This window comes from Paenibacillus yanchengensis (genome assembly GCF_042684845.1).
In the GTDB taxonomy this organism is placed as follows: domain Bacteria; phylum Bacillota; class Bacilli; order Paenibacillales; family Paenibacillaceae; genus Pristimantibacillus; species Pristimantibacillus yanchengensis.
This window is the reverse complement of record NZ_JBHUMH010000049.1, coordinates 1-55,586: the sequence shown is the minus strand read 5'-3', so window position 1 is coordinate 55,586 and position 55,586 is coordinate 1. Positions and strand designations below refer to the sequence as shown.

Genomic DNA, 55,586 nt, shown 5'->3' with positions numbered 1-55,586 from the left:
CCCAAATGATCCTAAGACCATTATCTAGGAATATCTCGGAACGTCCAAGTCGATTGACATAAAAGCAGGTTAATAAGTAAGGAATTAATGGGCGGAAAGTAACGCCTAAACATAATATACGAGGAGGTTAACGATGAAACATTCTACATTCGGTATTGCGATGAAAATGTTGTTTGCTAAAAAACAACGACTGTTACTTACTTGTATTGGGATTGCGATTAGTTTCGGGCTAATTATTGTCATTAGTACCTTATTTGTATCGATGGAACAGTCCGTACAAAAGACGATAGAAAAAGAATTAGGTTCATCTGAGTTGCGGGTTGGATATAATCCTTATCGAGGTGAGGACAGCAAGAAGTTTCTGACGAAAGAGGAAATCGACAAACTGAAAAAGCTGGATGGAGTAATAAATACGAGCGCAACTATAGTATTTCCTGAAATTGCGACAAATACGGTGGATATTGAAACTAGAGAGTTAGATAGTATTGTTTATCTAGGGATCGAACCTAGTGAGTTAATTAGCAATTACATCGGTTTTACGATTGCTCTGCATCCTGATGAGATCGTAATAACTGAAGCAGTAGCTAAACATTGGGGAGTGAGGCTGGGCGACACGAAGGAATTTGCTATCAATAAAGATACGATGTTGACGAAGCGAATTGGCGAAATTATTCCTGATGATCTCGTTGAGCTTACTGTTTTAGTACATATCGATGTTATTCGGGAAGCATATGGGTTGGGAGAAGTAGCTAATAATATATTTGTTGACATCGAAGATGGTAGATCTGACCATGGTATGGAAAAGATGATTCGCTCCGAAATTGATGAAAATATAGATGTTGCACTTCTATCTCAAAATAAATCTGTCCTGAAACAACGAGGCATGTTTCGATTTCTAGCCATTGGTTTAGGAAGTATTTTATTGCTCGTAAGTGTCTTGTTTTTATCTAGTAGTTTCAAAATGATGTTGCTCGGGCGAGTACGTGAATTATCGACTTTTCGCATGATCGGAGCGAGCAAACGGGTCATTTACAAGATGGTAATGATGGAAGCGGCCGTATTGAATTTACTCGGTGTACTACTTGGTGTTGGAGTTGGGGTACTCTTCGTGACGATCGCAGGTCAGTTTATTGATTCCATGATGGGGGTTGTTGTTCAAAATGTAACGATAGATTGGCAACTGATTATGATGATTGCTGGAATAGGCTGGTTGTTATTGACACTATCTGTGATGCGTGTTGCGAAAACGAGTGGTGACACGGCTCCTCTGGTCGCTGTAAGGCAGAGTGAACAAGAGAAATTGAGTAAATCTAGTGCTTGGTTTGCTGGTGGATTCATCGTCATTGGGATCACGCTCTTATGGTTAGGGTTGTCTGGAAAAATGGCAGGAGATACTGCGCCTCTACTTATGTTACTAGGGGGTTTAATTACAGCAGCCGGTTGCTTGCTTGGTACGGGATATATGATTCCTATTATCGCTCGTAATAGTGGTGCGGTATTACGAAAGTTTTCTATTCCGGAATCCTATTATGCGAGAAAACAATTTGTAGCTTTGCGCAAGCAGAATACATTTATAGTCATGTTACTTGCTAGTATTGTTACTGCTCTCATTGTAATCCCTACCTTTATAGATAATCTTAATCAAAATATGGTCAAAGAAGCAGTCCGTAAACATATTACACCGATTGTCATCGAACAAAAACGGGGTGTTATGTCTCCGAGTATAGTGGATGAGGTGCGTGAAGTAGAGGGAGTCGCCTATGCATTACCGATGAGCCAGAATAGTGGGGTATTACTGGGAGAGATGGATTATAGTCAGGCAGATCCGAAATGGTTAGAGAAAAATAGTGTGCGGTTGGAATCTAATAAAGGTTTATCTTTATATGAAGAAACTTATGCGTATGAATGGACTCGTATAGTTCAAACGGATATTAAATTAATGCAGCAGATGGGATTATTACAAGGGACGAGTGAACAATTAGCATCAGGGATGATCATTCAACCACAATATGCTAGGCAGATGGGTGTAACCCAAGGAGATACGATAAGCTTGCAAGAATATAGTTCAGGCGAGAATGGTAGAAAACCGGGAGATAGATTAGACCAATATAAGATTACTATTAGTGGAATAAAGGAATTATCATTTCTACCTACTCCAGACAGTTTATTGGTAGATTATAAACACCCAGGGGTAGGTTGGATCAGCAAGGAAGAGAATAGCGCATCTAATACCCTTTCCGCACAAAGGATTTATGTACAAATAGCTGAAGGAGCGAATATTGCAGATGTGCGGGCGGCATTACAGCAAATTTTTGATAATAACAGGATGGTTAAAATTACTGATCTTGATTCCGAGCTGCAAATTATTGCTAATGGTTTGAAAGAGCAACGTACCATTCTCTGGTCGGTAATGGTTGTCTTTATAGTGGTAGGTATCGTCGGTGTAATCAATACATTTGGAGCAACATTCCATGCCCATCGTAGAGAGTATGCAATATTGCGAGCGATTCGTTTGACAATTGCCAAACTACGTTCGGTGTTAGTTGTACAGGGATTATTGTATGCGACTACTGCAATTGTTGTAGGAATGATCGCAAGTATTTGGATTATTATAGGCATATTTAATGTAGATGAAGCCGTTAGTAGTTGGTCGATCAATTGGTTTACGGTAGCTTTGCCGATTATTATTGTTGGGGCGATCGGGGTGATCGTTTCGTTAATATATGCTCGACAGCTTGGTCAAAAACCGATTACAGATGAATTAACCGTCGAATAATAATGGATAACGTGTATGGAGAGGGGATGGCAGTAAGATGAAGGATGCAAAGACAGTATTAGCTGTGAAAAATCTAACGAAAATTTATGGACAAGAAGCGAATCAAGTAGTAGCGCTAGATCATGTAGACTTGGAGCTTGCTACAGGTGAGATTGTGATGGTAATGGGGCCAAGTGGATCGGGGAAGACGACGCTATTACAGCTTTTGGGAGGGTTAGAACCACCTACGGAAGGTGAAATAAAGCTGAGAGATGGCGAATGGCAGCAGTTCTATCGTGAACCACAAATATCTCATTATCGGCGGGATACGATTGGCTTTGTGTTCCAATTTTTTAATCTCATTAGTGCTTTAACAGCAGAAGAAAACGTAGCATTGCCTCTCATTCTAGCTGGTGAGTCGAAGAAGAAAATTACTACCGAGGCTAAGGAGCTGTTGCAGTTAGTAGGTTTATCAGAGCGTGCCAAACATTTGCCATCGGAGTTGTCAGGAGGTCAACAGCAGCGGGTCGCTATTGCGCGTGCATTGATTCACAAACCAGCATTATTACTTGCTGATGAACCAACAGGGAATTTGGATTCACGTACATCCAAAGATATATTGGATCTGTTTGTTAAGATGCGGGATCAGCTTGGTCAAACGATATTAATTGTGACGCATGATCCGTACGTGGCTACCTATGGTGATCGTGTTGTTTTATTTCGCGATGGACGAATGGTGGATGAATATCGAGCAGAACAAATTGTTGGACAAAATCGGAATGAACGGTCTGTCTACATTATGGAGCGACTGCAATCGATTAGTAATGATCCAGTAATGAGTAGCTGACAAGTATATAGCAAACTAGCGTTTTTGGATAGGTTGATGAAAAAGTTGATTTTCCATGGAAGGAATGAATATTAATGAAGAAAAAAGCAGAGCGTTTTTCCAAAAGAATGATGCAATTATCTATTGTGATTATCAGTGTAGTAATGATTGGTCTACTATCTGCGTGCGCTAAAGATAAATTAGATGTGAAGAAAGAAGTTCAGAATAGTGTCAACAAAATGGAACAAACGATGGATGAGCAAGTATCATCAGAAGGCAGCGTTAGTATTGAACCTTACGACTTCGTTAAAAATAATGAAGATTATGAAGCAATTATTGCATTAGGGTGGACAGCCCTACCTGAACTGAAGCAGTTGTTAGAAGACGCAGAGCAAGATAGTTTCATAGAGTATGTATATGCGGTAGCTTTAGAACAACTATCTAAAGTGGATCTGATGAAGGAATCGGTTTGGAAGACAGGTAAGGAATTTTTAACACGCTATACGGCATATGTACAAGAAATTCCCGAAAAAGTAGAAACTATCGTCGCTCAATTTGTAAGTGATCAGGAGAAAGTAGAACAATTAAAAGCATTAGGAGTTCCAGCAATTCCTTATATATTCGATATTATTGGTTATGGAAATGAAGAGTTGTCTCCTGCGCTCGATTACTTGACAGACAATAAATCAAAAGGTGACGTAAATAAGTGGGGCGTGGAAAATGTAAAACAACTGAATATGTTGCAAGATTTAGCTAGGTAGTCTTTTTATGAATTAATAATTACCCCATACTGGGAATAAGTTCAGAGACTGTACAATTAAGAGCGTTGAAGTATTTGTAAGAAGGTCTTTGTACGATATGATATAGAGTTATAATTAAATAGAAATAAGCGGTTGGTTGATCCAAGAACCAGTTGCTTATTTTTTTAATTTAGGAGAAGAAATAATTAACTAGGTGGAAATATAAATCATATAATAGAGAGAAGTAAGTTTTTACGCAATGTAATGGAGAGTATATGGATAAATCAGTAGTTATCGAAGACTATAATGAAGATTGGGAAGTAATATATAAGCAAGAAGAACGAGTAATAAAGGAATTGTTGGATGGAAAAGCGATTGCTATGGAGCATATTGGAAGCACATCGATTAAAGGACTGGGTGCGAAACCTATCATTGATTTTATGGTCGGAGTTGAAGATTTAATAGAAGTCGAAGAATGGAATAGTAATATTTTGTTTAGAAATTATTTGAGAACGCATAGAGATATGCTAGAGAATTATTGTCAGTTGAAAAAAGAGTTAGCAGAAAAATACCGTTATGATAGAGCTGCGTATACGAACGCTAAACATCCCTTCATCGTTGTTGTTATTGCGAAAGCTAAGGATGAACAAAGAATAAGAACTCACCTTAAATATGTCATTATATTACTTCAAGATATTCGGACAAAGAGATATAATAAAATAATTAAAATGGTTAAGATGCAAGGATATTAGGGGGTCACCTGTGGATTTTATTACGTTAAACTGTCCCAATTGTAATGGACAAATTGAGCATAAAGAAGGGCAAACATTCAAATGCCCAAGTTGTGGTTCGGAATTAATGTTGAAAAAGAATAACGTTTATTTCGTTGATCAAACAATTAATAATTATTACGGTACAACACCTGCCGCTACGACAAAAAGTCCGAACAGAAATGTAAAGCTGCTTTTAATAGTACCATTTATGCTGATTGGTATATTTTTTAGTTATTATTTGTTGAACAGCAATTCAGTAGATGACAAGAGTAAAAAGAAAATCGCTGTTCGAACATTGCCGGAAAGTGAAGTTGTTTTGTTCTTTTTAAAAGATATATTTAACAAAGGTGAAGCGATGCCGACAGAGGAGGAGCTTGCAACCATTCGTTATTTGTCTACTCGTTATTATGATGATCAATGGCACTTTACTTACAGTTTGGATGATCCGTTTACGAATAAGCAAGCTGAAATGATCGACTATGTAGTGATGGATAAGCTTTTAAATACACAAAAAATCGAACAAAAAGATTTTGAAGCATTTAGCGGACTGACCACTCTACATTTGAATAATGAATATGAAATTTCGCAAAGTGAGAAAGTAAGCTTTCGACATTTACAAGGGTTGAAAAGTTATACAGGTGCCTTTAATGAATCGTTTGGACAATTTGCACATTACTTTGGTGATAAAGCTAACATAGTAGAACTGTCAACACAAATTCGAAGCAATGAAGAATTGGCGTTATTATTAGAGTTTCCCAATTTGCAATCACTTGAAATATCTTATGTTAACGAGACGGTTACGGACTTTCATTTGTTAAGTCAACTACCGTTAAAATCGTTGTCTTTAAGTACAATAAATGATTTGAAGTGGCTATCGGCTTTGACTGGTTTGCAGTCATTAACGGTAACTTATAGTGAAGCGACAGATTTCAGTGCGCTATATTCGCTTAGTCAATTACAAGACTTGAAGCTTTCGATGGTCCAAAATTTAAAAGTGCTAGATTTCATCCAAAATATGCCCAACTTGCAATCACTTGATCTTGAATCTGTAAATATTACGAATATAGAACGCTTAAGGGATAAGTTATCGTTGACGAAACTGCGTTTATCCTCGCTCTATCAATTAGAGTCTATAGATGTAGTAAATAGTTTAACGTCACTGACCGAATTAGAGGTCACTAGTTATACTGGTGCTGTTCCAGCGATTTTATCGCCAAATTTAAAGAAAGCTACTGTGACGGGTTCTGTCTTACCGAAATTAGAAGCACCTGCATTACAATCTTTAACTGTTTACATTCGTGGGGTGACTGACAATTTGGACGGAGCTCAATTATTGCGATTTCCCAAGCTTGAACAGCTTACAGCGTTTGAGTATGGGGGTTTTGTAGGGATTAGTGCTTTGAATCGCTTGCCAAATCTGCAAACCTTACATTTATTTGAGACGATATTTTATGATGAAGCAAATGCATTATTTAAATTACAGCATGTAAAAACGTTAAACTGTAACGAATGTACATTCCAAATAAAAAGTCAGAACCCAATTGTAAATAACACGTTAGAACATGTAACGTTGAATCGCTCCTCTTTTATAGTAGGTAATGGTGATAGAGTGCATGAAATGGATAAGGTTATGCCTTATTTCTCTAAATTTACAGCTTTACGTTCATTCACAATGCAAGAAGGCTCTATTCAATCGTTGGACTTTATGAAAAATTGGAAACAAGTGGAGGTGCTTCGTTTAGAAAATAATGCTATTTCGAATGTGGAGCCATTAGTGAATTTACCAAATTTACGAAAGTTATATGTTGTAGGGAATCCAGTGCAAAACAAGTCTGTGCTTGATAAGGAGATTTTGATTTATTAAGATAGTGGGCTGATTAACTCCTTTGACCGGACATTATCCAGATTACTCTCTCTATTTTTCTACACTAGACACAAACAGATAAATCAAGCTAGTTCTGAGCTTAAGAGATATATAATAATGGGAGACTACCTGTTAGTTCTATGGTATTCTTCCTTTTTCCTCGGGCTATTTACTTATTCAAACCAGCTGTAAAATATTTACCGTTTACTGTTATAGTTGAAAGGGTTTTAGCCATTTTCAAAGAGTTATTGCCACATAAAATCCTTTAGTTTAGTCGAAAAAATCCGGTGGTGACGGGGAAAGGATAAGAGACGAGAGACCGCGTTGAACGTGTGTTTGAGCGCTGTGATAGGTTATGGACAAGTAACCTGTTACGGCCTTTTTTGTTTTGCGTATAACAGCCTGCAAACAAGAAGTTGGAGAACGAAATTGAATCCTGAAACCAGCAAGGGTGAACATAGCGTAGAGTTTTTTGTGACATTAGGAGATTCGCCCAGCTCACTTTTCTATTTGGATCATAGTATAACCAGATATTGATTAAAGGAGGATTTATATGGCACAAAAAGTGAAGGCAAGTCCACGATTTAAAAGGCTGTGTACCCGATTTGCAAACATCCTGGGAGGTGAATCGGAAGTTGAAGAAGGTCCGGTTTGTTTTGTTACGCGGATGACGAACTTACAGGAAACAATTTTAGGTAGAAGAACACGTTCACCATTGGTTCAAATGCAAATGTTCTCGTTCGAGTCACTGGATCGGTCGGGACGTGCGTTATGTTTGGGGGAGACAGCGTTGCATCAAAATCAGGTGAATCGATTGATATCGAATCTCCGCAAGCGTGGGATAAAAGTGACTGCAGTTCATAATCACTGGCTAAATGAGAATCCTCGCTTAATGTATATGCATTGGGAAGCTATCATGGATCCTGTTGTATTTGCTAGAAGAACTAAAGAATCCATTTCCTTTTTGGGTTAAAGATTGAGCAATGAGGTATTTCTATCATGAAAGGATGATTTGTTATGACAGCACGAGTAAAAGCAAGTCCTCGATTTAGAAGACTGTGCAACCAGTTTTCAACCATTTTAGGTGGAACAGAACATGAAATTACAGCAGGTCCGGTTTGTTTTGTCAGTCGAAATCGAAGAATAAAAGCAACGATTTTAGGAAGACGTACCACATCTCCTTTGGTCCGTTATCAATTGTTCTCGTTTGAATCATTGGACAGCTCAGGCCGCGCACTCTGTCTGGGGGAAACGGCTCTCTTCCAAGGCCAGGCCAATCGATTGCTGTCAAATCTTCGCAAAAACGGGATTAAAGTCACAGCAGTTCACAATCACTGGTTGTTTGAGAATCCGCGTCTTATATATATTCACTGGGAGTCGATTGATCATCCCGTTGCATTTGCAAGGAAAGTAAAACGCTCTATTGCGTTCTTGGGTTAATGGTAGCACTATCATAACATTCTGATGGCGGTGGGAGAAGAAGAAACGAAGCCGCAACGGACGCATGTTTAGGGGCTGTGACAAGTTGAGAAAATGAACTGTTGCGGCCCTTTGTGGGCTTTTTTGCAAACAGCTTACAACAAGTGGAAACCAGCCCCTACTCTTTCATGATTGTACTGATTCTACCTCTAGATCCGATCATAGCAAGCTCTTTTAACTTGACATTTATTTTTCAAGTACCATACACTACACTTTTCTATTTTTATGAAATATAGTAATGTCGTCTTAAATGATTTCACGGAAGTTTGAAGGATGTCCCTCCAGTAGAATATTTAGAACTGGTGCAAGCTGGACACGTGCAACCACGAAAAATTGCGGTCTAATGCGATTACATGAGATAAAGTGTGCAAGTGTCCAAACTAGGGGGTTAAACCGAAAATCTACTGTGAAAATTATAATAGAGGGGTATAGTAGGATTTTATACGATAAAACATACAAACATCCGCAATTTCGTTGAATGAAAAACAACTTTATACGAAAAAACGTACAAGCTTACCGTTCCATTCATTGCTCTGGAACATTACGGAGTTATGACATAGGATTACCATTAATAGTATAGTATGTAGGCGAAGCACACTCCGGCTTTCCATGGATTTTGATTATTTTTCAATTCATTGCATAAAATTATTTAGTTTTCAGACACGTTCTAATTAGTTACTTTACGTTTATACTTGTTAACAACCTTTGTAACAATAAACTGAGGGATCAAGTTTAAAATACTGCCGACTATTAATAACTGATAGGGGGATAGAGGGTTAAAATAGACCATCCACCGTTCGTTCCCTGCCATCTCACTAACAAAATAAAATGATATGACTAGCGATAATATATTACCAATAACAAGGAATATCGTGTTACTAAACAGTTTGCTGGAGTAAGCAAGAACCGAAGTTATTATAATCATAGCTACGTAACCCCAAATGGAACGATTTGAAAAATCTTGTTGCATTGCAAAGTAGAAGAAAGGAAAGCAATACAAACACGAAATTAGAATACCTATTAATGTTTTTTTTATGATTATCACCTTTATTCATTTCTAGTTAAATATTTCCATATTATTAAATATACATATATACTACTATAGATACTTGAAATTACAATAAAAAGTGTGAAATATTATTAGTGTTAGGGGGGAGAAATGTGTTCAGTAATAAAAACTTGGAATGTGATAATTGCAAACGAGAATTTCTACCGAATGATGAGTTAATTATCCACTTAACGCTTCCGGAATATAAAAAAATGCCAGTAGGTGTATTAGATAAGGTGATTGGAAAACACTCCAATTCCATTCATTGCAAAAGATGTATTGAGCTAATATCTAAAAATGTTTATTAGTTAATGAATATAAAACTCTCAACTCCCATTACATGTAGGGGTTGTCCATTCATACGATAAGACGTATAAACGGTCATGGGAAGTGGCTAGCAGCATAGCGTTTGTGTGAAAAAACGTATAAACGGTCGTGGGAAGGGGTGGGAAGTGGCTAGTAACGTAGCGTTTGTGTGAAAAAACGTATAAATGACTTGACCTGGGAAGCGACTAGTAACGTATGGTTTCATACGAAAAAACGTATAAATATGTTGTTTTGAAGAGTGTATCGAGCAAAAAAACAAGCGTTACAAAAAAAGGATAGTACATGAAAGCAACATGCACAAATGCGAAAGGAAATCACCACGGTACTTTTCTAGATACGATAGGACAAACGAAGCTGGATGGAAAAGCAATACGTTTTTCTAACCAGCTTCGTTTCGTTTTAGGACTTATTAGACAGCCCCTTCCACTACGATGGGAGTTTTAAACTACCCCAAAACAGCCCTGCTTTTAACCATCTACTCCAAACTTTTCATATATTCCCCTGGTGAAATACCTTCATATTGTTTGAAAATACGTATAAACGTATTCGTGTTGTTACAGCCGACGATGGTGGCTACTTCATGGACTTTGTATGTTTGTTGCATTAAGAGTTCTTTTGCTCGATTCACTTTTAACGTGTTGACGTATTGTTTGAAGTTAATGTTGAGCGTGTTTTTTAGTAGTTTACTAACATAGCTTTCGGATAGGTTAAAATGATCAGCAATATCAGTAAGTGATAGGTCTCTATCAAAATGTTTGTGAATATAAATATAGATTTGGGAAGCTGTTGAGCTTTCTAAATTAACTTTATCTTTATTGCAGTAGTTAAATACTTGCTCGAATAGGCTAAAAGCGATTTCTCTAAATTTGTTGCTTCTTGCTTCCATAAATAAATGAATAGTAGACGGATATTCTTTGGAAAACGATTGTAACGTTTTGTTGTTCGTATTGAGACAGCGTTTGCACGTGGTGAGCAAAGAATGTTGTAAGTTTGTTAGTCCACCAGATGCAAAGATAGCTCGCTTTTCATTTTCGTCGATAATATCGCGCAGTAGTTCATAAGCTTTGCCTAGCTCGTTGGAATTAACATACTTCATGATCTGATTTTCGGCATCGATTGGATAGTAGCAGGCGTTATCTTCCATCAAATGTACTTGAGCAACGTCGAGCACTTGATTAGCAGCAGCATACTGATAGTTACTCAATCGTAATACTTCTTGTAGTGCAACTGTCAGCTCAGCAAGCGGATAGCTATGAGATAGTGCGGCTGTAATATCCAAAGGTAGTTTATTTTCTAAGTTTTGCACAACTTTCTCTGCAATTGTAAGTAGATGTTGCTTGTCTATATTGCGGAATATAACAGCATATTTGTTTTGATCCAATGCTAGTCCAAAAAACGTTTCAGTAGCAACATGTTCACTAATGATATGATGCAGCTGGATTGTTAGACTCGATACCGACATTGTGTTGTAAACAGTAGTTAATCCTTCTATTTCAAATAGGACAAGATATAGTGAAGTATCGAAAGCTTCTAGTTGATTAGCAGCCAAACTTTCTTGGATAGAAGCTTCATTAACCATGCCATAGAGCACCCGGCGAAAAAAGTCCTCTTGTAAATGAATGATAGAGTGATCTAATTTGTTTTGTAAAGCATCGTTTACTTCATAAATTTGCTCAATACTCGCTTGAATATAGGCTAGTTCATGAATAGGTATAGTTTCTGGACTGTTGTCCGTCGTTGGACGATAGTTATTCGTTTGTTGTTTCCTCGTTTCATGATGCTCATTTAAAAACTCCAACAGTTGTTTAATTGGTTTATAACTAGATCGTGTAGCCAGGTATGCGGCAATAACTCCTATAACTAGTAACAGTAGGCTTGGGAAAAAAGCAGTATTCCACACACTTGCAAAAATAGTCGCAAAACTAGTTGGTTTACTAGCGTAAACATAATGTAAGTTTGGAATTACTTTTGATTGTTGCGTATAGGTTAATTTACTATTTTCTGTTACATCTTCATCACTAATATAAGCCGCTATTTTTTCATCGGTAAATAAATAGAAATTACCATCCTGTAAATCGACAGGAGTTGGCAATAAAGCAGCATTATCCATGACGAGAAAAAAATAGAGCGGTGCATACTCCGAATTGACGGTTTGGTGTAGCAGCACGACTTTATTAGCTGTTAACAACGTTTGCGGTACGACGTATGTTCGGTTTGGAAGTGCTTCCGTTTGTAGCTGTTGAAATCGCTCTAGTGCAGTTGGTAACATACCAAGTTCTTGTAAGTAATGATCGATATTGAATGTTCCCGTACTAGTAATAATTAGATTATCTGTTAGTTTTGTAATGCCGAGTGTAAACCCGAGTTGACTGAACCCTCGTAGTTGTTCCACCAAATCATTGTAGAGCGTAGTAATGGTGTAGTAATTTTTTGCGTCGCTATGTCGATAATCAATGACACTTTGCAAAGTGGAAACTTTATAAACAAACTCCATTGCCGTTTGAAATTTAAAATCTGCATAATTACTAGTCTGATCAATGTAAAGCTGATGGTTGTAGTTATTTTGTGTGTTCACCGTTTGCATACTTTTGTAAAAAATAATGGAGGAAGTAGTAATTGTGTACAGTAAGACGATGACAATGAACAAAGTTAATACTTTGTATAAAAACTTTTTTCTGACCACCATTGTGATGAATCCCCTTTTTTATTTCTGTAGTTGTCATGGTTGTTTAATTATCGATCATCTCTATTTTTTGGTGTAGGCGCTAACATATTAGTGCAAGTTAGATTAACGTTAAGTGTACATCAGTTTAGCGCTTTCTTCAAAAGTATAAATGAGTGAAAAAGGTGCATCATCATTTTTTGACCACGCGAAAAAGCTTGATTTAATGCGATTTCATGCGCTTTTCTCCCAATTCATATCGAGTTTTTGTTTACGTAAAAAAGAGCGAATATACGACCGGATATACATATTAGTGACCCGAAAGTAGAGCAGGACAAATATTGAAGATATCGCTTTCATGGTAGCTTCTATACGATAGAGGTAAGGCAATGGCATGCATGCTTATGTGTAACATGATGAATTAAAACAACAGGAGTAATTGCGGGAGGTGAACTAGCAAGCGATGAGTATGAACAAACAATTTCTATTAGAAGGAAAGCGGCTTCATGCACCAAAAGATAAAAGTAAGTTCAAGCAATACTTTCAGGAGTTAGGGAAAGATGTGTTTCGAGATAGGCTACTGTATATATTGCTTATTCCTTTTTTAGCTTGGTTTTTTATTTTTAAATACGTACCGATGTGGGGAATACAGATTGCGTTTAAAGATTTTAGTTTGTTCCAAGGAATAGCGAGTAGCCCATGGGTAGGGTTCGAGTATTTTAAAGAGTTCATTGGTAATGAGTATTTTATGAGAGTTTTCCGAAATACGATCATTATCAGTTTATATGGACTATTTATTAACTTCCCGGCACAAATTATATTAGCGATTATGATTACCGAAGTAACGAGACAAAAGTTTAAAAAGATTGTACAAACGCTTACCTATTTGCCTCACTTTATTTCTGTAGTTGTTGTTGCCGGTATAGTTACGACATTTTTGTCACCAGAAACAGGATTGATTAATCTTGTACTGGAGAAGTTTGGCTTTGATAAAACTTACTTTTTAACGAATCCAGACTATTTCCGAGGAATTTATACCATTATGAATTTGTGGAAGGAAACTGGTTTTGCTTCCATCGTGTTTATTGCAGCAATTTCTGGTATAGATACGCAGCAGTATGAAGCCGCTAAGATGGATGGTGCGAGCAAAATCAAGCAAATTATCCATGTGACGTTACCAGGAATTCTTCCGACTATTGTCGTTATGTTTATTTTGAAAATTGGTAGTATTTTAAGTGTTGGTTATGAAACGATTATACTATTGTATCAACCAGCAACGTATGAAACAGCAGATGTTATTAGTACGTATGTTTATCGCTCAGGATTATTAGATGGAAGATATGACTTTGCAACGGCTGTTGGATTATTCAATTCTGTTGTAGCACTAGTTTTAGTCGTGTTAGCAAACAGATGGAGTAAAAAAGTAACTAATGCAGGTTTATGGTAGGTGACGGGAATGATTGAGTCAAGAGGAGAAAAATCTTTTAAAATTATAAATAATTTACTGTTAGCTCTCATAGCTGCTATATCGCTATATCCTTTCATCTATGTACTGTCCGCTTCAATCAGCTTACCGTACAACGTAGTTACCGGTAAAGTGATGCTGTGGCCGAAAGGACTAACTTTCGATGCATACAAACAAGTATTAGGTAACGTAGACATATGGTTGGCTTATGGTAATACGATTTATTATACGTTGCTGGGAACGGCAGTGTCGATGGTTTTAACAATATGCGGTGCTTATGCTTTATCTAAGACTAGGCTGAGAGGTCGCGTATGGATTACGATATTTGTAACGTTAACACTTTGGTTCGACGCGGGTATGATTCCATTTTATTTGACGTTAAGAGATTTGGATTTGTTAAATAGTAGATGGGGGATCATTATTGCCTTTGCTAGTGATGCCTTTAAAGTTATCTTATTGCGTACTAGTTTTGAAGCGTTGCCAGATGAATTGGAAGAGTCGGTAAAAGTGGATGGTGGTAATGACTTGCAAGTTCTGTGGCATGTGTTTTTGCCATTAGTAAAGCCAGCGCTTGCAACCGTCGGTTTATTCTATGCGATTGAAAGATGGAATGGCTACTTTTGGGCGATGATTATGTTAACTGACGAAAAGAAAATACCATTACAAGTATTGCTGAAGAAAATGATCGTAGAAAACGATCTGCAATCCGAGTTTACGACGGCGCTAGACTTTGCATCAACGATTTCGGCAGAAACAGTAACATATGCAACTATTATTGTTTCGATCTTACCAATTGTGATGGTATATCCTTACTTGCAAAAATATTTTATAAAAGGAATGCTTGTTGGGGCGGTTAAAGGGTAATACATTTGCGAAAATAAATCATTGTTACTCAAAAATATATAGGGGTGTTATCATATGAATTGGAAAAAGATAGTTACTATATTAGCTATAACGACATTACTTACGGGAACATTAGCAGCATGTTCATCTTCTCCGAAAAATAAGGAGACAGCACCAACAGAGCAAGGTGCAGAAAATACAAATGCAGGGAAAGAAACGAATGGTGAGCAAGCAAACGGCGAAACAACTAGTTTCCTCGTATCCGAAAAACCGATCAAAATGACAGTACACATGGGGACGAAAGAATCGGGCGTCTTCAAAAATGATTGGGGTATTTTCAAAAGAGCTGCTGAGCTTACGAATGTGACGTTGGAAGGTACACTACCTAGCACCGTTGCTGATTTCGGTGAAACATTCAGTATTGTTATTGCATCCGGTAATCTACCAGATATTATGCAAGCATTATCGCAAGACTTTGTAAAATATGGACCAGAAGGTGCTTTTCTAAAGTTAAATGATTTGATTGATGAGCATGCTCCGCATTTGAAAAAGTTTTTTGAAGAAAATCCTGATGTAAAAAGTGCTGCATCTGATAGCGAAGGAAACATTTGGTTTATTCCGTTTATCGCCGATGGTGAGCCAGAAAAAGGTTGGTTTATTCGAAAAGATTGGTTAGAGAAGTTACAGTTGGACGAGCCGAAAACAGTGGATGATCTATACCATGTGATGACGGCATTTGCTAATGATGATCCAAATGGTAACAACAAAAAAGATGAAATTCCATTCTTCCACCGTAATACGATTAAAGGTATTGAAGGATTGTTAGCACTTTGGGATGGTTATATGGACTATCGTATTTTTGATGACAAAGTTATTTTCGGACCACTTGAGCCTGAATACGGTGTAGCGATGGAAAATGTGGCGAAGTGGTACAAAGAAGGTTTGATTGACAAAGAAATATTTACACGTGGTGGTAAAGCGAGAGATGTGTTGCTTGCTGACGACATTGGTGGTTTAACGCATGATTTCTTTGCATCCACAGGTAATTACAACGAACAATTAGAAGGAAAAATCGAAGGATTCCGTTTTGATCCGATGCTACCACCAGCAGATGTGAATGGCAAAGTAAAAGAGCCTTCGAAACGTGATCGCTCAAAAAACTTTGGTTGGGGTCTAGCTCATAGTAATCCTGATCCAGTTGCTGCTGTGAAATACCTTGATTTCTGGTTTACAGAAGAGGGTAGACGGATGGCGAACTTCGGGGTAGAAGGTGATACGTATACGATGGTGGATGGTAGTCCAGTGTTTACAGATAAAGTAATGAAGTCGGATAAAGCACCACTTGATGTTATTATTGAAACAGGAGCGCAGTCTGGTTTTGGTTTCCACCAAGATTATGCTTATGAAGAGCAATGGACATTGCCACTTGCATTAGAAGGAATTAACGAATATAAAAAGCACGATGTGTTTATGGATAAGTATCCTCTATTGAAATTCACGGATGCAGAACAAAAAGAAATTCAAAAAATCAATCCGAAAGTAGAAACTTATATTGTAGAAACAAGACAACAGTGGATTTTAGGAGCTAAACCAGTAGATCATGCTTCTTTTGCAAAAGAACTAGAAAAACTTGGTGCTCGTAAATTAGTAGACATTAATCAAGCAGCTTATGAGCGTTACGTGGAAGAAATGAAGCAGTAAGCATTATTCCATTAGATTCGGCGTAATTATGGTTTAAACAAGGATGTTTCGGTGCGGGGTTCCGTTACAGAAACATCCTGTATTTGATACAGGAGATAACTTTGATTACAAATATTGATGGAGAAAGGATGCATGACATGGGGAAATATATTCGTTACTCGATGATGTTTGTAGTTATCATTAGTTTACTCGGCGTAACGTCATATTCTAACGGCAGTGTTATGGAAGAAGTATATGCGGAATCAAGTAGCCCAGTAGTTAATTTGGTGAAAAATGGTGGGTTTGAAGCACGAAGTGGTATGAACGGATGCCCGCTTGATTGGCGCTGTACGCCAAAGAGTGGTAGTTTCGTTTACGAATATGATACAACGGATAAGCAAGAGGGAACAAATTCATTTAAAATTGCGAGTATAGAAGAAAAAAGCAGACTGATCTTTGATACTAGAGTAGATATAAATGAAGCGATTCGCGGCAAAAAGCTACAATTTACAGCAAAATTGAAAACAGAAGCAATAACTAATCGGGTGTTTGCTCGGATTCAATACTATGATTTTGCTAGTAAAGCAATAAGTAGTATACCAATGATTGAGCTATTTAGTTTGAAACAAGATAATGATTGGACACAGGTAGAGCAAGAGTTTGAAGTTCCAACAGTTCCAGAAGCAGTATTTTTACGAATTGAATTTTTGTTTGAAACAGGAACGGGAACGGTTTGGCTAGATGATTTCACTATGCAACCACTCGTCAGCATTGATAGCATGGATTTTATAGAAGCGAACCCAATAGTATTAGATGTTGGTGCTAAACGTTCTTTAGTCGACGAAATAATATTCCAACCAGCATTAACTGCTGGCACTTCACTACCTCGATTACAGTGGCAAAGTTCTCATGCGGATGTTGCTACGTTAGATGAAGCTGGAGAAGTAACTGCGCAGCAAGCGGGATTGACGATTGCGACAGTAGAAGTAGCTAATGGAAGTAGTTTGCGAGCGTCTATTCCTATTTTTGTAGGTGACTCCAGTGAAATGATAGCGGTTACGGAAGATAATACGCCATATGATGTAGTGCAAAGTGCTACTGTGCAAGGGCAGTTACCAGTAGCAGAGAGCGATCCAGCGAAAAACTTAACTGGGGTATTAGCTAAACAGCCATATTACGGACAAGTACAGATAGATAATACAACGAAAGAATGGTCTTATACTGCAAATGATGATTTTGTTGGTTCAGATTATTTTTATATTTTTGTAACAGATGATGAAGATGGAATGGGGGTTTCCCGAATTAATATGAACGTAATGAAAGCAAATAGTGCACCAATCGTGACAGAGAAATTATATATGATGGACAAACCAGCGCCAGGAGATGCAGCTACTATTACTGGTACTATCATCGTATCTGATCCAGATGGTGATTCGCTACAATATACTGTTGTAGAGCAACCACAAGAAGGGCAACTTAGCTTGACTGCCAATGGAAAGTGGAGCTATGAATTGCAAAATAGAGCGTTCACAGGTGTTGATCCCTTTGTGGTGAAAGTTTCAGACGGCATACACCAAGTGAATACTACGGTAAACCTTTATATTGCACCAACGGCAACAGAAATAATAGCAGAGCTAAAAGTGAAAAATCCACAGCAACAGCATCCGAGATTACTAGCTACTGCGGCTGACTTTGACCGGATGAAAGGATTGCTACAGACAGATCCATTATTTCAAAGCTGGTTCGAGCAAGTGAAGAAAGCGACAGATCAATTATTAACACAACCGATCGTACCTTATAAAAAGCCGGATGGGCTACGTTTAGATACAACGGCGAGCAACTATCTTGTACAGCTAGCATTTATGTATCAAATAACGGGAGAAGAAAAGTACGCGGCACGTGCGTGGGACGAATTAGAAAATGTATCTTCGACCAATTATCCAGATTGGAGTCATCAACACTTTCTAGATACAGCGATGACGAGTTTTGGCGTATCGATTGCTTATGATTGGCTATATGACTATTTGGATGACGATCAAAAGAGCACTGTGCGAACAGCAATTGTTACTAAAGCCTTGAAAGAAGCAGAAAAAGTATATAAAGCAGGCAATGGTTGGGCGATTGATGTTTATAATTGGAATTTTGTTAGTAATGCTGGCATGATCGCTGGTGCGCTGGCGGTAGCTGATGATGGTGGAGCGGCTACGGAAGCGCTAGCTGGAAGTATACTCAATTATTCCTTTAAATCGCTACAATATGGGTTGCGCCAATACGCTCCTGATGGTTCCGCTATTGAAGGACCAGCTTATTGGGAATATGGTACAAGATATTTAGTATATTTACTTCATTCGCTGGAAACGACATTTGGTCATGATTTTGGATTTTCTACTTACGAAGGGTTGTTTGAAACACCTAATTATCCGATTTACATTGCCGGAAATACAGGTACATTCAATTATTCTGATAACGAGGACTCGTTTATTTCCGGGCAATTGTTGCTCTGGTTTGCCAAACAACAGCAGCAGCCAGGTTTTGCTTGGTACCATCAATATAGTAATAAAAAAATGAATAAAATTGGCGTCTATGATTTGCTATGGTATGATCCCGAGTTGTACGAAGGTGGGCAACCGGAGCAGAAAGATTATGAATTTACGAGACAACCACTAGTGACGATGCGGAGTAATTGGGAAGATCCTTATGGGACGTTTGTCGGATTTAAAGGTGGAGTCAACGGTGCGCCGCATGGAGATTTGGACATCGGTACGTTTGTTTTAGATGCGCTTGGTGTGCGCTGGGCAGTAGATTTGGGGAAAGAAGATTATAATTTACCTGGATTTTGGGATCGAAATGAAGCATCGGCACGTTGGACGTATTATCGCAAACGACCAGATGGGCACAACACTTTAGTGATCAATCCTACGGAAAATCCGAAAAAGACACAGCAAATTTGGAATGCTTATGCGCCAATCGTTGCTAGGCAATTAAATAAAACAAGCGATAATAACGCTTTTGCCATTACCGATATGTCAGCAGCATACGCTCCGCATGGGGTTCATGCAACTAGAGGAGTTGCTTTAATTAATGAACGTCGTGAATTTGTCGTGAGAGATGAAGTAAAGTTGAAGAAAGCGTCGGAGTTATATTGGTTTATGCATACCGCAGCTGAAATTGACATTGTGAACAATGGTCAAACAGCGATACTGACCGATGGGGATAAACGATTGGTAGCGAAGTTAGTTAATTCAAGCGCCGCACAATTTACGGTAATGGACGCTGCTCCTATGACGGGAACGCTCAACCCTAACGGACAAACGGCTAATCATTTGGTGAAAAAACTGGCAGTGGTTTTGCAAGCAGATGTGAATGTTACGGATGTATCGATTGCAGTACAGATGACACCACTATTACCGGGCGAAGCACTACCTGCCAATAACAGTTACACATTAGCAAGCACTCCTTTAGCGGAGTGGGGTGAGGTTGAAGGAACAACATCAGCTAAACTTAGCGATATAAAAATGAATGGGCAGTCCATTGCCGATTTTTCTCCAGAACAATATACGTATGTGCAGTCTGTAGCTTATGGAGACGCCCTTCCGGTAATTAGTGCTGATACGCTTCATCCGGAACACACAGTAACAGTAACTAACATATCCTCTAACGTTGTTCAAATCGATGTCGTAGACGAACAGCAACAGGTAGCGGATAATCGTTATTTTGTACAATTTGTCATCGAGGAAGAAATAAGTGGAACGCCAAATACGACAGCGCCAACATTGGGGTTGCCTACGGATGCTACAAAAATTCCGGTTACTTATGTAACTGCAAGTGGGCATGACGGCAATGTACCAGAGAACACGATCGATAATAAGTTAGAGACACGCTGGTCAGACGAAGGAAATAGTTGGATTATGTTCGAGTTAGATAAACCATATGTTATCCAGCAATTATCAGCGATTTGGTTTAAAGGACTCGAGCGCATAAGTGAAATAAAAATAGAAGTTTCAGCGAATGGGTATATTTGGGATAGAGTTTATGAGGGTAAAACATCAGGTCAAACAGCCGACTATAAAACGTATCCATTACGTGCTGTGGAAGGTAAGTTTGTACGAATTAAACTGAGTGGAAACACGATTAATGCTTGGAACAGTTTAATCGAGGCGGCTATATTTGGAGAAGAACCAGCGCCTGTTACACCTACTACGCCACCAACTTATATACCACCCGTTGTATCTGGTGAAAATACTATAACGAGTGTAACGCTTCGTGATGAACAAACTTTATTAGCATTAGATCCAGTGTTCGCAAGTGATGTGACGGTATACTCTGCAACGACGCAGGCGGAACAAGTGGAACTAAACGCAAGAACAGCAGCTGATGATGCTACAGTACAAATTGCAGTTACAGCAATTAGTAGATTGTTGGAGCAATAAGAGTGAACGTGTCATTTCTGTCCGATTTACAAGGAAGAGGTCACTAAAATATTCAGCTAAGCTAGTTACTTGAGAACAACAGGTATGAGCTGTCCAGCTAGTCAGGCAAAACTGACCACTGGGCAGCTTTTTGATGTAGAATATGATGATACAAAGGCACTGCTAGCATATATAATTGAGTCAATCGAGCCAGAATGTATATTAATATGTTACATAAATGTTGTTTGTAGTAATGATCGTACAGCAAAGCAATGATATAAAAAAACAGTACAATAATGAGGTGTTAACATGAAATATGATGGATTTATATTAGATTTAGAAGGAACTTTAATTCAAAGTGGCAAAGGGCTATTAGGAGCTGCTGAACTTGTACAAAACATCACGAGTCGAAATATTCCATTTAGAATTATCACTAACACCGTTGGACGTTCCCCAGCAGAATTAGCTTTAACCCTTCAACGATCAGGGATAGAAGTCTCTCCCGAGTTAATTATTACGCCGATGGAAGTATTGAATTCTTATTTTATGAAATACGAGGATCCTATATCTTTCTTGTTTGTAGGGCCCGAATTTATCCAGCAACGTTTAAATATACAATCTTCGCTTAGTGATGAACTCACCCCAGACTATGTAATTCTATGTGACTTTGAGCGTATACCTTTCGGATTCAAGCAATTGAACGAAATATATCGTTATTTAGATCGTGGTGCAAAACTAATAACGTTAAGTGAATCGCCTTACTATTTGGATCAGGAAGAGCGGAAATTAGATACTGGATCATTTAGTAAATTGTTCCAATATGCTTCTGGTCAACAGGCGATATTACTGGGCAAGCCATCATACCAAATATACAAAGAGGCATTAACTCAAATGGGCATTACTTCTTCCCATACACTTACTGTTGGAGATGATATAAATACGGATATTAGAGGTGGTAAAGAGGCAGGGATAAAGACTGTCCTTGTTCGAAGTGGAAAATATCGCCATGGCGACGAGTTACAAGTTACGCCCGACATAGTTGTTGACAATTTGTTAAATTTACTTAATCTTATTAATTTGAAATGATAGGTAAATCCTATGGTGATCATAACAAAGTAGTAATTGATCCTATTATTATTCTAGACTACACTATATATTAAGCCAAACAAATTATAGTTTAGAGGAGTGGTTGAGATGTCACAAGCAACATTTTATCATGCAGGTTGTACCGTTTGTGTAGATGCAGAGCAAATGATATTAAATTATTTAGATAAGGCAAAAACGACTACAGAAATTGTACATTTAGGTACTGATCCAAATCGTATTACAGAGGCTGAGAAGTTGGGAGTCGAATCTGTTCCAGCGCTAGTCATTGATGGAAATGTATATCATATTAATTTCGGTGCTAGTTTGAAAGATGTTAAAGGATAATTGTACTACACGAGGCATAGTACTTTTATATTGTATATGTAAAACGGTGGTAGATAGAAGGCGGTTTTCTAAATGTATTTATAGAAGATCGCCTGTAATTAGTATCAAGTTATTTCTTTTTGGGAAATGAAGGAACGTGTCGTTTCAGCTAGTTGTTTTATAAATTCTCTTGTAGCAGCACACAAATGCTTATGTTTTCGATATATTAATCCAATTTGAGTCGTAAGGGTTGGATTTTGAATAGGAATAATGGATAGCTCTGGATGATTAAGATGATCTAAATAAGCTTGCGGCAAGACCGTAACGCCGACTCCTTTGCTAACCATGTTGATGATAGATTCTAATGTCGTCATCTCCACTACTGGTTGTGGTGTAAACGATAATGAGCGGCAGTGTTCATTAATGAGTTGTCGCAAATAATAATTGTTTGGTAGTAAAATAGATGGACTTTCTTTTAATATATCAAGTGTTACAAATGGGGATTTACTTATAGGGTTGTCAGTAGCTACAGCGAGAGCAAGATTCTCTTCGTATAGTGGCTCTACTTCAAAACTATCTTGTTCGACTGGTAACAATACTATCCCTAGATCAAGCTCATTTTGCAGTAATCCATCATAAATATCGCCAGTGCGAAGTCCTAATACAGAAAGCTCAATATTTGGGTAATGAGTATGAAATCTAATGACGGTTGGTGGTAACAAATAATGGACAACTGTCATTAATGCACCAATTTTTAAAGACCCTCTTTGTAGTCCTTGTAGTTCATTAATATTTGCATGTGCTTGCGATAATTCATGAAATACGTTGTAACTGTGCTGTTGCAATATTTGACCTGCTTTTGTTAGTATTGTTTTCTTTCCAACTCGATCAAATAAAGGAATACCCATTTCATGTTCTAGCAAGCGAATTTGTTGGCTTAAAGATGGCTGCGCTATTCCTAGTTTCTCTGCTGCACGGGTAAAATGTAGTTCTTCACTCAATATGAGGAAATATTCTAATTGTTTTAATTCCATCGGAAAGCTCCTTATCTGCTTGGAATGTATCGTTAATTTGTAACTGTACAAAGGTGGAAGGACGAACAATAAAAATTATGGGAGTGTAGCCAAATGGTAAGGCAAGAGCCTGCAAAGCTCTGATTTCTGGTTCGACTCCAGACACTCCCTCCAAATGATAATACATTCCTGTTATCTGTAAAATAGCTCCTAAGAGATGCAAAAATGGATGATAATTACGATGTATTCATTTTAGCACAAATAGTAATAACTTCACGAAGTAGATGAGTTAATACGAAGAAATATATAACACTTGTAGTGTAGCCCTCATTGTTGATAAAGGAGTCAATATACATTGATTCTTATATATACAATGAGGGCTTGTTTGTGTTTTAGTATGTGAGAAGTAAATGACTTGGACATCTCAACTAATATGGTGTGGACAAAAACTAACATTGATATTGCATGGAGAACATAATTTGTCTACTATTTTGAGTTTAGTAGAAACTAGTAGTAAAATGATAGTATGTTATTGGGAAATGCAAATGAATAAACTAGGAGCTGAGTACAAATGGCATGGATCGAGTGTAACTTTTTTTCGGAAACGTTAATGTTAAGCACAAAGATGACTGTACTATTACCTGAGCAAACAGCTGGACAAGTGGGACAACGAAATGTACGACTTGGAGATAAACATCCGACGTTATATTTGTTGCATGGTGCTACGGATGATGACACCATTTGGTTACGCCGTACATCAATCGAACGTTATGTTGCTCCGCTGGGGATCGCTGTAGTTATGCCACAGGTACATCTTAGTTTCTATACAGATATGAAGTATGGGATGAAATTTGGACAATTTATTAGTGAGGAGTTGCCTGAGATAGCGAGGTCTTTCTTCCACTTGTCGGACAAACGAGAAGATAACTTTATTGCTGGTTTATCAATGGGAGGATACGGGGCGTTTAAACAAGCTTTAACTTATCCAGATCGTTACGCTGCGGCAGCTAGTTTGTCTGGTGTGTTGGACATTGCAGCACATCATGCAAGAACAGCGCTTAGTTTCAATCCGCTAGCACTTGTATTTGGTGACGAGCAGTTGGAAAACACGAAACATGATTTATTTCATTTGGCAGATCAAGTAGCTCGTTCTTCTGATCCGAAACCGTTATTATATCAAGCGTGTGGTACGGAAGATTTTTTGTATGAGCAAAATCAAAAGTTTCGAGATCATAGTAAGTCCCTACAATTACCATTAACATATGTGGAAGGACCAGGAACACACGATTGGGCTTATTGGGATGCGACAATTCAAGACGTTCTTCGTTGGTTACCGATTCAGCAACCAGCATCGTTGTAGCTGTCATCATCATTCAGTACTACAGATGCTCGTAGTGAAGTAGTTGTACTATACAAATGATGCAAGTTGTACAATCACATTAACTACGAGCAACTTACATAAAGGAGAGGGCAATTATTGCTCTCTTTTTTTTAGTTACAAATGAATAATCAGTGGTATGATAAGCATAAATAAATTTTTGATACCGTTGCACATACTTTTTTAGAGAAAGGGTGAGTAAGTAATGAACATATATGTCACACATTATTACAAACAAGGAACGACTCCTTTTCAAAGTTTATCCGCACTATCGGATCAGGAAGCGCTACGTGTAATGGAACAATTAGGAAGTGATTCCCCTTTGTTTGCTCGATTTAAAACACCTGTTGCTTATTGGAATACTCGGAAGCAAGTAGAACAGTGGTTGCTAGATCGTTTTACGGCAAAAGGAGCAAAACCAGCGGCAGCTTATCCGTTGTATGCCGTTTTAGGTTCCTCTGCTTGGATTGAAAAGTATGGCACTGCATTTGATATTATTAGTATTCGAATTTCACTTACTTTATTTTCAGCGCATGATATATCATTCACCTATCCAGATAGCATGGTATCTTATGAGCAAAGTAACCGGTTGGTACAACAAATGGAAGCTACAAACGACAACCTTACATGGCAACAGTCGATGTATGGTCAAGTGTTTACTTTAGATGAAATACAGCAACGACTAGCGAACGATAATTTGTTAGAGCAAATAAGCGACAGTGAATTGCCAGAAGAAACAGCACCGTACATAGAAGCGCAAATATGGAATCATGGGCTATTAAATGGCGAAAAAACGTTCCCGGGATGAAGAGAAAAATGAAGATAATGAAAGAACGGTAATGGGGTGATGTCATAACAATCACTACTCAGGACAAGACGATTTTTTTGCACTTGTGCAATTCTACAAAAAAGGCTACCAGTAGTCAGTTTTCATTCTGGATAGCCTCGATCTCCATTTTATTTTTCGAACACCTGTACAAGAAATAAGAACAAAGATAAGCAAAATACAGTTATTTTTTTACGTCTCGAAGATGGTATCTACAGCAATTTCAAGCCCTTCGAAAATATGAGAACGCACCACTTCATTTGATTTATAAACGGTATACTCATTAATGTTATAATCGTGAAAACTATATACTAAGACGGTAAGTTTTTCAGGATCGATGATCCAGAATTCCTTCACGCCAGACAACATAAACGTATTCAGTTTATCAATCATATCTTTGGAGCGGGTACTCTTAGATAATATTTCGACGCACAGTGTAGGGGTTCCCATATATCGATCCCGTTCATTCACTGCTTCATCGAAGTCACAAACAATGAGCAAGTCCGGTTGCATCACATCAGGTGTGTCTAAGTCCTTTTTATAGAAATGTACATCAAAAGGGGCATAAAAGACTTTACACTTTTTTCCGGATAAATACGTTCGCAGATGAACGTGTAGATTTCCGGAAATATCTTGATGAAATGTACTTGGCGAAGCAAGTAGCACAATTTCTCCATTAATATATTCCATTCGTAGGTCACTGTTTTCGTAAATCTCCATAAATTCTGTGTACGATACCTTTTTGCCACCATACTGATAGTCTTGTGCTCGTTCCTTTACAGTAAAATATCGTTCGATTTCAGAAATATATGGTGTTAATCGTGCGAACTTATTCCCGTTTTTTGTAATCACCACATCGTTATTAGAAGCTGCATAATCGAGGTACATTCCTAAATTGTTCTTAAATTCCGTTGCTGTAATTACCTTCGTTGTGTCTTTCATTATAGCCACCTCACAAAATAGTATTTTAATTATCGTACAATTATTATAAGTTATCGTACAATCTAATGCAACATATCGTACGATAAATGTGTGCGATTATAGATAAGTCATTCGTTAAGATGCGTTAGTTTAGAAGTGAAAACGATAGGTTTTTCCTATGGTAATGATAGGGACTTAGTAATTGATCATATATCGTTTTACAACTAAACTATATATAGAGCAACAAGATAATTTAAAAATAAAGGAGTGAGAAAATAGATTGATGAAAGCAATGAGAGATTAGGTTATCTCCTTTTGGGAAGTGAAGGAATGAATGGTGAGCAAGGATTTTTAATGGGAATGATGGTTAACAGTAGATAGTTGATACGGGAGTATAGCCAAATGGTAAGGCAAGGGCTTGCAGAGCCCTGAATGCTGGTTCGATTCCAGAAGCTCCCTCCAAAATAATACATTTCTATTATCTATCATATAGTTCTTTAGAGATGCAAGAATAGATAATGATACTATATATTAAGTTCAGCACAAGTAGTAATAACTTTATGATAAAAATGAGTTAATAAGAAGAAACATATCATATTTAAAGTGCAAGCCCTCTCTGTTGATGCAAGAGTCAATGTTCATTGATTCTTAAGCATTAACAAAGAGGGCTTCTTATGTTCTAGTATACATAGCTTAGTAATTCAGGAATTTAATTGTCTCAATATTCACTTATTATTTATACAACACTAGTGTATGATGTTATATATAAATTTTCTTGCTGCTGGCTATTTTTATATGCGTAGCTATAGTAGTACTGTAGTAAATTAGACTTGAAAAGGAGTGTTACTTTATGTGCCGTAATATTAAAACGCTATACAATTTCGATCCACCTGCTACTGAAGAAGAAATAAAAGCTGCTGCACTACAATATGTGCGGAAACTGTCTGGTTTTAACGTTCCTTCCAAAGCGAATGAAGAATCTTTCCAAAGAGCGATCGATGAAATAGCTCTCTCATCTCAAAAACTGTTAGAATCGTTAGTAACACAAGCAGAACCTCGTAATCGAGAAGTAGAGATAGAGAAAGCTCGTGAGAGAGCGAAGAAAAGATTCGGTTAGCGTAAAGCGGACGATGCATAGAAATATCAAGTTAGTAAGCAATCATTCACTAATGATTTAATGGGAAAAGTAACGGGAGGGAATATGAAACAGAAGATAAAACTTACTAGCTCACAGCAAGCAGCGATGAATTATATTAATCAGTATGCTGCTTCAAGAAAAGCTGCGGCGCAAGCATCAATAACTGAAATTTTGCAAATGTCTAATATTCCTAGGAGTGATTATGAGGAATCTATTGAAAAGCTTAGATTAGATGCGCGAGTAGCATTACATTTTCATCCGGATCGTCCACTTGACCGTGAAAGAAATGTGGCACAAGCATTGTTGCAAGATGGGGTATATAAAAGCCAGTTTGAGACGAAAATTTCTAACGGTAGTGTGTCAGCTTATCCTGGCGGTGTGCGGGATTTATGGGAAAAATCTTTATTTGGTGGCGCGTATCATACAGAATACATTATAGAAAGTGAAAGACCAAAGTATGGAGCATTAGATATTATGGCGCATTCCGATGGTCCGTCTCCTAGATTTGGCTCTTGTTATTTTTTGCTTGCTCCAGCTGTATCGCATCGTTGTACCTACACTTATGGTGGGTCACAAGATGATCCGCTCGAAAAAGGTACAATTGAAGCGTTCGATGATATTATAGCGGCTGTTCTTAAAGAGTCGTTTTTACGTGAAAATGTACTTGGAGAAAATAATTTATTTCCACGACAAGTGTTAGATAGGTTCACAGTTTTGTTAAAAGAACCAATTGCGGAACGAATGAAACGAATGCCAACAAAAAATCTTAATTATTATATAGAAGCACAAGTTCATGGAAATATCTCTTTACAAGATGATGTGGAAATATTAGTAGCTGATCCTTCCTTTAAAGGAACGGATGTGGGAAGAACGTTAGAAAAATTATGTGAGCAGTATGCGATAGCGTTACATTGGCACCATGGATATAGTATTCACGAGAGCGAAGTGCCGTCTTATTATAGAGGACCGACCATGCCTTCACTAGCGGAAAGAATAGCTGTTAACCATCTTATTGATGCTCATACGATTGGTATCGCAGTTAATGGTCTACACAATAATCCAGAAAGATGGAGTGATAGAGGAAGTTATGAGGAAGTGCTTCAAGAGTTAAAGTTAATGTGGCATGTGTTAGTACGGTTTGGTGAGACGATATCAGCTGCAACTACTGACGATTTTACTAAGTGAATAATGGATAGAATAATATGTACAAATAAAACCTCCACACTCGGAGGGCGCTGAGAAAGTCCATGTCGTTCAATTTATTGAGAGGTTCAGTTCGAACCTCTTCGTCAGGTTTGTCATTCCTGCTCTTGTGATGTCTCTACTTTCACATTTCTTTCCTCAAACACATGCTTTGCTACAGAAATAGTATTCTGTTATCATGTTGCAGCCTCCTAAAAATAAATTTCATGATCACTATATTTTGGTATGTATTCTACGTTAATACGGAAAAATCCAGACCAGTTTTGAACATAAAAATGCAGAGATGAAGAGGTTCTACGGTATGGCAACAGCCAAGTACCGAGGTCTATTTCGTATGCGAATACAGACGTAACTCACAGCATTTGTCGTGAATGAGATACGAATGGTAAAGCTAGTCGAACAAAAGCAGCCCTCCCTCGAATGAGGAGCGAACTGCTTTTTAGTATTCTCGATTACATTTCCAAATTGAATTTCTCTAAGATAAAATCCCTTTAACAAATAATGAGACATTGTGCTTGTAGAACTCTTCTTTCTTTTAACAGCTTCTCAAATTGTGGGATATCTGAATGTCTTTCATTGATGGCTTCTAATATGCTTTGCCATTCATTTCAATTTATTGTATAAATATGACGACACGGAAAATTGGATTAATCGGTCTGTGAAATTGTGTTGTTACGTTAGGTGGTGGAATATAATTATTTATAATACAAAAATAGGGAAGTAAAAAAACGCCATCAGGCGTTTTTTTATTGGAAACATACGTTCTAAAATTAGATAGTAATTTAATTTGTAATTGTTATTGACACCTACCGTTCTAACATCTATCGTAGTGCTATGGGCACAAGAAGAGGTGATGGATATAGTCCATAAAAAGAATCGATATTTTGATATACAAAAAAAGAAGCGGCACCATCCGACGAAGAAGTTGCCACTTCCCAACCAGCAATCGCTGAAACAGCAGACTGCATAAATATCCTACCATGTGCATGAAGTTCATTCAAGCGTTGCGATGAAAATAGTGGAAGGATGAAGAAAATAATGAATAATAAACGAAATACGATTATACAAGCCTTGTATCATGGACGGATTAATCCTGACGAAGTGATTGTTCCGTCGCATCCTAACTATCGAGCTTTTACGACACAAATAGCGGAGCAAGCAGAGGGGTGGCAAGAAAAACTTGGTGAGACGATGTTTGCCGAACTGGAAGCACATTTAGAGTTGCGTGATGTCGTTAACAATATGCAAGTAGAGGCTACTTTTTCTTATGGGTTCAAATTAGGTGCTAATTTGATGTTAGATGTAATGGATAACAATGATGCATAGTAAATAAATAATAAATAGGTTCAGAACATTGTGAACGCAGCTACATCTAAATTAGCAGTAGCTGCGTTTCTATTTTTGTTTATGTTTGCGGGCGTGATAGGTTTTCTAGTGATGATAGCACTATTAACTGCTTTCAGCACATCAACAACTTCTACTATTAGTAATAAAGCTGATAAGCCAGCATCAACTACAGAAGTAAGTGACGACAAAAAGAAGTTGGAGCCATATGAGATTACATTCGCTTACATTCGCTTTTTATGGGGCAGAGCAGAAAGATTTGGAATTAATTGAGCAAAAAGTATTGGTGTTTTCTGGTAATAAAGCGATAGACATTATTTTTACTGGTGAATATCAGCATCTAGCTATACTGCTACATCGTAATATTCGGGTTAATGTTAATATTTTTCTTTTTTAATAGTCCTACATTTTCGCAAAGTAACAGTCTCATTCTCAATTCGATTGAAAAAACACCTTACAAGTTTGGAGCATTTCGGTATGGGGTTCCTTGGGGTGGGCAGTTACAGCAGTATTAGCAGGTCCAATTTTAAGCTGGATGGGTTTACTTAATTTGTGGATATTGTATGCAGCAATGATGGTAGTGTCGCTTTTATTTACGATTAAGTTACCAAAGGGCAGAGTAGTTAGCGATCAACCAGTGGAGCGCCAAAGCTATTGGAAGGTGATGGTATCTAGTAAGCTATTTTTTGTTTTTGTACTTCTTGGTATATTAATATCAGTACCGAACTCGATTAATCAAACTTTTGTTTCTTTATATATAGCTAATCTGGGTGGTTCCCATGCATTAATCGGTTGGTCAGTATTTTTAGCTTCTGTTTTTGAAATACCCGTCTTTTTATTATTCGATAAATATTTAAAGAAATCTCCCAAAATGATGATCGGCTGTCTTGTTATTGTCAGCGGGTTGTATGTGTTACGTTGGTTTCTTATGTCGGAAGCGACTAGTGCATTGCATATTATACTCATTCAAACGATGCATTGTATTACGTTCGGAGGTTACTATTATATAGGAACTAGTCTGACCGCATTACTCATTCCGAGTCAACATCGTGCAACAGGGCAAGCCATCTACGCTCTTACGTGGGGAGGAATCTCTGGCATTGTAGCGGGTATAGCGGGTGGTTGGATGTTTGACTTTTTGGGACCACAGACGTTATATCTTATCAATACTTATATTGCTCTAACAGGTGTAATTGGCTTTTTTGTAATGTGGCTAAAAGTTCCGAAGAGAGTAGCATTTGTGTAGGAACACGTTTTATGAGAAAACGGAACTAATTCTAAAAATTTAATAATTAATAATTAACACTATAGACTCGACGCAAAAATTTCTGTACCGCAATGAAAAATGTGCATAACAAAATAGCATAAATTCTAGTGCGAACCACTGGTGCGAATGTGAGGCACACATAAAATCTCTAGGCGATTCGCACCAAATAATTAGAAAAAACTAGAAATTAAGTAAGAGTAATTATAGAAAAAGTATGATATACTCTAAAAAAAGACATTAAATCATTATTCGCTATCACTAATAAGAACAAAAGCACTTCAAACTTATTCTATTTTGCTTATTTTCGCAGTCGCACCTTGTGTAGGTGCGTGGATTGAAATTTATTCTACTACAACGACTCTATTAAAGCTCCAAGTCGCACCTTGTGTAGGTGCGTGGATTGAAATGTTTATATCCGGGCTATTACGGACGGCGACGTTGTCGCACCTTGTGTAGGTGCGTGGATTGAAATCATTAACCTCGAACATGGGGGCTGGCTTGATTGGTCGCACCTTGTGTAGGTGCGTGGATTGAAATGTAATCACATAAACTTCCATCTGCAAAAATCCCTGTCGCACCTTGTGTAGGTGCGTGGATTGAAATTGTACAGCCTGTGCGCCTTTGCAACGCTGCTTAGTCGCACCTTGTGTAGGTGCGTGGATTGAAATCAGGCCAGTATTCGAAGTTCGAAGCCGCTAAAGTGTCGCACCTTGTGTAGGTGCGTGGATTGAAATATCGTAAATCGCTTCCTTGTCATATCCTTCTAAGTCGCACCTTGTGTAGGTGCGTGGATTGAAATAAATCTCATATACAGCAACTTCTATTCGAGGTTTGTCGCACCTTGTGTAGGTGCGTGGATTGAAATCAAAGTGCTGAAGTGGTGGCGTTCGTTGATACGGTCGCACCTTGTGTAGGTGCGTGAATTGAAATTTCGAAGTCTGTCACACCTGTTTGCGACATGAAGTCGCACCTCGTGCAGGTGCGAATCGAAATTGTAATGAGAGGGAAAACCTTGAACACAGACAGTGTTGCATTTCATGCAAGTATGACATCAAAGATAACGTTAAATAAGATCAAATTAGTCAAGCGCTAATGAGGTCTTATTTTTATTTATAGAAACATATTTCAATGTTAGAAAACATTGAGGGAAATAAGTCGTTAATGGGTTTTGATATCTATTGTAGTGGTCTTGGTTACAGAATATAGCTTGTTAAACATGTATGCTAAAACTAATCAGTATGTAAGTTCAGTAAAAAATGCAAAGGGATGAGTATTATGAAACATTGGAAACAAAAACTGTTGAAACGTGTTGGTATATTATCACTTAGTTTAAGTTTATTGACGAGTTATATACCATTTATACAAGATAATCAGGCGCAAGCGTATCAGGTAGCAGCAGGGACTGGGTATACTTTTATGACGAACCAAGATAACTGGGGTGGAGGAGCGGTAGATAGTCAACCTGATAATGATCTAAAGGTAGAAATCAAGAATGGAGATGGTAACTATCCTATCGAATTTAAAATTAATGTTACAGCCCTTCCGGAACAATCAGCAGCCTTGGTAATAAGGGCTCATGATATTGATGCTTATAGCATGCTAGGCAGAACTAGTTTAAAAGAATGGATTCGTGCCTATCTATCAACTGATCCAGCGGATATTGTATTAAGAAAAGGAACGTTGAACTATCCGAACGCTCCTAGTACTAGTAGCAAGTATAAGCAGGAGATGGCAGCATCAGCCTATCGAGGCAGCTTACTTGGGGAAAATGACATATGGAGTACAACAGTTATGCCATTTAGGGGAGATCAATTAACAGATATAAAACTTGGGGATAATTATGTTGGCTTAACTGTGCATGATTATATTACGAGCAAGGATATTAATACTATTTGGGCTGTGAAGATTAACTGGGGGCAAATTGTACTTGATGGTGGAGCACAAGAGAAGGCCGTTATTAGTGATATCGAATTGCATGTGGAAAAAGGTCAATTAACGGTTACCCCCACTACCGACATTAAAGTTGATGATAAATATGTGCTGGAAGTAAATGTCGTAGAGGAGCAACTCGATCCAAACAAGTCACTAGATAGTTATGTATCACGAGAACAATTGGGAGCAGTAACGTCTATTGTAGATAAGGATGGAAAAAGTAGCCCATTAAAGATAAAAGAATCATCTATCAATCCAGACAAGAACTATATCGTAAATATTATTTTATCTGAATATTTGGAAAAAAATGATGAAAATACTAAGATGGCACCAGGAAAGATAGAGCATCTCATCACTTTGTCTACGCACGATATAGTTGTACATGAAGTAAACAAACAAGTGATTGCGTCAGGGGATGTCGTCTTCACCAAGGAAGAGTTTCAAGCAGGTTTCAGAACGGTCATTAATACGCCAATGGGTGAACAATTAAGTAAAGTAAAATTACGGAGTTTACCTGATGCGACTATCGGACAGTTGCAACTCGCAGGAGTGGCAGTGGTACTAGATCAGGAAATTCCAGTGGAGCAGTTGTCAGACCTCAGCTTTGTTCCTGTTGATGAGCTTTTAAATAACAGAATCAGTTTTACCTGGGATGGTGCGGATGAGAAGGGCTACACTGGGAACCCAGCCATCTTCGTTGTCGAGGGAATCCCGCTGGTAACAGACCAAGTGGAAGTAGTAGAGGAAGGTCAATCCACGGTGACTATTACAGGAGCGGGGCAGTATGCAGGCTCTGATGATGGGATTAGCTTTGCTAGTTTTGACCGTTTGCCAAGTAATGGAACTATAAAAGATGATGGAATGAACGGTTTAGAGTTTGTATATACCCCGAACAGTAACTTTAAGTCAGGGATAGATGAGTTCAGCTACCGCGTTCAACATACGAATGGCGGAATTAGTGAGCCAGTTACAGTAACGATTCATATGGAAAAAGCACTCAATGGATGGGTAGGTACTAAAGCGGAATTTGATCCGACTATTGTAGAGTTGAAAGCAGGAGAAGTCTTGCAGTTACAAGCAAATAGCTCGCATTTATCTGAAGGTGTATCTGCAGAAGTAGATGGAGTAGAAATTCCATTACAGGTAACTAATGCGACAACATGGGAAACAGATGGTTTTAAAAGCTGGGCAGCCGATTATACTTTACCTAAATTGATGAAACCAGGTAGCTACGATGTGAAGTTTACTGTTACAGGAGCAGGAACTGCATTCTCGAAAGTGGAATTGAATACTTCAGACAATCAGTTTGCTATCGCAAAAGCACCAATATACCCACCGTATATACCACAAGCGGTTCTTCCGACAGTAGCGATAGAGCTGGCGCGTAAGCAGGTGATGGCAGGCGATACATCTAAACTAGTTATTACGTATAGTAATGATTCCCAGCGAATAATGGACGAAGGTACGCTGTCGATGACTATTCCGAGCGGTGTGAAAGTAGTTAATGCTGCTGGAGCTAAGCAAGTGGATGGTAAACTAATCTGGACCACAGCAGAATTAGCAGCCAATGCTTCCGAACAAATTACGGTTACTGTAGAATGGTTAGCAGCCGAGCAAACCGAGCAGAAAGTAGAGATTATAACGACATATGCTGCAAATAGTAAGTCTGTAGATGCTAAAGTTCAAGTTACAGTTAATAAATTAAAGGATGCAGATAAGCCTGATGAAGCAGAACAAACAGAACAAACAAAACAAACAGAATTTAGCGAAAGTCCTTATATGACTATGCCGGAAACAGGGATGTTCTATCCTAGTCGTACCTTGACACGGGCAGAGCTTGCTGTGATGGTTAGTCGATTGGTAGTACAATCAGCAACTACTAATGAAAATAGGGCAGCCTTCCAAGATGTCAGCGACGAACATTGGGCAGCGAGTAGTATTCAGTCGGCAACCGCACAAGGGTATTTCACCAAGACTAATCATTTCCGACCGAATGAAGCAGTCACTCGTGCAGAACTAGCAACAATCATCGTTAGAATGTTACAGCTTGGCGGGGAAGATGTATCAGGTCAAGCAGATTTTACAGATATGGATAATCATTGGGCGAGAACGGCTATAGCGATATTATCATCTAAACAATTGATTGCAGGATACGATGATGACACGTTCCGACCAGATCGTAAGGTGAATCGTGCGGAAGCAGTGATCATGCTTAATCGTATGTTAGGTAGAACAGCGGTAACAAATGAAGCAGCTATATTCAAAGATGTGCCAGCGACACATTGGGCATTTGGTCATATTCAAGTAGCGGCTATGAAATAAAATATCGATTAGAAAAAGGAGCGATATGGCTCCTTTTTTGCGTTTGCTGAGTTAAGGGGGATACGGCATAAAAGTAGTTTTCACCTATATGTATCTTCTATATTTCGTTTTATGATAAAACGGATACCAAAATAAATCTCGGGAGGAACTAGCATGGATATGGATGAAAAGTTATTCCGTTATTACCTTGATCTCAAAAGTCCAGAAGCTGGCGAGTGGAACAGTTCTCCACAGTGTCTATACACGGAAATGGTAACAAGAGACTACATTAGAAAGTCATTCGCTATATTTGATGGAATAAAAGTTTGTAATGTAGGAATAGGTGCAGGAGATTGGGATGATTATTTGGGATACTGGTTAAAAGAAACAGGTGAACTAACTAGTATTGACATAGACAGTGAAATTTGTGAGATGTTTGAGTATAGGCAGCAAAGGGAACGACATCCAAATCCAGCAAAAGTAATCTGCACAAATATTTTTAATTTCGATGAGCCTGTTGAAACTTTCCTATTGTAACTTTAATCGGCTCCACTATTCATGAAACGGGAAATTTTCAAAAGTGCTTAGACAGTTGTTTTCATTTATTGCAACCTGAAGGATATTTAATGTTAATGGCTAGTTCCAACCAGCTTCCATTGGAATCAGTTGAACAATATTTGCAAAAACCGAATTATGTCATAGAACAAAGAGAGCTGTATGCATCATTTCCAGCATATCCTTTTTATATATATAAAATCAAAAAGAAGTGAGGTAGGTTAATGGTTTCTCATGTAACCCATTATTATAAGCAAGGAGCAACACCTTTTCAAACGTTGTCCGCACTGCCCGATGATGAGGCGCTACGTGTGATGGAAAAATTAGGTGATGATTCACCATTATTCGCAAGATTCAAAACACCTGCTGCTTATATGGCTAGTCGGAAACAGACAGAACAGTGGTTGTGTGAAAGTTTTATAGCAAAAGGAAAAACACCAGTACAAACCTATCCACTATATGCGGTCTATGGTCAATCTGCTTGGATTGAAAAATATGGTGCAGCATTTAATATCGTTAGTATACGTATTCCATTATCACTGTTTGTAAGTAATGATATTTCATTTACTTACCCAGATAGTATGATATCGTATGAGCAGCGTAAACAAATAAAACAGCAAAGTAGTGTTACAAATTCAAGCACGATGAAGCCGTCATCATGGTATGGTCAAGTGTTTACGATGGATGAAGTGAAGGAACTAGTGGCTAGTCAAGGACTCCCAGAACAGTCTTGGACGAGCGAATTATCTGAAGAATCAGCACCTTATATAGAAGCACAAATTTGGAACGACCAGATACTACACAACTTAATATAGTGATTAATCGCTACATAAGTTACGGGAAAAATATCGCAACTTAGCGGATAATTCAGCAAATGGGGTTCATTCCAATTCCTATTCTTAAATTTGCTTGTTATCCGTTTTTTAATTTTCTAAAGTAGAGAAATCCGTTATAACTATTATCAATAGTCAATATTATCAAGGAAAAAGTCAAAATTGTATATGTTATCACTTTTTGATGACGTTTACAATCTAAGGGATGAAGATAAAAAATAATAGTAGGAGGTAGCAAAGTGAAACTAGTGCAAAGAAGTTTAGTTACTGTACTTGTCCTTTTATTGACTTTTGCAACTACCATTACTGCACAAAACAACACAAACGAAACGGAATCATCTGTTGATCAGATGGCGGAGGAGAGTAATAATTCAACTCCGATATCAACGGAAGAACAATCGATAACAGAGGTTGAACAAGTGGACGTTAATCTTACAAGCGATTACAGAAGGACGTATGATGATGGCATAGCGGGCACCTGGCATTTGGACAATGGAACGGTTCTACCTACGCAACCGGTAATAGAAGACGGTAATTTGTTAGTAAAAACAACTGGCAGCATGATCGTTTATGACGAAGACAGTACGGATATAGCGGATGGAACTTATACAATTAAGTTTAAAACTAGTTCTAATGTTGGGCGAATAGGATTTTTATTTCGTTATAGTGGTCCTAATTCTTATGCGATGATAGCTAATGACGTTGGTGGTAAATGGGTATGGCAAAATAGTAGTAGCTACGGAACGTTAACAGATGGCGGGCCGGAACTAAAAAAAGATACGGAATATACATTAAAAATAAAGTTCGTTGGGCAGACGATTAAAGCGTGGCTTGACGGAGAAATGTTTGCAAATATGACTGTTGATATTCCAATAACGGCTGGGAAAATTGGTTTACGTGGCTGGTTTGAAAATAAAACAATTACAATCGATGAGTTAGCTGTGGAAAAACATATTCCACTTACTCCACCTGAAGCAGGAGAGCTTGAGCCAATCGTTATTCAATCGAATGATATGAAGGTAGAGCTAGATAATCGTTATCCAGCAGTACGTAAATATACTTGGTTAGAAAGTAACCAAGAAATTGCTGCTCAATCTGATTTTTTATACACGATTCGTATAAATGGAGAGGACAGCATGATTACTGTTGATAATGTCGAATATGATAACCATTCAGCGACGTATGAAATAACTGCTACATTAATAGATGAAAGTACAGAACAGAGTTATCAAGTGAAATTGGAAACATTGTTAAGTGTGGAGAATAATGTCCTTACTTTTGAGCAGAAAGTGATACAAGAGCCCGAAGATTATCCTATATTAACGGTTGAATTTCCAAATCATAAACTAGTAAGTTTTCAAAATGACGATGCAGAAATTGCTACAGCTTGGACTTCCGGCGATTGGAACTCCTTGCAAGAAAGCTTTGCAACTGCAAAAGACATGGATGCTGGAACAGTAGCTAGAACATACAGTTTTTTAAGTGATGGTAACTTTGCTGCAACTATTGTGAATAATATTGTCGAAACTTCAGCGAAAACAATTATTGGGGTAGATAAACAAACAGGTAACCAAGCAGAGGTGGCATTATGGAATGGTGCGTGGATTTATCGGGGGGTAGTTGGCTATGATGAGCAGTTTCCACCGCAGACGGATATGTTTGCAAAAGTTATCATTACACCCGACGCCAACGGAGATCAAACGGCTGACTGGCAAGATGGCGCAATTGCATTTCGTAAACAGATGGAAGTGCCGCTAGGTGGCGATTGGATTAGAGATCATATTCCTTATATCAGCTTTAATTTCAATAGTTTAGCCCAAAACCCGTTTTTACGTTCTTTAGATGATGCTAAAAAGCTTTATAACTTATACGATGGATTTGGTCAAATGATCTTGCATAAAGGTTACCAAGCAGAAGGGCATGATGATAGTCATCCTGACGTTGGCGGACATATCGGTATTCGTCAAGGCGGAGCTAAGGATTTTAAAAAATTAACGGAACTAGCTAATGATTATAATTTGAAGATTGGTGTCCACGTTAATATCAACGAATATATGTTAGATGCATTTTATACTAACTATGAACATCTATATAAGCCACTAAGTGCAGGGTGGGGTTGGCTGGATCAAGCGTATTATGTAGATCAAATGAAAGACTTACTAAGCGGGGAACTGAAAGAGCGATTTGCTTTATTGAAGCAAGATGCGCCAGATCTCGATTGGGTTTACGTAGATGTGTATGCAGGAGCTGGCTGGCATGCCAAACAACTTGCTAATATATTACAGCAGAATGATTGGATGGTAGCTACCGAGTTTAGTGGTCCATTAGAGCAAGATGCACTTTGGACTCATTGGGGAACAGATTTATACTATCCAAGCAGTGGTGACGGTAGTAAAATTATTCGCTTCCTTAAAAATGAGTATCAAGACACCTTCCCTGCTAATAGTGCAAAACTAAGTAAGTTGCTAAAAGGTGTCCAGCAGCCTGGCATCGCAACATGGCAAGGGCGTACGAATGTGCGAGAAGGAGTAGATGTATTTTATAATCAAAATTTGCCTACGAAATATATGCAGTATTTTCCGATAATGAAATGGGAAGACGAAAAAATTACGTTTGCTAATCAAGTAGAAGTAATGCTTGAGACGAAAGAGGATGATACGGAAGTAGGTGTCATTCGTAAAGACGGCAAAGTTATTGCAGTATCGGATATTAAAATAAATAATGATGGGACGTTGAATACAAAGGCAGAAAGTTTAATATTTTTACCATGGGATCCTGAGCAAGAGTTGAAAATCTATCATTGGAATCCTGTGGGTGGTTCGACAGAATGGGAATTGCCTAATAGTTGGGCAGGGCAATCTACTGTAGAACTGTACGAATTACACGAAACGGGCAAACAACATAAGCAGCAACTTGTAGTGCAAGACGGTAAAGTAACAATTGATGCGGTAAAAAAAGTTCCTTATGTCATTTATAAAACAATCGAAGATGCTGCTACTACACCGATTGCTAGTAACTGGGGAGAAGGAACGTATGTAGCAGATCCAGGTTTTGATAGTCAAACTTTTGCTCATTGGCAAGTAAATTCTCAGGCGACTGACAACGATCATGTTACTATCACACGGGATGCGAGATACAACAATATGTTGCAAATCGCCGAAGGAAAAGCGGCAACAGTTAGTCAAAAAATTACAGGACTGACGCCAGGAAAAACTTATACGGCTTCCGTCTGGTTGACGACAGGTAATAAGGGGAAACAACGAGTGACACTAGGTGTGAAAGATTATGGTGGTCTCCCTGTTACAAATTATATTGAAAATGAACCAATGTTAAATCGAGAAGAGCCGCATAAATTTAAAGATACAACATTTACTAGAATGAAAGTAGATTTTACGGCGAATAACAGCGGTGAAGCTGTTATCTACATGCAAGTAGATGAAGCGCAACAACCTGCTTCTGATAGTATCGTACTCATCGACGATGTGCGCATCTGGGAACAGCCCGGTGTAACGAATAAAGGTGATTATGAGTACTTTGAAGATTTTGAGAATGTGTATGAAGGTTGGGGACCATTTATGTACTTGCGTGGTTCGGGAGGTCAAACTCATCTTGTCGAAAAAGATCCGAATCCAAATTCCATGCAGCATATGAATTATGTACTAAATGGTAGATATGCGCTTAAAACAAACGAAGATTATAAAGGTGCTTTATTCCGAACAGTACCATCTACACTACGATTTGCTGCTGATACAGAGTACGAGGTTGGTTTTAAATATGACACATTGCAAGATGGATTGTACCGAGTAAGTGTACGTGAAGCTAACGGTACAGAAATTGCCGCACAGCTATTGAGTAAAACAACGACAGGTAAACGTTATAACCAAGTGGTAGTACCATTTACATCGGTTGGTGAAGATAATTATTTGGTAATCGAGACGTTGCGTGGCAATATCAATATTATGAATGATTATTTAGTAATGGATGACTTGTATGTGAAAAACTTATCTAGTGAGCCTGTACAACCATCGGCGCCGTCCTATCCGCCTTATGTTCCCGAGAAAAGTGATGATAAGCAAGATGGTGACGGTACAATAACTGTAGGTAAAGAAGCAATAGTCGTATCTCATGATATGACACCATCTACGGATGTTACTAGTATTTCATTAGCTATACCTGTGGAACGGCTACAAGATGCTGTAGAGCAAGGACTTGCTTTTCACATTGATACACCAGGGGCAAAGCTTAAGTGGTCACCTGCACAGTTGGCAGAGTTAATTGCTAATGCAAAAGATACAATAGAGGTAGTGATTAGCAAAACAAATCATTCTTTATGGCCAGATCCACAGGAACAGATGGTGCTGGATGAGACGGCATACACTATCGACCTATATGTGGATGGAGCGAAACAAAATCGTTTATCGAGTACGCCTATTACCATCCAACTGCCTTATAAACAAAAAACAATAGAACAAGCAGCTCGGTTAGTTGTTTACCAGTTGAATAAAGATGGAACAGCGCAAGCGATGCGCAGCAGTCGCTATGACGTAAGTAAGCAACAGTTTGTTATCCAAGCTACAACTACAGGCAGCTATGCTGGACTTTATTATGTGGGACAGTTCACCGATATTGATAATCTAGACTGGGCAAAAACGGAGATAACCTATTTGGAGGCACGAGGTATTATTGAAGGAGTATCGCCACAATCGTTTAAACCAGATGCAGCAGTTACACGTGCGGAACTAGTTACAATGATGATGCGGGCAGTTGACTGGAGCGACTTACCTATTCCGTCTACTCAGACTAATAGTACATTACCGTTCCAAGATGTAGCGAGTGGAAAGTGGTATACAGATGCCATTAAACAAGCAGTAGAACGAGGTATTATTCAAGGAATAACAGCTGACTACTTTGGAGTACAAGAAGAAATAACGAGAGAACAACTAGCGGTAATTATTGCTCGTACGTTGCAGCTTAAAACTCCATCACAATTGCGCACCAATTATAGCGATGCATCAACCATTTCTAGTTACGCACAAGATGCTGTAATTGCTGTAACCAAAGCAAATCTGATGAACGGTATAACCGCGGACAAATTTGCACCAAAACAATCCGTAACAAGAGCACAAGCAGCAGTAGTATTGTATCGAATATTACAACTACAACAAAACAACTAAACGAATTCGCCAGCTACCGTTGTTATCAGGTAGCTGGCGATGTTTGTGTTGGCTATTTGTTATTTCGTTACTTATATAGTACTTTCTTTGGATTAATAACTATCAATATAACCGCTACTATACCATATAAAATGGCACTATACATGATCAAATCAATTAAGTTTCCATTTATGATACCAATAAAAAAGTTAAAGAATTGATGGATGATGATTGGAATAATTAAATTTTGATTCAAGTTATAAAAAGCTGTCATCATAATTTTTGTTGTAATAATTGCAATCATAAAAAACACAATATACTTTATTAATTCAATGCCCGTCAACCCTGTAGTAAACCATATTGGTAGATGCCACAATCCCCACCAAAACCCTATAATTATAGAAGATTTCAAAGGTGAATACTTCTTTTGAAGCTCATTTTGAGCAAATCCTCTCCAACCTAATTCTTCTCCTAATGGTCCTGAACATAAAGTTTTGAAAAAGAAGTATATCAGCATTCCAAAAGAAGATACGGTATAAATTGACTCTGTTCCATTCGTATTTGATGCTACAATTAGCACGATAATTCCAAATATTAAAACTTGAATCATAATGGCTATAATAGCGACAGATAATTTGATTTTATTGTTGAATTTCTCTTTTACGAAATGGATAAAACGTTGTTCTGGATAAATTCTTTTAAATAAAATGAAAAAGGCAATTGTTGACGACCAGGCGGATATAATAAACAGAATATCAAATACCACTGAAGGAAATCCTAACAAGCTTGCTGCGCCAACAAGCAAAAAAAGTGGCCAAAAAATGATATTGGTCAATAAAATAAAGCTTACTATTGGTCTTTTTAAATTTTTTTCTCTTTTCATCTATAATCCCCACTTCAAACTAAATATTAAGCAAATAAAATACAGCGTATATTTACTAATATCTTTAGCTTAAACCTATGGGTAAGTCGTAGGTCAATACATGAATGGACTATTTTATCGGAGAATATATTTCCAGAAATACACGTTCAAGTCCTTCTTCATAAGTAGTAATGATCATATTAACGAACACCAATCCTAATAGTTCATATCCTTTTTGTGATGCCACTCTTCTTAAACTCTCTTCGACTTGATCATCCATATTTTTCCCATTAGTTGACCATCTACCGTTTTCAATAATCGTATAAATACACTTAGGATAAGTAAGAACTTCACCCTCTATATCGTCATTAATGTCCTCTACTTTACGTACTATGATAAATCTATCACCTATGATACCTTCTGCATTAAATTTTATTACTCTTCTTAACCCTGTTAATGTGACTGCTTGCTTTAAATTGTCTGGATTATTTTGTAGAATATCATATTCATCATGAGCTGCTAGATCTGTTATTTCTCCTGTTACTTTTAATGGTTGCATTTCTTTTATCATATATTTTCCTAAATATTGTTTTACTTTTTGACAATCCGCTTTAACATGTTGAATCCGTTTTAAAAGCAAGTTTTTATATGCAATTTCCTCCAGAACTTGTTGTTCTTTCTCTTCTAAAAGGTATGCTAGCTCCTCTATGCTCTTGCTTCTTCTAATATCTTGAATCTTTTTGATTTCTATATCAATTTCTCGATAAAAATTAATAGTTACCACATCATATATATCAAAATGATTATATTTTCTATACCCATTGGTATCATCTTGTTTAGGCTTTACTAATTCCTTTTCCTCATAAAACTTTAATGTATCTCTGGTCATCCCTAGAAATTTAGCCACTTGCCCGATTGTATACAATTCCATCCTCCTCGTTGTTTATCATGGCATTATGTTGAATTTTCTTATTAGTTTGGTTCATATAAAAAAGTTCAAACATACTTATACAAATTCGCTTGTAATTTCACTTTTCATTATATCACCATTCATTTTGTTTATTAAATTTACCTGCTGTTGTATGCGATCTCCTTTGACAATATATGGATGATCACCATATATGAGGAATAGCGTAAAGAAGCATTAGCTTACACCATCGTCATCCGCACTCTACCAATTACTAGAAGATACATCTGCTGAACTGGGAAATTATTGATTTATAATTAATTCAACGTTAAAAAAAAGATGGTTTGCACTTTGTGTAAGCTATTTTTTGTTTTATAATTTTTTTTGCTTTCTCCGGTAAAATAAGCTCAATTTGAAGGAGCGTCCTATCCGTCTTTTAAATAAATATGTTAAGCTGAAGTAAATTTTACTCATTTAAATATTGCAGGAGATGAATAGTATGAAGTGGATGATTAGTAAACGTATTAAATTAATAATGGCATTAATTATTTTAATAATTATCGTTGCAGGTCTATTAGATATTAAATACAAAGGACTACTTTATCAACTATTTTCTAACTTCGTCTAAGTTTATCTATCGATGGTACGAAGCGGTAGTACTTGCTTTATAATATTTTAACCTTCTTACTAATCATTATTTTAGGGAGCACGTTACTTTTTACATAAGTTGCTATTAATTCCATAAAATTATTTTATGCTTCCCTTTTTTATAAATCCATTAATAATTCATTAATATTTGAGGGACTTATTGATGTTAATATATTAAACGATATGAGGCATATAACAAAAAATATTAGGAAGAAGGTTGAATAGCAATTATGAACAAAAAAAATTTCATTCGGTCTATTGTACTAACATTGAGTTTGATACTTCTCGTACCAATTGGTAGCGGTATAATTGCGGCGAAGACTTCGGCTGATTTTAGCGATTTGAAAGACTTGCACGCGAATACGAGGGCTAAGTTCGATGCGTTATTGATGATGGGTACTGTCGATGGTATATCTGAAACAAATTTTGGACTGAAAGAAGAAATGAATCGGGCGCAATTCGCAAAGGTGGCAGCGTTGGTATTTAATTTGAGAGTCGATACAAGTATTCAAACATCATCTTTTAAAGATGTACAGATCGATACTCCGGGGTTCGGTTATGCACTACCCTATATAGAAGCGGTAAGGCAAGCAGGAATAACGGATGGAGTGGGTGGAGGTAGCTTCGATCCAGCAGGAAAGGTAACTAAGGAGCAATTAGCTACCTTTTTAGTCCGAGGCTTGGGCTTGGATAAGGAAGTAAAGTCGACCCCAGGAGTTGACGATTCAACCGTTTCTGATTGGGCAAAAGGCTACGTTGATGTAGCACTCCAACTTAACTTGTTGAATAAAGATTCAGAAGATGCGTTCGGCGGAAATATACCAGCAGATCGGGAGCTACTCGTTGTTGGAGCATTCGAATCTGGTAAAACATTAGAAAAATCTCAACCATTGCACGCAGTAGGAGCACATTTTGATGCTAGCGATATATTAAATATAAAATTGTCGGTTAGGATCAGTCCTAAGTCTATTGACTTGTCCAAAATAAAAATTAACGGCATAGCGCTTGACCCGGAACTAGATAGCTTCGAACTATCTGAGGACCAAAAAGTGATCATAATTAAGCTGCATAAAGGTTTAACATTTGATGAATCATCTAAAATGCCGGAAATTGATATAAGTGATCTAAAAACGTTGTATGGCAATGCAGTTCATAATGAAGAGAGCATACCAATGCCTGTTACGGTAATCGAATCTCTCATTATAAAGCCTGAGGTAACTCCAACAACTGACGCTGATTTCACTCCATACTGGATTCCGAACTCGAGTCCTAATCCAAACCCAACCCCAGATCCGAGTCCAAGCCCTAGTCCAGATCCGAATCCTAGTCAAAACCCAAACCCGAATCCGAATCTGAATTCGAATGCTGGTAATTAGGTGCTGGTGATGACGTGAAGGAAAGTTTGGTAAGGTGTTACGGTAGATAATATGATATCGCATATTACAACTGTAACAAATATACTAGATTAATACGCCAGCTACCGATCGGTAGCTGGTGTTGTTCAAATTAATTATTTAGTGTGGTGGACGGTCCGATATTGGTTAGGTGTTAAACCAGTATGTTTTTTGAAAATAGTGTAAATTGAAGAGGAATAGGGATAAGCAGAGGTTTAATGTAATATGTTTATGGCTCAAGGACAAAATTAGCAGTTATTCTCGTGTTGTTTATTCTGATGTAATTTTCTTTTTTGATTTCTCCCCTAAAGAGTTCAATCGAAGATGCTCAATTGTCTGTTTTAGATCTTGTTCCGATCGAACGATATCCCTTTTTGTTTGTTTATGTAAAAGTCTATGAGGAGTCTTGTTACGCTCATTCTCACCTCAATATCCGCTTCAAGCTGTACAAAATAAACTTCTCCACCTTTGTCTTCGAATATTTCTTGGCGGAATTTTACCGACTAATTTTCACATATCACGACTTAAGCCAAAATATGGAACTAGCATCTATCGTAATATGAGCGTCATATTGTATACTCCTCTCGTTACTTCAATGAAATTGATAGCTAATCGTTTGACTAGTTACTCTTATGCTATAATTCAAATAATGTTTTCAAAATGGATATATTATAGAAGTTTCAAAAGGAGTATTGACGGATGATAACCATATATGAGGAACAGCGTAAAGGAGCTTTAGCTGACACCATCGAGCATGCTCATGCATCACTTGAAAAGTGCTTGGAAGTCATTCGACGGATGGACGGCTTCACACGTAGTCTGGTCACGATTCAGTACACGGAGAACGTGATCATGATCGGTGGTGGCAGTCAGGATTTTATTGTTACAGTTGAGACAAGCACGGCGATTCACAATCTTCTTGGCACACTGGAGGAAGAAGATGAATTTGTTGAGATAACAGTGGGTGGTCAAGCCTGTGAATTTCCTCAGAAGTATATCGTTAGCTTTGAGCTTGTTGCATCCGCACTCTACCAATTACTAGCAGACACATCTGCTGAACTGTACTGGGAAATTGTTGATTTATAATAGACACAACATTGAAAAAAGATGGTTTGCACTTTGTGTACGTTGTTTTTTGGTTCGTCCATTTGAAGGAGCCACCTACCCGATTTTTTCAATAAATCTGTTAAGTTGAAATGTTTCATAATCATGTTATTCATTCAGGAGATGAACGTTGTGAAGTGGATTACTAGTAAGAATAAAAAGACAATTGTAGCATTAATTATTTTAATAGTTATCATTGCAGGTCTATTAGATATTAAATATAAAGGATTGCTATATCAACTAATGTCTAACTTTATTTAAGTTGACTATTACGACATCGCTGCAAGGTACCTATTCGATTCTTTTCTAAAGCCCGTAATTCTGCTTCTTTGCTGTGATCCTATCTACGCCGGACTACCTGATCGGTGCTAGAGCTTCTCGTATTGCGTCGTTATTACATATAAAAAAATGACAGTTTGTCCGATAAATATAGTGAGGTTTTCATAATAAATTAAAGGTATTAAGTGGGGAGGAGTGAAATGTCAATTTTAGATCTTATTAAGGAGATTGTGCCTAATTCAGTTCTAGCAATTTTTTATACAGTGCTTATTACAATTATATTATGGATGTATAAAGAGACGAGAAGTAGTTATGTGGAGAATATGAAACAACATCAGCAGCGAGCGGATAAAGCAATTGATTGTTATTCTGAACTTGAATTAGAATTATTCAAATATATAAATGAAAATTCAGATATAAACACTGTCTATGAAAAAATGGCAGCAGCATCTTTCATAATGACTAGTGACTTAATGAAAAAGTGTTTTGAAATTAAAATAGCGGAAAATGAGGAAAGAAGAGTAAAACTGTTAAGGGAACTTCATTCCAATTTAGTAACAGAAATCAAAGAAGTAAAGTTTAATCAACATAATCCTATTACTTTCAAAAGCGACGATGGTGTTAAATTTATGGAACACTATGTGAAGACGAAAGTTGCTCCGTTTCTGTATCCATTATTACAAACTTTTTTTAATATAGTTTTTTTAATAGTTGCTGTCTGGTTAATCGTTCATTTATTATCAATCCAATCAATGACAGAACAGATACAGTTTATTGGGACAATAACGGGAGTAATTTGTTATGGTCTTATGATAAACTTGGCAATTAGTTTAGTAATAATGAAGAAAAGATTCAAACACACTTTTATAAATTGGACTGTATCTGCATTTTTCATTATTTCGCCGTCTATTTTGTTTCTTAAGTTTACCTATCAAGGAATAGTACTAGTACTAATAGTAATTATGTACGGATTTTATTTAGTAAGCAAAAGTACTACAAAATAAATATGAAAGTTTCAGCGTATATTCATTCAAATATGATAGAGTATTAAAACCATTAATGAACATATTAAGAATATTTATGCAGAGGGTGGACTCGAAGAATTTTTAACTGTCCGGAGAAACCGGATAGTTAAAATTGAAGGCACACGTGAGGTAGAGCGAGAAGTAGCATTTTACAGTTTGGAAATGATGATAATCGCAGTTGGCTATCGTGCTCGTTCCCATCGTGGTACGCAGTTTCGACAATGGGCTACAGAACGACTAAGCGAATTTATTGTAAAAGGTTTTACAATGGATTTCGAACGTTTAAAAGAAATTCGTAATCTAGGCATAGACTATTTTGATGAATTACTAGAGCGCATTGGTGACATTCGTGACATCCGTGCTTCGGAAAAACGATTCTATAATAGAGTTACTTTTAGCAGAACCTGAGAAAGATGATTTTGATACGTTTTTAGAACATGCAAAGTTGAAATAACAATGAGGATTTATATGTAGCACTTATTGTTGTTTATATATGCGCTTGTGATGGAAACATTCGTTTTCTGTCTCGAGCGCTTTTTCTTTACCTACTCATTGGTTTGTATATTTGTATAAACAATTTATATAAACAAAATAAAAATATCTTCATTAAATATGTATTGTTTAGCAAAACAGTTTCCTTTATGATAGTAGTGAGTAGTTGTTTTGTAATTAGCCCAAGTCAATGGAATGAAAAATTAAGGGGGATATTCATGAGCCAGTCGACGAAAGCTACTGTAGAACAGTGGGGAATGTTCGAATTGTCATTAGTAGGTACTAGCCAAGGTAATCCGTTTGTGGAAGTAACGGTTAGTGCCACGTTTCGACATGAACATAAGCAGGTGCGGGTAACAGGGTTTTATGATGGCGATGGTATTTATAAAGTTCGATTTAGTCCTTGTTTATTAGGAGAATGGGAGTATTGGGTGGATTCCAATGACGGGCAGTTAAGTGGGCAATTTGGTCAATTGCTATGTACAACGGCAAGTGGTGATAATCATGGACCTGTACAAGTGGTAGATAACAAACGATTTGCTTATGCCGATGGAACTCCGTACATACCGGTTGGGACTACAAGTTACGGGTGGCTTCATCAAAGTGAGGAGCTACAAAGCCAAACGTTGCAAACGCTTCAAAATTCACCATTTAATAAAATTAGAATGTGTATTATTATGAATGACTATGGTAATTCAGAGCCGAATGGATTTCCGTTTGTTGGTTCCAGAGAAGCTGGGTTTTCATTGGATACGTTTGATACAGCATTTTTTGCTCGGCTAGAGCAACGAATCGAACAATTGCAAGCGATGCAGATAGAAGTAGACCTTATTATATTCCATCCTTATGACAAAGGACGTTGGGGTCTAGATCGTATGCCGTCAGAAGCAGATGATCGTTATTTACGTTATGTGCTCGCTCGTTTGTCTGCTTACCGCAATATTTGGTGGTCGGTAGCCAATGAGTATGATTTTATGGAGCATAAGCAAATGGCCGATTGGGATCGTTTATTGCAAATTATTTGGAATGAAGATCCACATCGACGATTATCTTCGATTCATAACGGTACGAAAATGTATGACCATGCTAGTGTGAAACTATATGATTATGCCAAGCCTTGGATTACCCATTGTAGTACGCAACATTGGGACGTTAGTTTAGTAACGCAATGGCAGAAACAATATAACAAACCAGTCGTACTTGATGAATGCTGTTATGAAGGTAATATGGAGAGGCGCTGGGGCAATTTAAGTGGCGAAGAGATGACACGACGTTTTTGGGATGGGGTAACGAGAGGTGCATTTGTAAGTCATGGAGAAACGTATTTGGAGAGAAGTAGTGAATTATGGCTTGCTCGTGGCGGAGAATTGGTAGGCGATAGTATTGCCCGCATTGCTTATATGCGAGAAATCATCGAAGCAGCTCCAGCCCAGTATGAGTATATGCCCCATGTACGAGATGTCCCTAGCATTGGCGTAGAAGGGGAATATTATTTGCAATATTATGGTTTACACCAACCTATTTTTCGTTATATGGATCTGCCAGAAGGCAGTACTTTCCGAGTGGAAGTAATCGATACGTGGAATATGGAAATAGTTGCGGTACACGAAGGGAAAAGTGGAAAGTTTACATTAGACTTGCCTGGAAAACCATATATTGCAGTAAAAATGACAAAGGTGGGTGAATAGGATGCAAACGAAGCAAGTAATAGAGCGCTGGGGGATGTTCGAATTAACACTACTAGGACCTTCCACAGGCAATCCATATAAAGATGTTAACTTGCAAGCAGTGTTTCGTTATAATGGGCGGGAACAGACAATAACTGGTTTCTATGATGGTGACGGTATTTACAAAATTAGATTTATGCCAAATGTCGTTGGCGAGTGGACGTATCAAACGATAAGTAACGCTTCGGAATTAGCGGGACAAGTGGGCAGTTTTACCTGTTCCGAACCATCAGCAGGAAATCATGGACCGGTACAAGTGAAAAATGAGCAACAATTCGTCTATGCTGACGGAACATCGTATTTTCCATTCGGCACGACTTGTTATGCTTGGACACATCAACCGGAAGCATTGCAGCAGCAAACGTTGCGAACACTGCAATCTTCTCCTTTTAACAAAATTAGAATGTGCATCTTTCCGAAAAATTATAGTTTTAACAAAGAAGAAACGGTATTATTTCCATTTAACGGTTCGGAAACAGACGGTTTTGATTGGACCACGTTTAATCCGCAATTTTTTGCTTTGCTAGAAGAGCGACTACTGGAGTTACAACAAATGGGTATCGAAGCAGATTTAATTTTATTCCATCCGTATGACAAAGGTCGTTGGGGGTTTGACCGGATGGATGCCGATACCGACGATTTTTATTTGAAATATGTACTCGCTCGGTTAGGTGCGTTTCGTAACGTATGGTGGTCACTGGCGAATGAGTATGATTTTATGAAAGAGAAAACGATGGCAGATTGGGATCGCTTGTTTTTAATTGTCAGAGAAAATGACCCATACGTTCATTTGCGCTCTATTCATAACGGAACGAAGATGTATGACCATCAGAGTATTAAGTTTTATGATCATACCCATCCTTGGGTGACACATTGTAGTATTCAACATTGGGATGTAACATTAGCTGCCATTTGGCGTAATCAGTTTAAAAAACCAATTGTCATAGATGAGTGTTGTTATGAAGGTAATGTTCCGCAGCGGTGGGGGAACGTATCGGGACAAGAAATGGTGCGGAGAGTGTGGGACGGAGTTACTCGTGGTGCTTTTGTGACGCATGGAGAAACGTACGTTCATCCTGAAGATGAAATCTGGTGGGCTAAAGGTGGATCGCTATATGGAGAAAGTCCAGAGCGCATTAACTATTTACGACAAATTTTAGCAGAAGCTCCGAAAAATTATACCGTTATGCCGCATATTTATGATGTTCCTACGATTGGAATAGAAGGTGAATATTACTTGCAATATTATGGTTTGCATCAACCGTTATATCGCACGATTGAATTGCCTGAAGATGCTACTTTCCGAATAGAAGTCATTGATACGTGGGGGATGAATGTTGTTTCGAATGAAGAAGGTATGTCAGGTACTTGTCGAATTAAGGTAGGTGGCGTAGGCGATCGTGCGGTGAGAATTGTGAAAATGAAGTAAGTTTTCGAAAATAACCTATCCTAAAAGTTGTAAATAAAGCAATACCGTCTGTTGTTTCCTGGTGAAACGATATGCGGTGTTGCTTTTTTGATGTTGCAGGAAAGTTGCTGACGGGATGGAAATGTAATATACTTATTATACAAGTGAGTAATAAAATGTGAGAAAAGGTAGTTGATAATGAGTACTCAAGATTTGCGAGTAACAAAGACGAAAGAAAGTTTAAGAGCGGCTTTGATGGAATTGTTAACGGAGAAGCCACTGGAAAAAGTTGCAGTAACAGAATTATGCCAACGAGCGGGTATTACAAGAAGAACATTTTACTTGCACTATGAGAGTGTTGCAAAATTGCTAGAAGCGATTATAGAGGAATTATTGTTGCAGTTGGAAGCTTCATTACGAAAAACTTCGCAGCAGCGACAACATGCGCAAGCAACCCATTTGCAACCGCAAATGATTAGTTTATTTCACCACGTTGCCGCACATCGTCAAATGTATCGTTATATATTTAGCGCGTCTTCTCAATTTAGTATATATAAAAGATTTTACGAGCGTATCAAAACTATTGTCCGACAATCGCTTACAGATATGGAAATAAAGCAAGAAGTAAGAGAGTTCTATGCTTCATACAATGCGAATGCGGTGTTGGGATTAATTATGGAGTGGAGTGAACAAGAGTTTCAACAAACAGCAACGACTATGGCTAGTGTTTTAGTAGAAATGATGGAACTAGAAAATGAGGAGGAATAACGATGCAAGCAGCTATTTACTATGGAAAACAAGATGTACGAGTAGAAAAACGCGACAAACCAACAGTAGGCTCAAAAGATGTATTAATTCGTAATTTGTGTGGTGGTATTTGTGGTACGGATATAAATATTATTAAAGCAGGCAATGAGATGGGCATTCGGTTTGGACAGCAATTTGGACATGAACTGTTTGGAGAAGTAGTGGAAGTTGGAGCGGAAGTGACCGGCGTTTTGCAAGGGATGCGAGTAGGAATTAATCCGATTACAGCAAAACGAGCAGGTCGCCGATATTCTTTGGAAGTAGGCGGTTTTTCACAATATGTATTAGTTGAAGATGCTGCATTGGATTATAATTTGTATTTATTTAACGACGATGTAACCGCTACAGAAGCAGTCTTAATGGAACCTATGAGTGTTGGCTTTCATGGTGCATTTAGTACAAACCCAACAGTAACTGATAATATTGTTATATTGGGAGCGGGACCGATTGGTGTTTCAGCAGCAATAAGTTTAATCGGAGAAGGAGTTCCGAACGTTGTTGTAGTTGATGTGGATGAATATCGGTTAGCAATTGCGGAGCAACTAGGTGCCAAAATAGTGAATACAAAAGTGGAAACGATATCTGCTGGATTGAGCCGTCACTTCGGAACAGTTAATGTGTACGGTAAAGAAGTACCTAATGTTGATGCGTTTGTCGACGCAGCAGGGGCGGCACCATTGTTCGAACAAGTGATGCAAATTGTAAAACCACATGCCCGAATCGCTATTATTGCTGTCTACAAGGAGCCTGTATCGGTATCATTAGCGGAAGTAATGAGTAAAGAAGTGAAAATTATCGGCGCTAGCGGATATACACACGAAGATATAACAAAAGTAGTTAGTCATATTAATAAACGAAAAACAGATATTTCTAAACTAGTTACGCATAAGTACAAATTAGCAGATATTCAGACAGCTTTTGATAAAGCGATCGATGCCCGAGATACGTTAAAAGTAGTTGTTGATTTGAGTTAAATAAGTCATAACCTAAGCACAGAGAAAAATTGTTGCTTGGGTTATTTTTTTTGATTACGATACTATCTTTACTAATTTTGCTAACTTTATTGCATGCCATGAGCTGTAGGTAGTTGTTAAGTAAGTCATTCCAACCTATACTAAAAGCTATTTCCACCTAAAAAAATAATGTAAAAATAACATATTATTAACATAAAGTAATATTAACAGGGTTAAATATGCAGCATGAGCCGCATGAATGGAAATTGGAGGGAAACTATGTTTTTAAACCGTAAAGTATATAGTATCAAGGATATTGTATCCGTTTTCTTTCGAATATCTCCTTTAAAGAAACACGATTATTAGGAGCAATTCCTTTTTTCAAACATAAGTTTTTACATGTGATTAACATATTGAATATAAAAGCGTGGCGAACTGATTTTAAAGCTACACGTAATGAAATGCTCATGCGACTTATTAGTTTATTAGGTTACGGTATTTTACTGGCACTACTTATCGATGCTGTTATAAAAGGTGACATTAGTGTGGGAGCGTTTGCGGCTATCTTTGCTAGTATTGCTGGGGTAATGGAATTGATAGAGGAACTGCTAGATCAACAGATTAAGTCGATCTTTCGATTTTTAGGACCTTCTCGTAATTATTTTCGAGTGCTCGATTGGCCGGAACGTAGTGGGACAGAGCAATTTCATGGTATTGACCAGCAGATTGTATTAAAAGAAGTTTATTTTCGTTATCCCCATGCGGCATATGATGCACTACAAGCGGTAAATATGACTATTAAAAAAGGAGAAACGATTGCTATAGTTGGGGAAAATGGTTCAGGGAAATCGACGCTATCAAAACTGCTGCTCGGTCTATATTTACCAACGGAAGGTAAAGTTTTTTATGATGAAAAATGTACGGCTGATCTTTCATTTTCGACGATATTTCATCAGCATTCCGCCGTGTTTCAATCTTTTTTGAAGTATGGGTTAAATGTCGAGGAAAATGTGAAGATAAGTGATTGGTATTCATCTGCAACGATAGAAAGCTCTCTCGCTGAGCTTGAACTTAATTTGAACAACGACTCCTTCCCGCAAGGAAAGGATACTGTACTATCTAAAGAGTTTGGTGGTGTTGATCTTTCGGGTGGGCAATGGCAGCGAGTGGCGATCGCAAGAGGCATTTATCGTAGACATCATTTCATTGTATTAGACGAACCTACGGCAGCTATTGATCCATTGGAGGAGCAGAGGGTATTTAAACAATTTATGCGAATTTCTAAAGGGAAAACAGCAATCATTGTGACACATCGTTTAGGCTCGGCAAAACTAGCAGATCGCATCATCGTCATGGAAAAAGGAAGTATTGTAGAAATGGGAACACATGCTGAGTTGTTACAATGTAATGGAAAATACTCGCAAATGTTTTATGCGCAAGCGCAATGGTATATGCGAGAAGCAATTAATTAGTGAAGTTTGGTTTAAAAAGTAGATCTTAAGGTGGTTTTTTTGTATTTCCAAGTGTTATAACCATTACCCCTGGGCCGTTCGGACGTGGCTTTTATCGCATGAGGTCTTAAAGTCTAATGTGAACATTGTAATAGGGGAGTATAGTAGAGGTTTATACGAAAAAACGTACAAATATTCAAATAAGTACGGCAGGAGTTCAAGTTTATACGAAAAATCGTATAAAGTGACCCCGATAGTAGGTCAAGTCCTTTTTTATGTGTAAATTCCCTTTAGATATGATCTGCCGGACTTATGACTTGGGTTCGGCTTTCTTCTTCTCTTTTTTCCACGTCCAATATAGGTCCATATCGATGTATCTCCTCT

43 protein-coding genes, 2 tRNA genes, 1 pseudogene and 1 CRISPR repeat array are annotated in these 55,586 nt (G+C 37.7%); of the genes and pseudogenes, 38 read left to right on the top strand and 8 right to left on the bottom strand.

What is annotated here, in order from left to right; all coding sequences use genetic code 11:
• Positions 1 to 133 precede the first annotated feature (133 nt).
• From ACFSTH_RS12950 to ACFSTH_RS12920, 7 genes are all read left to right on the top strand, one after another.
• A complete protein-coding gene (locus ACFSTH_RS12950) occupies positions 134 to 2,776 on the top strand; it encodes an FtsX-like permease family protein (protein WP_377774793.1) in 2,643 nt (880 codons plus the stop codon).
• Between the two features lie 37 nt (positions 2,777 to 2,813).
• The gene (locus tag ACFSTH_RS12945; RefSeq protein ID WP_377774794.1) at positions 2,814 to 3,602 is read left to right on the top strand and encodes an ABC transporter ATP-binding protein; all 789 of its coding nucleotides are present in this window, start codon (positions 2,814 to 2,816) and stop codon (positions 3,600 to 3,602) included.
• Between the two features lie 74 nt (positions 3,603 to 3,676).
• Positions 3,677 to 4,342 carry a hypothetical protein gene (locus ACFSTH_RS12940; protein ID WP_377774795.1) on the top strand — a complete coding sequence of 222 codons (666 nt, stop codon included), beginning with the start codon at positions 3,677 to 3,679 and terminating at the stop codon, positions 4,340 to 4,342.
• 254 nt (positions 4,343 to 4,596) lie between these two features.
• Complete coding sequence (locus tag ACFSTH_RS12935; protein ID WP_377774796.1) at positions 4,597 to 5,073, top strand: GrpB family protein; 477 nt, start codon at positions 4,597 to 4,599, stop codon at positions 5,071 to 5,073.
• A gap of 10 nt (positions 5,074 to 5,083) precedes the next feature.
• Positions 5,084 to 6,958, top strand: coding sequence for a leucine-rich repeat domain-containing protein (locus ACFSTH_RS12930; RefSeq protein ID WP_377774797.1), 1,875 nt, complete (start codon positions 5,084 to 5,086; stop codon positions 6,956 to 6,958).
• A gap of 553 nt (positions 6,959 to 7,511) precedes the next feature.
• Positions 7,512 to 7,931: a DUF1259 domain-containing protein gene (locus ACFSTH_RS12925; RefSeq protein ID WP_377774798.1), complete on the top strand. Its 420-nt coding sequence runs from the start codon at positions 7,512 to 7,514 to the stop codon at positions 7,929 to 7,931.
• A gap of 44 nt (positions 7,932 to 7,975) precedes the next feature.
• A complete protein-coding gene (locus ACFSTH_RS12920; RefSeq protein ID WP_377774799.1) occupies positions 7,976 to 8,398 on the top strand; it encodes a DUF1259 domain-containing protein in 423 nt (140 codons plus the stop codon).
• Positions 8,399 to 9,104: 706 nt separating this feature from the next.
• Here ACFSTH_RS12920 and ACFSTH_RS12915 read toward each other — a convergent pair.
• Positions 9,105 to 9,362, bottom strand: a complete 258-nt coding sequence (locus ACFSTH_RS12915) for a hypothetical protein (RefSeq protein ID WP_377774800.1) — start codon at positions 9,360 to 9,362, stop codon at positions 9,105 to 9,107.
• Positions 9,363 to 10,094: 732 nt separating this feature from the next.
• On the opposite strand from ACFSTH_RS12915, the gene ACFSTH_RS12910 reads away from it, so the two are divergent.
• Positions 10,095 to 10,256: a hypothetical protein gene (locus tag ACFSTH_RS12910; RefSeq protein WP_377774801.1), complete on the top strand. Its 162-nt coding sequence runs from the start codon at positions 10,095 to 10,097 to the stop codon at positions 10,254 to 10,256.
• Positions 10,257 to 10,287: 31 nt separating this feature from the next.
• Here the strand turns inward: ACFSTH_RS12910 and ACFSTH_RS12905 are convergent, their stop codons facing one another.
• Positions 10,288 to 12,498, bottom strand: a complete 2,211-nt coding sequence (locus ACFSTH_RS12905; RefSeq protein WP_377774802.1) for a helix-turn-helix transcriptional regulator — start codon at positions 12,496 to 12,498, stop codon at positions 10,288 to 10,290.
• 439 nt (positions 12,499 to 12,937) lie between these two features.
• Between ACFSTH_RS12905 and ACFSTH_RS12900 the strand changes: the two genes are divergently transcribed.
• From ACFSTH_RS12900 to ACFSTH_RS12875, 6 genes are all read left to right on the top strand, one after another.
• A complete protein-coding gene (locus tag ACFSTH_RS12900; protein ID WP_377774803.1) occupies positions 12,938 to 13,921 on the top strand; it encodes an ABC transporter permease in 984 nt (327 codons plus the stop codon).
• Between the two features lie 9 nt (positions 13,922 to 13,930).
• The gene (locus ACFSTH_RS12895) at positions 13,931 to 14,803 is read left to right on the top strand and encodes a carbohydrate ABC transporter permease (protein ID WP_377774804.1); all 873 of its coding nucleotides are present in this window, start codon (positions 13,931 to 13,933) and stop codon (positions 14,801 to 14,803) included.
• 54 nt (positions 14,804 to 14,857) lie between these two features.
• Positions 14,858 to 16,483, top strand: a complete 1,626-nt coding sequence (locus ACFSTH_RS12890) for an extracellular solute-binding protein (protein WP_377774805.1) — start codon at positions 14,858 to 14,860, stop codon at positions 16,481 to 16,483.
• Between the two features lie 101 nt (positions 16,484 to 16,584).
• Positions 16,585 to 20,892 carry an Ig-like domain-containing protein gene (locus tag ACFSTH_RS12885; RefSeq protein ID WP_377774806.1) on the top strand — a complete coding sequence of 1,436 codons (4,308 nt, stop codon included), beginning with the start codon at positions 16,585 to 16,587 and terminating at the stop codon, positions 20,890 to 20,892.
• A 288-nt stretch (positions 20,893 to 21,180) separates the two neighbouring features.
• Positions 21,181 to 21,957 carry an HAD-IIA family hydrolase gene (locus tag ACFSTH_RS12880; RefSeq protein WP_377774807.1) on the top strand — a complete coding sequence of 259 codons (777 nt, stop codon included), beginning with the start codon at positions 21,181 to 21,183 and terminating at the stop codon, positions 21,955 to 21,957.
• Positions 21,958 to 22,065: 108 nt separating this feature from the next.
• Positions 22,066 to 22,302 carry a thioredoxin family protein gene (locus tag ACFSTH_RS12875; RefSeq protein ID WP_377774808.1) on the top strand — a complete coding sequence of 79 codons (237 nt, stop codon included), beginning with the start codon at positions 22,066 to 22,068 and terminating at the stop codon, positions 22,300 to 22,302.
• Between the two features lie 104 nt (positions 22,303 to 22,406).
• On the opposite strand, the gene ACFSTH_RS12870 is transcribed toward ACFSTH_RS12875, so the two are convergent.
• A complete protein-coding gene (locus tag ACFSTH_RS12870; protein ID WP_377774809.1) occupies positions 22,407 to 23,315 on the bottom strand; it encodes a LysR family transcriptional regulator in 909 nt (302 codons plus the stop codon).
• Between the two features lie 79 nt (positions 23,316 to 23,394).
• On the opposite strand from ACFSTH_RS12870, the gene ACFSTH_RS12865 reads away from it, so the two are divergent.
• From ACFSTH_RS12865 to ACFSTH_RS12855, 3 genes are all read left to right on the top strand, one after another.
• Positions 23,395 to 23,468 (top strand) — tRNA-Cys (locus ACFSTH_RS12865).
• A gap of 397 nt (positions 23,469 to 23,865) precedes the next feature.
• Positions 23,866 to 24,654, top strand: a complete 789-nt coding sequence (locus ACFSTH_RS12860; protein ID WP_377774810.1) for an alpha/beta hydrolase — start codon at positions 23,866 to 23,868, stop codon at positions 24,652 to 24,654.
• Positions 24,655 to 24,877: 223 nt separating this feature from the next.
• Positions 24,878 to 25,480 carry a hypothetical protein gene (locus tag ACFSTH_RS12855; protein ID WP_377774811.1) on the top strand — a complete coding sequence of 201 codons (603 nt, stop codon included), beginning with the start codon at positions 24,878 to 24,880 and terminating at the stop codon, positions 25,478 to 25,480.
• 210 nt (positions 25,481 to 25,690) lie between these two features.
• On the opposite strand, the gene ACFSTH_RS12850 is transcribed toward ACFSTH_RS12855, so the two are convergent.
• Complete coding sequence (locus ACFSTH_RS12850) at positions 25,691 to 26,440, bottom strand: type II toxin-antitoxin system prevent-host-death family antitoxin (protein ID WP_377774812.1); 750 nt, start codon at positions 26,438 to 26,440, stop codon at positions 25,691 to 25,693.
• Positions 26,441 to 26,807: 367 nt separating this feature from the next.
• Between ACFSTH_RS12850 and ACFSTH_RS12845 the strand changes: the two genes are divergently transcribed.
• The 3 genes from ACFSTH_RS12845 to ACFSTH_RS12835 all read left to right on the top strand — a co-directional run bounded on the left by ACFSTH_RS12845 (position 26,808) and on the right by ACFSTH_RS12835 (position 28,742).
• A tRNA-Cys gene (locus ACFSTH_RS12845) sits at positions 26,808 to 26,881 on the top strand.
• Between the two features lie 388 nt (positions 26,882 to 27,269).
• Positions 27,270 to 27,536 carry a DUF2277 domain-containing protein gene (locus tag ACFSTH_RS12840; protein WP_377774813.1) on the top strand — a complete coding sequence of 89 codons (267 nt, stop codon included), beginning with the start codon at positions 27,270 to 27,272 and terminating at the stop codon, positions 27,534 to 27,536.
• Positions 27,537 to 27,632: 96 nt separating this feature from the next.
• Positions 27,633 to 28,742: a DUF3626 domain-containing protein gene (locus ACFSTH_RS12835; RefSeq protein ID WP_377774832.1), complete on the top strand. Its 1,110-nt coding sequence runs from the start codon at positions 27,633 to 27,635 to the stop codon at positions 28,740 to 28,742.
• An 839-nt stretch (positions 28,743 to 29,581) separates the two neighbouring features.
• Here the strand turns inward: ACFSTH_RS12835 and ACFSTH_RS12830 are convergent.
• The gene (locus tag ACFSTH_RS12830) at positions 29,582 to 29,728 is read right to left on the bottom strand and encodes a hypothetical protein (RefSeq protein WP_377774814.1); all 147 of its coding nucleotides are present in this window, start codon (positions 29,726 to 29,728) and stop codon (positions 29,582 to 29,584) included.
• 70 nt (positions 29,729 to 29,798) lie between these two features.
• Here ACFSTH_RS12830 and ACFSTH_RS12825 point away from each other — a divergent pair, with 70 nt between their 5' ends.
• The 7 genes from ACFSTH_RS12825 (at position 29,799) to ACFSTH_RS12795 (ending at position 42,166) form a co-directional block, all read left to right on the top strand.
• A complete protein-coding gene (locus ACFSTH_RS12825) occupies positions 29,799 to 30,086 on the top strand; it encodes a DUF6809 family protein (RefSeq protein WP_377774815.1) in 288 nt (95 codons plus the stop codon).
• A gap of 30 nt (positions 30,087 to 30,116) precedes the next feature.
• Positions 30,117 to 30,377 carry a hypothetical protein gene (locus tag ACFSTH_RS12820; protein ID WP_377774816.1) on the top strand — a complete coding sequence of 87 codons (261 nt, stop codon included), beginning with the start codon at positions 30,117 to 30,119 and terminating at the stop codon, positions 30,375 to 30,377.
• Between the two features lie 196 nt (positions 30,378 to 30,573).
• Entirely contained in the window at positions 30,574 to 31,350 is a 777-nt protein-coding gene (locus ACFSTH_RS12815; protein WP_377774833.1) for an MFS transporter, read from the top strand.
• Between the two features lie 330 nt (positions 31,351 to 31,680).
• Positions 31,681 to 32,301: a CRISPR direct-repeat array (repeat unit 32 nt; unit sequence GTCGCACCTTGTGTAGGTGCGTGGATTGAAAT).
• 345 nt (positions 32,302 to 32,646) lie between these two features.
• Positions 32,647 to 35,625 (top strand): S-layer homology domain-containing protein, encoded by a 2,979-nt coding sequence (locus tag ACFSTH_RS12810; RefSeq protein WP_377774817.1) that lies wholly within the window; start codon positions 32,647 to 32,649, stop codon positions 35,623 to 35,625.
• Positions 35,626 to 35,778: 153 nt separating this feature from the next.
• Complete coding sequence (locus tag ACFSTH_RS12805; protein WP_377774818.1) at positions 35,779 to 36,141, top strand: hypothetical protein; 363 nt, start codon at positions 35,779 to 35,781, stop codon at positions 36,139 to 36,141.
• A gap of 242 nt (positions 36,142 to 36,383) precedes the next feature.
• The gene (locus ACFSTH_RS12800) at positions 36,384 to 36,974 is read left to right on the top strand and encodes a hypothetical protein (RefSeq protein ID WP_377774819.1); all 591 of its coding nucleotides are present in this window, start codon (positions 36,384 to 36,386) and stop codon (positions 36,972 to 36,974) included.
• Between the two features lie 257 nt (positions 36,975 to 37,231).
• Positions 37,232 to 42,166: an endo-alpha-N-acetylgalactosaminidase family protein gene (locus tag ACFSTH_RS12795; RefSeq protein WP_377774820.1), complete on the top strand. Its 4,935-nt coding sequence runs from the start codon at positions 37,232 to 37,234 to the stop codon at positions 42,164 to 42,166.
• A gap of 67 nt (positions 42,167 to 42,233) precedes the next feature.
• Here the strand turns inward: ACFSTH_RS12795 and ACFSTH_RS12790 are convergent, their stop codons facing one another.
• A complete protein-coding gene (locus ACFSTH_RS12790) occupies positions 42,234 to 43,028 on the bottom strand; it encodes a CPBP family intramembrane glutamic endopeptidase (protein ID WP_377774821.1) in 795 nt (264 codons plus the stop codon).
• A 109-nt stretch (positions 43,029 to 43,137) separates the two neighbouring features.
• Positions 43,138 to 43,932, bottom strand: a complete 795-nt coding sequence (locus ACFSTH_RS12785) for a MerR family transcriptional regulator (RefSeq protein WP_377774834.1) — start codon at positions 43,930 to 43,932, stop codon at positions 43,138 to 43,140.
• Between the two features lie 481 nt (positions 43,933 to 44,413).
• Here ACFSTH_RS12785 and ACFSTH_RS12780 point away from each other — a divergent pair, with 481 nt between their 5' ends.
• Both ACFSTH_RS12780 and ACFSTH_RS12775 read left to right on the top strand, forming a co-directional pair.
• The gene (locus tag ACFSTH_RS12780) at positions 44,414 to 44,542 is read left to right on the top strand and encodes a hypothetical protein (protein ID WP_377774822.1); all 129 of its coding nucleotides are present in this window, start codon (positions 44,414 to 44,416) and stop codon (positions 44,540 to 44,542) included.
• A 250-nt stretch (positions 44,543 to 44,792) separates the two neighbouring features.
• Positions 44,793 to 45,938, top strand: coding sequence for an S-layer homology domain-containing protein (locus ACFSTH_RS12775; protein WP_377774823.1), 1,146 nt, complete (start codon positions 44,793 to 44,795; stop codon positions 45,936 to 45,938).
• A gap of 247 nt (positions 45,939 to 46,185) precedes the next feature.
• On the opposite strand, the pseudogene ACFSTH_RS12770 reads toward ACFSTH_RS12775, so the two are convergent.
• Positions 46,186 to 46,438, bottom strand: a pseudogene (locus ACFSTH_RS12770) (shikimate kinase); the annotation flags it as partial.
• Positions 46,439 to 46,655: 217 nt separating this feature from the next.
• Between ACFSTH_RS12770 and ACFSTH_RS12765 the strand changes: the two are divergent.
• From ACFSTH_RS12765 to ACFSTH_RS12725, 9 genes are all read left to right on the top strand, one after another.
• On the top strand, positions 46,656 to 47,042 hold the full coding sequence (locus ACFSTH_RS12765) for a hypothetical protein (protein ID WP_377774824.1): 387 nt from the start codon (positions 46,656 to 46,658) through the stop codon (positions 47,040 to 47,042).
• 150 nt (positions 47,043 to 47,192) lie between these two features.
• Positions 47,193 to 47,321 carry a hypothetical protein gene (locus ACFSTH_RS12760; protein ID WP_377774825.1) on the top strand — a complete coding sequence of 43 codons (129 nt, stop codon included), beginning with the start codon at positions 47,193 to 47,195 and terminating at the stop codon, positions 47,319 to 47,321.
• A gap of 248 nt (positions 47,322 to 47,569) precedes the next feature.
• Complete coding sequence (locus tag ACFSTH_RS12755; protein WP_377774826.1) at positions 47,570 to 48,343, top strand: hypothetical protein; 774 nt, start codon at positions 47,570 to 47,572, stop codon at positions 48,341 to 48,343.
• A gap of 42 nt (positions 48,344 to 48,385) precedes the next feature.
• Positions 48,386 to 48,772 carry a RhuM family protein gene (gene rhuM / locus ACFSTH_RS12750; protein ID WP_377793704.1) on the top strand — a complete coding sequence of 129 codons (387 nt, stop codon included), beginning with the start codon at positions 48,386 to 48,388 and terminating at the stop codon, positions 48,770 to 48,772.
• Between the two features lie 302 nt (positions 48,773 to 49,074).
• Positions 49,075 to 50,544 (top strand): DUF5605 domain-containing protein, encoded by a 1,470-nt coding sequence (locus tag ACFSTH_RS12745; RefSeq protein WP_377774827.1) that lies wholly within the window; start codon positions 49,075 to 49,077, stop codon positions 50,542 to 50,544.
• Position 50,545: 1 nt separating this feature from the next.
• Entirely contained in the window at positions 50,546 to 52,012 is a 1,467-nt protein-coding gene (locus ACFSTH_RS12740; RefSeq protein WP_377774828.1) for a DUF5060 domain-containing protein, read from the top strand.
• 177 nt (positions 52,013 to 52,189) lie between these two features.
• Positions 52,190 to 52,759, top strand: a complete 570-nt coding sequence (locus tag ACFSTH_RS12735) for a TetR/AcrR family transcriptional regulator (protein ID WP_377774829.1) — start codon at positions 52,190 to 52,192, stop codon at positions 52,757 to 52,759.
• A gap of 2 nt (positions 52,760 to 52,761) precedes the next feature.
• A complete protein-coding gene (locus ACFSTH_RS12730; protein ID WP_377774830.1) occupies positions 52,762 to 53,772 on the top strand; it encodes a zinc-dependent alcohol dehydrogenase in 1,011 nt (336 codons plus the stop codon).
• 392 nt (positions 53,773 to 54,164) lie between these two features.
• Positions 54,165 to 55,223, top strand: coding sequence for an ATP-binding cassette domain-containing protein (locus tag ACFSTH_RS12725; protein ID WP_377774831.1), 1,059 nt, complete (start codon positions 54,165 to 54,167; stop codon positions 55,221 to 55,223).
• Positions 55,224 to 55,586 lie beyond the last annotated feature (363 nt).

Coding starts and splice junctions, on each gene's coding strand:
- ACFSTH_RS12950 (WP_377774793.1), top strand. CDS start 134: ATGAAACATTCTACATTCGGTATTGCGATGAAAATGTTGTTTGCTAAA.
- ACFSTH_RS12900 (WP_377774803.1), top strand. CDS start 12,938: ATGAGTATGAACAAACAATTTCTATTAGAAGGAAAGCGGCTTCATGCA.
- ACFSTH_RS12925 (WP_377774798.1), top strand. CDS start 7,512: ATGGCACAAAAAGTGAAGGCAAGTCCACGATTTAAAAGGCTGTGTACC.
- ACFSTH_RS12855 (WP_377774811.1), top strand. CDS start 24,878: ATGAACATATATGTCACACATTATTACAAACAAGGAACGACTCCTTTT.
- ACFSTH_RS12905 (WP_377774802.1), bottom strand. CDS start 12,498: ATGGTGGTCAGAAAAAAGTTTTTATACAAAGTATTAACTTTGTTCATT.
- ACFSTH_RS12730 (WP_377774830.1), top strand. CDS start 52,762: ATGCAAGCAGCTATTTACTATGGAAAACAAGATGTACGAGTAGAAAAA.
- ACFSTH_RS12920 (WP_377774799.1), top strand. CDS start 7,976: ATGACAGCACGAGTAAAAGCAAGTCCTCGATTTAGAAGACTGTGCAAC.
- ACFSTH_RS12935 (WP_377774796.1), top strand. CDS start 4,597: ATGGATAAATCAGTAGTTATCGAAGACTATAATGAAGATTGGGAAGTA.
- ACFSTH_RS12735 (WP_377774829.1), top strand. CDS start 52,190: ATGAGTACTCAAGATTTGCGAGTAACAAAGACGAAAGAAAGTTTAAGA.
- ACFSTH_RS12875 (WP_377774808.1), top strand. CDS start 22,066: ATGTCACAAGCAACATTTTATCATGCAGGTTGTACCGTTTGTGTAGAT.
- ACFSTH_RS12740 (WP_377774828.1), top strand. CDS start 50,546: ATGCAAACGAAGCAAGTAATAGAGCGCTGGGGGATGTTCGAATTAACA.
- ACFSTH_RS12830 (WP_377774814.1), bottom strand. CDS start 29,728: ATGCAGTCTGCTGTTTCAGCGATTGCTGGTTGGGAAGTGGCAACTTCT.
- ACFSTH_RS12825 (WP_377774815.1), top strand. CDS start 29,799: ATGAATAATAAACGAAATACGATTATACAAGCCTTGTATCATGGACGG.
- ACFSTH_RS12810 (WP_377774817.1), top strand. CDS start 32,647: ATGAAACATTGGAAACAAAAACTGTTGAAACGTGTTGGTATATTATCA.
- ACFSTH_RS12870 (WP_377774809.1), bottom strand. CDS start 23,315: ATGGAATTAAAACAATTAGAATATTTCCTCATATTGAGTGAAGAACTA.
- ACFSTH_RS12850 (WP_377774812.1), bottom strand. CDS start 26,440: ATGAAAGACACAACGAAGGTAATTACAGCAACGGAATTTAAGAACAAT.
- ACFSTH_RS12790 (WP_377774821.1), bottom strand. CDS start 43,028: ATGAAAAGAGAAAAAAATTTAAAAAGACCAATAGTAAGCTTTATTTTA.
- ACFSTH_RS12840 (WP_377774813.1), top strand. CDS start 27,270: ATGTGCCGTAATATTAAAACGCTATACAATTTCGATCCACCTGCTACT.
- ACFSTH_RS12895 (WP_377774804.1), top strand. CDS start 13,931: ATGATTGAGTCAAGAGGAGAAAAATCTTTTAAAATTATAAATAATTTA.
- ACFSTH_RS12745 (WP_377774827.1), top strand. CDS start 49,075: ATGAGCCAGTCGACGAAAGCTACTGTAGAACAGTGGGGAATGTTCGAA.
- ACFSTH_RS12945 (WP_377774794.1), top strand. CDS start 2,814: ATGAAGGATGCAAAGACAGTATTAGCTGTGAAAAATCTAACGAAAATT.
- ACFSTH_RS12880 (WP_377774807.1), top strand. CDS start 21,181: ATGAAATATGATGGATTTATATTAGATTTAGAAGGAACTTTAATTCAA.
- ACFSTH_RS12775 (WP_377774823.1), top strand. CDS start 44,793: ATGAACAAAAAAAATTTCATTCGGTCTATTGTACTAACATTGAGTTTG.
- ACFSTH_RS12915 (WP_377774800.1), bottom strand. CDS start 9,362: ATGATTATAATAACTTCGGTTCTTGCTTACTCCAGCAAACTGTTTAGT.
- ACFSTH_RS12910 (WP_377774801.1), top strand. CDS start 10,095: ATGAAAGCAACATGCACAAATGCGAAAGGAAATCACCACGGTACTTTT.
- ACFSTH_RS12860 (WP_377774810.1), top strand. CDS start 23,866: ATGGCATGGATCGAGTGTAACTTTTTTTCGGAAACGTTAATGTTAAGC.
- ACFSTH_RS12800 (WP_377774819.1), top strand. CDS start 36,384: ATGGTTTCTCATGTAACCCATTATTATAAGCAAGGAGCAACACCTTTT.
- ACFSTH_RS12805 (WP_377774818.1), top strand. CDS start 35,779: ATGGATATGGATGAAAAGTTATTCCGTTATTACCTTGATCTCAAAAGT.
- ACFSTH_RS12765 (WP_377774824.1), top strand. CDS start 46,656: ATGATAACCATATATGAGGAACAGCGTAAAGGAGCTTTAGCTGACACC.
- ACFSTH_RS12890 (WP_377774805.1), top strand. CDS start 14,858: ATGAATTGGAAAAAGATAGTTACTATATTAGCTATAACGACATTACTT.
- ACFSTH_RS12780 (WP_377774822.1), top strand. CDS start 44,414: ATGAAGTGGATGATTAGTAAACGTATTAAATTAATAATGGCATTAATT.
- ACFSTH_RS12940 (WP_377774795.1), top strand. CDS start 3,677: ATGAAGAAAAAAGCAGAGCGTTTTTCCAAAAGAATGATGCAATTATCT.